This window comes from Pantoea sp. X-Soil-ISGK-421 (assembly GCF_059730785.1).
In genome coordinates this window covers 3,387,661-3,444,971 of the sequence record NZ_AP035979.1, presented here as the reverse complement: position 1 = coordinate 3,444,971, position 57,311 = coordinate 3,387,661, and the positions used below count along the sequence as shown (strand labels likewise).

The following is a 57,311-nucleotide window of genomic DNA, read 5'->3' as shown; positions in this document are numbered from 1 at the left end:
GGGAGAACGTCGTGAAACCCATCGCTGAGCGCCTGCGATAACCTGTCAGTGCCTTTGAATCGTTTTTTGATTCGACCGGTGGCGAAATCCACCGGTTTTTTTTGCCTGAAATTCATGCGCTTTGCGGCCAGGTGCGCATAAATGCGCCCCCTACAAACCCGTAGGGTCGCCATTCATGGCGACCTGGTTAACCCCCGCACAAGATGTTAATTATGTTGCCAACTAATTTGGCTTTAGTTAGCTAAATCATTCTTTTATGTGAATTTTGTCGGCGGGCGCACATTGCAAATTGCCTCTGGTAAGCCACAATTAAGCATCGTGATTAACCGGAGAAAGAGTATGACTGCCAACCACTCCAGCCTGCTGTTACTGATGTCTTTCGCCGCTGGCACCTTTTCTGCTGGATCCTCCAGCAATCCTCAACATTTGATGCTGTCGCTGCCCTCCGGCGGCGTACCCAACAGCCCGCTGCCGCTGATCATCTGGCCAGGCATTGTGCCGGATGAAGATGAGGCGGAAGACAGCGCTGCCTGGTTTGAAAAAACCTTTACCCGCAACGGTTGGCCCGCCGCGTGGCGTGCGCCGATCTTCCCCTATACGCACTATCACCCGAATACCCATGAAGTGTTGGGCGTCGCTGCCGGCTGGGCAGAAGTGCTGTTTGGCGGCGACAGCGGTCGCATGGTGACGCTGCGCGAAGGCGATGCGGTGCTGATCCCCGCAGGTGTCGGTCACAAACAGGTGTTTGCCTCAGAGGATTTTTTCACCGTTGGCGCCTATCCTGAAGGGATGTCCCCCGACACCGTGCGTGATGAGCCTTCGCGTTTACGTGCGTCGAAAGAGCAGATCCAGCATGTTCCACTGCCGCACCGCGATCCCTTTACCGGTGGCGAAGGCGCGATGACGGAGATCTGGCTGCCAATCGCGCAGCAGCTAATGCACCAGTAAAGTGCAAAACCGCCATTTCTATTCGTGCGGCGCGGGTGCCATGCCGGGGGCAAGCCTCTGGCACAGTTTGTGCAGGAGAGAATGAGGTCCTCTGACAAGCGCCGGGTAAATCATGAAAGAAAGCTACCAGATAGCATCGCACTTCTATGATGAGATGTTGCTGAGCGATGGCAAACACCGCGCTCACTACCAGCAATACTGGGAATGGTTACAACAGGCGGACGTCGATGCAGTGGCGCGTAAGCGCGAAGAGGCGGAACTGCTGTTTCATCGCGTCGGCATCACCTTCAACGTCTATGGTGATGACGGTGGAGCGGAACGTTTAATTCCCTTCGACAGTGTGCCGCGCATCATACCGGCGCGTGAGTGGGCGATGCTCGATCGCGGCATTCGCCAACGCGTACAAGCCCTCAACGCCTTCCTGCACGACATCTACCATCAGCAACTGATCCTTAAAGCCGGTATTGTGCCGGCCGAACAGGTGCTGGTGAACGATCAATATCAGCCCTGTATGCAAGGCGTCGATCTGCATCGCAACCTCTACGCGCACATTGTCGGCGTGGATATGGTGCGCAATAACGACGGTGAATATTACGTGCTGGAGGACAATCTGCGCACGCCGTCTGGCGTCTCCTACATGCTGGAGAACCGTAAGATGATGATGCGCCTCTATCCCGAGCTGTTTGCCGATCAGCACATCGCGCCGGTCGAGCGCTATCCTTCGCATCTGCTGCAAACCCTGCGTGAAAGCTCGCCGGTCAACGATCCGGTGGTGGTGGTGCTGACGCCGGGACGCTTTAACAGCGCCTACTTCGAACACAGCTTCCTCGCGCAGCAGATGGGCGTCGAGTTGGTGGAGAGCGCCGATCTGTTCGTTAAAAATGGTGCGGTGATGATGCGCACCACCGCCGGGCCATGCAAAGTGGATGTGATTTATCGCCGCGTCGATGATGCCTTCCTTGATCCGCTGGCGTTCCGCCCGGATTCAATGCTCGGGGTGCCGGGTCTGTTGTCAGTCTATCGATCCGGCAACGTGGTGCTGGCCAATGCCATTGGTACCGGCGTCGCCGATGACAAATCGATCTACCCCTATGTGCCGGATATGATCCGCTTCTACCTCGACGAAGATCCGATCCTCAATAACGTGCCGACATGGCAATGCCGCAAACCGCAGGATCTCACCTATGTGCTAGCCAACCTGGCAAAAATGGTGGTGAAAGAGGTTCACGGCGCCGGTGGTTACGGCATGTTGATCGGACCGGTGGCGAGCCAGCAGGAGCTGAGTGATTTCCGCGATCTCCTCAAAGCACGGCCGGAAAACTACATCGCGCAGGACACATTGTCGCTTTCAACGTGTCCCACCTTTATCGACAACGGCCTCGCGCCGCGCCATATCGATCTGCGTCCGTTTGCGCTGTGCGGCGCGGATATTCGCCTGGTGCCCGGCGGCTTAACCCGCGTGGCGCTGAACGAAGGATCGCTGGTGGTGAACTCGTCGCAGGGCGGCGGTACCAAGGACACGTGGGTTTTGGAGGATGACGCATCATGCTAAGCCGCACGGCCAGTGGCCTTTATTGGATGGCGCGCTATCTCGAACGCGCAGAACATCTCGCACGCGTGTTAGATGTCACCAACCGTTTGTCGTTAATGCCGGTGCGCGGTGACCAGGGTGACGATCTGCTGCTGCCGCTCAATCTCACTGGCACGCGTGAACTGTTTGAAACCCTCAACGGCCGGTTCACCATGTCGCAGCTGTTCAACTTCTTTGCCCTCGACGATCGCAATCCGTGCAGCATTTTCAGCTGCTGGCAGCAGGCGTGGAATAACGCGCATGCGGTGCGCGGCAGTTTGTCATCGGAAGTGTGGGAGAGCATCAATTCAACGTGGATTGAGATGCGTAATACGCGGCGGCGCGGCATCACCAGCGCCAGCGCCGATACCTTTTTCGATTGGGTGAAAGAGCGCTCACATCTGTTTCGCGGCGCGATGTTTGGTACCTTGTTGCGCGGCGATGCCATGAGTTTTATCCGCATCGGCACCCTGATGGAGCGCAGCGACGGCACCGCGCGTTTGCTGAGCGTCAATCAACAACTGATGGAGCAGCAGTCGGATTCGGTGCGCGAGTATTACCGCCTCGATACTTTGCTGCGCGCGGTTTCCGCGCGTGAAGCTTACAACGCGATCTTCAAACAGCAACTGATGCCGGATCTGGTCAACGAAATGCTGATCCTGCGCAGCGAAAGTCCGCGATCGCTGCACTCCTGTATCGATGAGATCGCCACCCAGCTCGAACAGATCGGCAGCAGCGGCGAAGATCGTCCGCGTTATCTGATCACCGTACTGTTGGCTGAAATGCGTTTTAGCACCTGGGAAAGCCTGACGCATGAAGGGTTAACTCACTGGCTCAATGAATTCCTTACGCGCCTCAATGCGCTAGCAGACAGCATCAATCACACCTATCTGGAGGCGAAATGAGACTGAACATCGAGCATAAAACCCGTTACGCCTACGAGCAGCAGGTGAAACTCAGCACCCAGTATTTGCGCCTGACACCGCAAAACTCGGTGCACCAGCACATTATCTCGTGGGATCTGGAGCTGCCGTGTGAAGCCACCTGCACGCAGGATGCTTATGGCAATGTGATGCATGTGCTGACGCTGGATACGCCGCATCAGCAGCTCGATATCGCCGCGCGCGGCGTGGTAGAGATTCTCGATGCCGGCGAGTGGGCGCCCGATCCGGAATGCGCTTTGTCACCACTGGTCTTTCTGCGCGCCACGCCGTTGACGCAGCCCAATCCGGAGATCCGCGAATTTGCCCAGCGTTACTGGCGGCCGGAAAAGCCGCTCGCCAGCCTGGAGAAATTGATGGACGAACTGCTGCTGAAAATGCCGTATCGCCCCGGCAGTACACAGGTGACGGATACCGCCGCGAAAGTATTTGCCGCCGGCAGCGGCGTTTGCCAGGATCACAGTCACGTGTTTCTCGCCTGCTGTCGCAGTCTGGGGATTCCGGCGCGCTATGTTAGCGGCTATCTCTATACTGAAAACGTTGAGCACGTCGCCACTCACGCCTGGGTTGAAGCCTGGCTGGATGGCAGTTGGCACAGCTTTGATATCACCAATAATACCCGCAGCACGCGCCAGCATTTACGGCTGGCGGTGGGCGTGGATTATCTTGATGCTTGTCCCGTGCGCGGTATGCGGCTGGGCGGCGGCGGTGAAGATATGCTGGCGGTGGCTGCGGTGCTTCAGGTGCAGGCGCAGTAGTAATCTGAACAGGCGTAACTATGACTTATTGTGTGGCAATGCGTTTATCGTCAGGGATGATTTTTGTATCCGATTCGCGGACCAATGCGGGCGTCGATCATATTTCCTCATTCCGTAAATTGCATGTGTTTCAGGTAGATGATGAACGTACGCTGGTACTGCAAAGTGCTGGCAATCTGGCCACTACGCAGAGCGTGCTGAGCCTGCTGCGACGTAATAACGGTGATGATGACCAGCCCAATTTGCTGAATCAACGATCGCTGTATGACATTGCACTGATGGTGGGTGAAACGCTGCGCGAAGTGATTAAGCGCGATGGTGAGGAGTTTGGCGGCACGCTGCTGCTGGGCGGACAGATTCGTGGCGAGGAGCCGCGGCTGTTCCAAATCTATCCGCAGGGCAACTTCATCGAAGCCAGCGTCGATACGCCGTATTTCCAGATTGGTGAAAGTAAATACGGCAAACCGATCATTGACCGCGTGCTGCGCTACGAAACGCCGCTTAGCCAGGCGATGCAGTGCGCCTTGATTTCGATGGATTCCACGCTGGCGAGCAATATTTCAGTCGGTTTACCGCTCGATGTAATGGTGTATCGCACGGACAGTTTCAGCGACAGCGAGCAATATCACATCACTGAGCAGCATCCGTATTATTCACAAATTCGTCAGCTGTGGAGCAAAGGGTTGCTGAGCGTATTTTCCCAACTGCCGCCGTTGCAGTTGTAAGTGATAGGCAGCGTGTAAGTGTCAAGAGATAATGATGTGCAACATAAGTTCAAGCTAGCTATTCGCTTCTATTAGGATGTAAGGAAGTAAAAAATCGTTTTTTATGTTTTTTATAGCATTCTCACTTAACGATTTGAAATTAGCTGGCGTCCATGAATTGTGAAGCGAAATAATCCCACATTTGCACTTTGCCAATTCGCTTGAAAAATCCCTGGTGGCATCTGGCATGAAATAGTATGACCAATAGCGCTCCCAGGGCTCTTTTTCAGGCTGCGAAAACTCTAAAATATTCCCTGCTTCAGTTGCGTCAACTATATGAAACTGCTCATCAAAATCGCCACTTTGTATCAGTGGATCAAGGATGCCATTGCCAACATAGTCCCAGGAAATTCCACCACTGGGATTTTTTAAACGGTTCAAAATTTCGGCAAACCATGCAGCGGTGAGCTTATTACGTTTATTCGCGGATAAAACAGCCAGATGAACAGACTTTAACGATGGATAGCCAAATGCAGTCAGCTTATCCGTTTTACCGAAAGGCATATCATTAATGTTTCGAGTGATGATGGTATCGGAGTCAATAAATAGACCACCGAACATTGTCAGTACCCAAGCCGAGACGATGTCTGATTGCATTGCCAGAGAGAATTTAAAAAATATGGGGGGTAAGATCTTTTTAGGGATGAATTCATAAATGTTTTTATGATTGATGGTGATGATTTCAAGGTTGGGGGTGTTGTTCAACCAACTCTTTCTGCACAACTCAAGGTAAGCCGGCTTGTCGTGGCCAGGAAGGTCAACCCAATAGGTATAAACAATCATGTTTTTTCTCCAGTCTGATAGATACAACACTGGCGACACAGAGTGAAAAAACTTAAGGGGAAAATGTTATCCTGGCACAACCCGAAAAATAATCATGATTTCCATGATGCAAAACAACTTTTTATGGAGTAAGCCATCAGTATTATTGGCTTTAACGACATAAGGCTTGAATAGGATGCGCAATGCCGCGCACCCGAGTCATTACACCAATTCGTTCAGTTTCGCTGTCATATTAATTCCGCTAATCCCTTTCAATCCTAACTTGCGTAGGATTTTTATTTTATAGGTACTCACGGTTTTACTGCTGAGCTGCAATTGTGAAGCAATTTCTTTATTAGTCATTCCAGAAGCCAGCTTGACCAATACAATCAATTCACGGCGAGTCAAACTCATCAATTTCTCACTCTCAATCAATTCTCCACTGTCAGCGGCAGCATGCGTAATCGGATAAAAACGGTTACCGCGTTCCACTTCTTTTATTGCGGTAATCAGGGTATCCAGATCCCCACGCTTGTAGACATAGCCTTCAACGCCTAATTGCAGGCAACAGCGTTGATAAAAAAGGCTTTCTGATGCGGTAAATACGATGATTTTCTGTTCTGGAAGCGCACGTTTAATATCCGCTATCAGTGGAATGCCTGCCCGGCCGGGCATAGTAAGATCGAGGAGTACAACGTCTGGACGCATTTGGTGTAGCTCGGTAATCAGCATTTCTCCTTTCTGTGCAATACCAACAATTGAATAGTGATAAGAATCTAATAGTGCCTGAATACCCGCACAGATTAACGGATGGTCATCAACAATAAATACCGTATGAATCATATGTGTAGTCCAGAAAAAAAGAAAAAACTCAAGGGCATAAAGACCCATAAAAGAAACACAACACAGAGGTGTGACCAGATTAATTCATGGGGCTTAACAATATGATTTAAGCTATGTCTTGAATTTGCGGATTTAAGGTCAATTGTTTTTCTTCATGCGTAAGAACAAAGCGGCGTCCTGCTTTATCTGATATTGCAGCGCCACAGTCATAAATCTGAAAACAAGCCGTTTTAACGTCGAGGCGATAAATCGCTGCGTATAAAAAGGTGAATAATGTTTTCAGTTGATCAGCTTCTCGATACTTACTGGCCAGGTCACCAACCGGCGGACTGGCAAAAAAGCGTCCTGAAATGGGTGGTGCGCGAGCATGAATTCCAGGCCTTTGCTGCCCGCTATCGCCACCTCAAAGGTGTGGATATGGTGGAGCAGGTGCTGGAGCATCTCGATGTGCGCTGTGAACTGAGCGAGCGCGATTTGGAGCAGATCCCCACGCGCGGGCCGGTGGTGATTGCGGCTAACCATCCGCTCGGTGCGCTGGATGGTTTGGCGCTGCTGGCCGCAGTTTCACAGGTGCGGCGCGATGTGAAAATCGTTGCCAACCGTATGTTGATGATGCTGGAGCCGATTAACAGCATGATGTTGCCGGTGGATAACATGAGCAACCGCACCAGCCGCGAACAGCTCACGCGGATGCAGCAGCACCTGGATAATCAAGGCGTGCTGATCATCTTCCCGGCAGGTGAAGTGTCGCGCCTGTCCAGCCGTGGCGTGCGCGATCGTCACTGGCATCACAGTTTCCTGCGTCTCGCCGCCCGCGCCCGCGCGCCTATCGTGCCAGTACATGTGGTGGGGCGTAACAGCCTGGCGTTCTACGCGGCGGCAAAAATTGCCTCACCGCTGGCGCTGCTGATGCTGGTCCGCGAGATGTTTCGCCAGCGCGGTGCGCGCATCAAGCTGCACATCGGTGAGCAAATCCCCTTTGCCAATTGGCATGATGGCCACACACCCGGCAAGGAGCTGGCGAAGCGGCTGCGCAAACATCTTTATCGTATTGGTCAGGGACGGCGTGGCTTGTTTCAGACCGCAGCGGCGATTGCACGCCCGGAAGATCGCGCCGAGCTAAAAAAAGCCCTGATGGAGAGCGAGCGACTCGGCACATTGCCGGATGGCAAGCAGATCTACCTGTGGCGACGCAACGGCGCCAGTTGGGTGCCGCTGCTACGTGAGCTTGGTCGTTTACGTGAAGTGGCATTTCGCGCGGTGGGCGAGGGCAGCGGTCGTCGTCGCGATCTGGATAAATACGATGACGATTATTATCACCTGATTCTGTGGGATGACGATGCATTGGAGATCGTTGGTGCTTATCGCTTCATTCCAGGGGCTGAACAGCTGGCGCGCCGTGGGCTGGAAGGTATTTACAGCGACAGCCTGTTCCACTACGACGAGCGCATGTTGCCGATCATCAATCAGGGGCTGGAGCTGGGACGTAGCTTTATTCAGCCTGCCTATTGGGGCAAACGTGGCCTCGATTACCTGTGGATGGGCATTGGCGCTTACCTCGCTAAATATCCCGAAACACGCTACCTGTTTGGTCCGGTATCGATTTCTGGCGGCATGCCGCTGGCCGCGCGCGATCTGCTGGTGGCGTTTTATCGCCTCTATTTCCCAACCGAACTGCCGCTGGCGACCTCGCGTCGCCCTTATCCGGCCTCGCTGCCAGAAGTGCTGGCACAGTTTACCGGCGATAACTACAGCGAAGATTTGCGGCGTCTGAAACATCTGCTGGCGAATCTCGGCACCGCTATTCCCACGCTCTACAAACAATATTCCGAGGTGTGCGAGCCGGGCGGCGTGCAGTTTATCGATTTCGGCAGCGATCCCGATTTCAATCACTGTATCGATGGTTTGGTGCTGGTGGATCTCACGCGGGTGAAGCCTGCGCGTTATGAGCGCTATATCGGGATGCATTTGTGATCCGGTCGCCATAAATGGCGACCCTACGACGAGGGGGCAGGGATCGTATTTTGTAGGGGCGCCATTTATGGCGACCGGGCTCAATGTCATGGAATCGTCATCACAGTGTCGTAGGGTCTTAGCCGGACTGTTAGCGAAAGGCCAGAAACATGGCATCAATCACACTGCGCGGGCTGTGCAAATCCTTTGTGGCGCAGCCGGTATTGCAAGACATCTCGCTGCAGATTGCGCAGGGAGAATTTATCGCCGTGTTGGGCCCGTCGGGTTGCGGTAAAACCACGTTGCTGCGCCTGCTGGCCGGTTTTGAAACCGCCGATGCCGGGGAAATTCACGTGGGCGACCGCTGCTTTGCCGCGCCAGGCGTGCATCTGCCGCCGGAAGATCGTCAGCTTGGCGTGGTGTTTCAGAGCTACGCGCTGTGGCCGCATATGACGGTGGCGGAAAATGTCTCCTACAGCCTGAAGGTCAACGGCGTGGTGCGTGCTGAACGTGAGCGTCGTACGCAGCAGGCGCTGGAGCTGGTAGGGTTGGAAGCCTTCGCCACACGCCGTCCGGCCGATCTCTCCGGTGGCCAGCGTCAACGTGTGGCACTGGCGCGCTGTTTAGTGGCGCAGCCGACGTTAGTGTTGCTTGATGAGCCGCTAGCCAACCTCGATGTCCACCTGCGTGCCACCATGGAAGAAGAGTTCCGCCGCTTCCATCACCATAGCTACGCGACCTTACTCTACATCACCCACGATCAGCATGAAGCGATGGCACTGGCCGATCGCATCGTGGTGATGGATGCCGGACGCGTGATGCAGTTTGCCACGCCGCAAACGCTGTGGCGCGAACCGGCAAATGCCATGGTCGCGCGATTTATTGACGACGGCAAAGTGCTGCCGATCAGCGATATCGAACCGCTGGGCGCAGGCCGTGCTAATGCCACGCTTTGCGGCCTGCGGGTGCCATTACGCTGCGCACCGCATCAGCGCCCGCAGCCGCAGGCGCAAGCCAGTTTTCATGCGGTAGATTTTCGCCTGGCCGCACCGGGTGAACCGCAGTTTGCTGTGCGCGTGCAGCGGGTGATTTATCGCGGCGGCCATCATCAACTCAATGTCACGCCGTTGCTGGCGCCTGAATACAGCATCACGCTGCTGCTGGCCGATCAACCGTTACCCGTTGTCGACGCCACGCTGGGCGTGGCGCTGCGCGACGGCTGGATTCTTCCTTCTTAACGTTCAAATACTTCAGGGAAATGCTATGCGTACGTCATTCAACGTTGTGATGTTAGCCAGTGGTTTACTTCTTTCAGCCGCAAGCCAGGCTGACGAGGCGCCAGCGGGAAAATTAGTGGTCTATACCTCGCAGGCGCCAGAAATTGCCCAGCAAACCATGGATGCGTTTAAAGCCGCCAATCCCAATGTGCAGGTCGAGTGGACGCGCAACGGCACCACGCAGTTAATGAACGTGCTGCGCACCGAAATGATGAGCGGCGAGGCTAAGCCGGATGTACTGCTGATTGCCGACGCCATTAACCTCGGTGCGCTGAAAAATGAAAACCACCTCTACAGTTACAGCGATGCGCCACTCAGCCACATCAATCCGTCGTTCTACGACAAAGACAAAACCTTCTTTGGTACCAAAATCATCGCCACGGTGATCGCTTACAATACCCAGCACGCACAGCCGATTGATAGCTGGAACGCGCTGGCGGTAGAGGCCAACAAAGGGCAGATTGCGGTGCCAAGCCCGCTTTACTCCGGCGCGGCGCTCTACAAGCTACACACCGATATCAACACGCCGTCGATTGGCTGGCACTTTTACCAGAATCTGGCGGCCATCGGCATAGCGCCGCAAGGCGGCAACGGCCCGGCGCTGAAAGCGGTGGCGAGCGGGCTGGATAAATACGGCATCATCACCGATGCCGACGTGATTCTGGCGAAGAAGAAGGGATCACCGGTGGATCTGGTCTATCCGCAAGAGGGCGTGTCGTACGTCACCGAACCGGTTGCCATCATGAAAACCGCGCACAACCTGCCGGCCGCCAAAGCCTTCGTCAACTTTATGCTCTCTGAGGCAGGCCAGAAGCTGGTGGTCGAGCAGGGCAATCGTCCGGTGGATGACCGCGTCGCAGCACCGGCAGGCTTCACGCCGATTAATCAAATCAAGCTGCTGTCGCCGGACGTGGCGAAAGCGATCAAAGAAGATGCGGCGGTGCGCGATCGGTTCACCGCGCTGTTTGGCGGCTAAGCATGAGTGTAGTGAGCAATGAATGGCGTAGCGCGGCGCGCGGCGGTAAACGTTTCCGTTTCAACAGCGAACGGCTGGTTTTGACGCTGATGGTGCTGCTGATTGGTTTGTTGTCGGTGGCACCGCTGACGCGGCTGGCGTGGACCGCCATCGCGCCGCAAGGCGTGCCGGACATGGCGCGCTTAACGCGCCTGTTGGTGAGCGATCGCGTGTTGATCGCCAGCGGTAATACCTTGCTTATCGCGCTTAGCTCGACCTTGATTTCGGTGGTGCTGGGCACCGCCGCCGCGTGGCTGGTGGCGCTTAGCGATCTACGCGCCAAAACCGCTTGGGTGTTTGCGTTCATCCTGCCGCTGATGATTCCGCCACAGGTGACGGCACTGGCCTGGCTGCAGGCGCTGGCACCAGGCAGTCCGCTGGCGCTGCTGTTCGCCACACTCGGATTGCCGTGGTTTGCGCCGGGCGAACAGCCGCTCTACTCGTTAACCGGCATTGTGCTACTGCTCGGCACGCACAATGCGCCTTTGGTCTTTCTCACCGTGCGCGCGGGCTTGCGCCGTTTACCTGCCGATTTGGTGGAAGCGGCGCAGGCCAGCGGTGCGTCACGCGCGCGCATACTGTTCACCATTGTGCTGCCGTTGGCGCGCCCGGCGATTTTTGCCGGTGCCGCGCTGACCTTTGTCGCGGCGGCAGGCAACTTCGGCATTCAGGCGATGCTGGGGATTCCGGCGCGCGTGCCAACGCTGATCACGCTGGTGTATCAACAGCTGAATGGCATTGGCCCGAGCGCGCTGCCGAATACCGCGGTGTATGCGTTATTGATTGCAGTGATTACGCTGGTGGGTATGGCGGCCAGCGCCTGGTTGGGCGGATGCCATGATGTGCGCGTCAATGGCGCACCGCGCTTGTGGCAGCAATCGCTGGGTCGCGGTCGCGTGGCGATTGAAGGCGTCGCCTGGCTGTGGATGGCGCTGACCTTGCTGTTACCGCTGAGCGCGCTGCTGATCACTGCGCTCACCAGCGGTTTTGGCCAGGCGCTCAGCTGGCAAACGCTGACGCTGGAGAACTTTCGCGCAGCGTTGTGGGGCTATCCGGCGGTGCGACAGGCGTTTGTTACCAGCCTTGGATTAACCACGCTGGCGGCAATGATTCTGACGATCTGCGCGCTGTTTCTCGCCTACTTCCTCAGCTGGCGTCGCACGAAGCTGGTGCGTGGACTGTGGTTAGCGAGTGAACTGACCTACGCGCTGCCAGGCATTGTCACCGGTGTGGCGGCGATGCTGTTTTTCCTGCGCCCGCTGCCGATCGTCAATGTCTCGCTCTACGGCACGGTGTGGATCATCCTTGCCGCCTATCTGGCGAACTTCCTCGCGCTGGTACTGCGCCCAACGCTGGCCGGGTTTGCCCAGCTCGAGCCGGCATTAGATGAAGCCGCACGCTTGTGTGGCGCCGGTTTTCTGCGCCGCATGCGCGATATTTTGCTGCCGCTGGCGGCGCCGTCCGCGCTGGCGGGCAGCGTTCTGGTGTTTCTCACCGCACTGAATGAAATCCAGGTTTCGGTACTGCTGGTCACCTCGCAAACGCAAACCATCGGACCGACCATTGTGTTTCTCGATGAAGGCGGATCCGCTTCGCTGGCTGCTGCAGTAGGCTGCCTGATGATCGTGGTGGTTTGCTTATTAATGGCCATTGCAACACGTCTGACCCGACGCCTGCCGCACGGCATTCTGCCGTGGCAAGCGTAACGCGCATCACCGTCAACGTATGATGATGGGTTAAGTATCCCGCTGAACATTTTCTCGCCATTGCCGATAACTGACCTACCAACATTTGTCTGTGGACGAATAGCGCTTGTCAGCGCTGCGTATTTGCGCTTAAGTCTGCAGGATAATTAAGAATTTTCTTAATTTTGTCGACGATACCAGGCCAGCAATAGGCGAATAATGATGAATAATAACTCTGACGTCATGTACCGATTATTGGTGCAGAGCGTAGTGGATTACGCCATTTACATGCTCAAACCCGATGGCACCGTGGCCAACTGGAACGCGGGAGCACAGCGCGCCAAAGGTTACACGCCCGATGAGATCGTGGGGAAAAATTTTGCACTGTTCTACAGCGAAGACGATCGTAAAAACGGTGCGCCACAGCGCGGACTGTCGATAGCGACAGCCACCGGGCGCTTTGAAACAGAAGGGTGGCGATACCGCAAAGATGGCAGCGCATTTTGGGCGCATGTTGTCATTGATGCGATACGCGATGAGTTTGGCGAGCTGTTAGGCTTTGCCAAAATCACCCGCGACTGCACCGAGCAGCAGGAACAGCAACGCAAACAGCGCGAGCAGGAACAGCGTTTCCGTATGCTGGTGGAAGGCGTCAGCGATTACGCCATCTACATGCTCGATCTGGACGGCAACGTCGAAAATTGGAACGTAGGCGCACAGCGCGCGAAAGGCTACGTGGCCGAAGAAATCGTTGGGCAGCACTTCTCGCGTTTCTACAGCGCGCAGGATCGGAAAAACCATATCCCGGAAAAAAACCTCTCTACCGCCTTTAAAACCGGCCGTTTCGAAGATGAAGGTTACCGTTATCGGAAAGATGGCAGCGCGTTTTGGGCACATGTCATCATTGATGCGATTCGTGATGATTCTGGCAAGCTGATCGGCTATGCCAAAATCACCCGTGATTGCACCGAGCAGCAGGCGCTGCTGCGCAAACAACACGAGCAGGAGAAAAACTTCCGTCTGTTGGTGGAAGGCGTGCGCGATTACGCCATTTATATGCTGGATGTGCAGGGCCGCGTGGTGAACTGGAATTTTGGTGCCCAGCGCGCCAAAGGCTATATTGCTGACGAGATTATCGGTCAGCATTTCTCGGTGTTTTACAGTTCAGCCGAGCGAAATGCCAACATGCCTGAAGCGAATCTGGGCATTGCATTAAAAACCGGTCGTTTCGAAGATGAAGGCTGGCGCTACCGCAAAGATGGTTCGGCATTTTGGGCGCACGTGGTCATTGAGGCGATTTATGATGAAACCGGCATATTGATTGGTTTCGCCAAAATCACCCGCGATGTCACCGAACGTCGTGAAAACGAACAGCAGTTGTTGCGCGCGCGGGATTTGGCGCAGTCGCAAAGTGCCAAAATGTCCGAGCTTTCGGGCTTCCTCGATACCATTATCAGCAATATTCCCTCATGTGTGATTGTCGAAGACGCCATCAGCCGGGAAATTTTGATGGTGAATGACAAAGCTGAGCAACTGTTCGGCATCAATAAAGCGCTGATCATGCATAAACGCCCGCACGAATGTATGTCGGCGGAACTGGGTGATTACTTCAACAGCCTGGCGGATGTGGCGCTGCGCAGCGAAGGCATTCATTCGCGCGAACAGCTGCTGCTAACGGCGGGCGGCGAGCGCATTCTGCATACGCGCGCCACCACCATCAGCGGCAAAGATATGCGGCAAAACTACGTGATGCTGATCGTCGAGGACGTGACCGATCAGCGAGAAGCCGATGCACGCATCCGGCATATGGCGCATCACGATAATCTCACCAGCCTGCCAAACCGCGTGCTGTTCCGCCAGAAGCTGAGTGAAGCGCTGCGCGTTGACAGCCACGCCAGTCAAGTTAGCGCCACGCTGTGTCTTGATCTCGACAACTTTAAAAACGTCAACGATGCGCTCGGCCATCAGATTGGTGATGAGCTGCTGCGCGTGGTGGCAAAACGCCTGCGCAGTGTGCTGCGCGATCACGATACGCTGGCGCGTATTGGCGGCGATGAGTTTGCTATTGTATTGCCCAACGTGCGCAGCGCGGATGAAGCGGCAGTCGTCGCACAGCGGCTGATTGAGGCGATTCGCCCGCCGATTAATGTTGAAGGGCATAATTTGTCGGTGGGCTTAAGCGTCGGGATTGCATTGACGTCGCAAGCCACCAATACGCCGGAACATATGCTGCGCTGTGCGGATATGGCGCTGTACGAAGCCAAACGCAACGGGCGCAATCGCTTTGAACACTTCACGCTGGAGATGGACGATCAGGCGCGCAGTCGTCGTGTGATTGAGAACGATCTGCGTGAGGCGATCACTGGCCGACAGCTCAAGCTTTACTATCAGCCGATCACCGATGAGAAGGGCATTATTGGCTACGAAGCGTTGATGCGCTGGCATCACCCGATTAAAGGGCTGATTATGCCAAACGATTTCATCCCGATCGCTGAAGAGACGGGGTTAATCCATATGCTCGGTGCTTATGCGTTATATGAGGCCTGCCGCGAAGCGCAAAGCTGGAATACGCAACAATCGGTCTCGGTCAACCTGTCGCCGCTGCAGTTCAAAAATAGCTCGCTGGTGTCGGTGGTTGAAGGGGCGCTGCGTGAATCGGGACTCGCGCCACATCGACTGGAAGTGGAGATCACCGAATCAGTGCTGCTGGACGATACGCTCGGCAATATCCGCACGCTGCAAAGCCTGAAAACCCTCGGCGTGCAGATTGCGCTGGATGACTTTGGCACCGGTTACTCATCGCTCAGCTATCTGCGTTCGTTCCCGTTCGACAAAATCAAAATCGACAAGTCGTTCATCAACGATATGGGCGACAGCCGCGAGGCGCTGGCGATTATCCGCGCCATCACCGGCATGAGCCGCAGCCTCGATATTCAGATCACCGCCGAAGGCGTGGAGAGCAGCGAGCAGTATGCCAAGCTGCGCGAAGAGGGCTGTACGCTGTTCCAGGGCTATTTCTTTGGTCGTCCGCAGCCATCGGAATTGCGGTTGAAAGCGTTGGAGTAAGATCGCGTCGCTACAGATTCGTGCAGGTATTGTAGCGGCACAATTTATTGCGCAGTGCCGAAAACAGCCATAAAAAAACGCCCGATAGCGGGCGTTATTTAATTTGCTGTGTGTAATCTTATTTTTATGATGCGCCGTGGCCGTCGACGGTCATGTGACCCAAATCTTTATCGACCAGGAACAGGCCTTCGCCTTTGTTGCCTACCAGCGCCAGTTTATCCAGCACGGTTTTGAACAATTTCTCTTCTTCATGCTGCTCTGCCACATACCACTGCAGGAAGTTGAAGGTTGGGTAATCTTGCGAAGTCAGCGCCGAGTGAACCAGTTCATTGATTTTGCTGGTGATCAGCTGCTCGTGCTTCAGCGCATCTTCCAATACGTCGTTCAGCGAATTCCAGCTAATCGGCGGCGCGGCAATCGAACCCAGTACCGGCATCGCGCCAGTATCGCTCAGGTATTCGAACAGACGCTGCATGTGCTCCATCTCTTCGCGTGAATGCATTTTCAGGAACGAGCACGCGCCTTCGAAGCCTTTATCGCTGCACCAGGCGCTCATCTGCAGATACAGGTTGGCAGAGAAGAACTCCAGGTTCAGTTGATCGTTTAATCGAGAGGTCATTTCAGCAGTTAACATGGCTGATTCCTTTTTAATTTATAAGGTGAAGTACGGCGAATTATGCATCAATCTATACTTTTTTGTGAAGGGTTTTTCGCAAAAAGGTTGAATTTATCTTATTGATTGTAAATGGAATTATTCCACTTGTTGAATGCGAAGAGTTCTCATGTTTGACTAATTTTCATTCACGCTGGATTGATTATAGCTGCACATCGGGCGATGCTGAGGCTTGCCTTTACTTGTCAGGAGCTTAGCGGTGTCGAACGTCTTAGAGCATTACCATTATCTGCATGAAATCCCTGAACTGGGTTTTCAGGAATTCAAAACCTCCGCTTATATTGCCGATCAGTTGGAAAGCGCCGGCATTAAGGTCACGCGCGGCATCAATAACACCACCGGCATTGTGGCGGAAATCGACAGCGGCGTGCCCGGTCCGGTGCTGGCGCTGCGTGCGGATATGGATGCGCTCGGCCACATCATTAACGGCGAGCCCTGTGCGCGCCACACCTGCGGTCACGATGGCCATTCGTCAGTGGTGCTGACGGCGGCGCAAGAGCTGCTGAAAGAGGGCGCGATCAAGAAAGGGCGACTTAAGCTGCTGTTCCAGCCGGCAGAAGAATTGGGTGCCGGTGCGCTGGCGATGATTGAGGGCGGCGCGCTGGAGGATGTGGAGATGATTCTCGGCTTCCATGTGCGGCCGCTGGAAGAGTGCCATGTAGGTCAGGCGACGCCTGCGGTGATCTATTCTGCCTGTAGCACGCTGGAAGCCACCATCAAAGGTGCTCCCGCGCATGCGGCGCGGCCGCATTTGGGTGTCAACGCGCTGGATGCGGCGGTGCAAGCGGTGCAGGCCGTCAACGCCATCCATCTGCCGCCGGGTTTAACCTGGAGCGTCAAAGCCACGCGCTTCCTGTGCGATGCGGGCGTGACTAATTCGGTGCCGGATGAAGCGCGCGTGGTGTGGGATCTGCGGTCGCAGGAAAACGCGCCAATGGATGTGCTGAAAGAGAAGGTGACGCTGGCGATTCAGCACAGCGTGGCGGCGCTAGGTGCCACGGCTGATGTGGTGGTGCTGAAAGAGATGCCAGCGGCCGAGATTCATGAGGAAGCTACCGCCGTGATTCGCGCGGCGATTGTCGATGTGCTGGGCGAAGAGGGTTTGCTGGATACCAAAACCACGCCGGGCAGCGAAGATTTCTTCTATTATCCGGTGAAAAATCCGCAGGTGAAAGCCGGGTTTTGGGGATTGGGAACCAATCTGGTACCGGGGCTGCATCATCCTGAGATGCGCTTTGAGCTGAGCGCACTGGAGATTGGCGTGAAGATCTTCAAAGCGGCAGTGGTGAGGGTTTTAGGCTGAAATGTGAGTCGGTCGCCATCAATGGCGACCCTACAACGGCAATCCCTCAGCCCTGTTACCTGACGATTTCCCCCCTCGGCGAAATATTGTATGCTATGCCGCCTCAATACTGACGGGATTCAGGACTGCCGCCAATGTAGATCGCGCACCTCTTGCTGTGAACCGACGCCATTGCGTCACCATTGGTCGCGTTTTCCCGCGGAATGACCCCGAAACGATTTATTCGCAGCGCGCCGCCCGCGTGTTGCCCTTGAAGAAGAATTCACTCATGTCTATTGCTCCCTTTTTAGAAGAAGTGGCGCGCCGTCGTACCTTTGCGATCATCTCGCACCCGGACGCCGGTAAAACCACAATTACCGAAAAAGTGCTGCTGTTCGGGCAGGCGATTCAAACCGCCGGTACCGTCAAAGGCCGTGGCTCCAACCAGCACGCGAAATCTGACTGGATGGAAATGGAGAAACAACGCGGTATCTCCATCACCACCTCGGTAATGCAATTCCCGTATCGCGATAGCCTCGTGAACCTGTTGGATACCCCAGGACACGAAGACTTCTCCGAAGATACTTACCGTACGCTGACGGCGGTCGACTGCTGCCTGATGGTGATCGACGCCGCGAAAGGTGTCGAAGATCGTACTCGTAAGCTGATGGAAGTTACGCGCCTGCGTGATACGCCGATCATCACCTTTATGAACAAACTCGACCGTGACATCCGCGATCCTATGGAACTGCTGGATGAAGTAGAGAGTGAGCTGAAGATCGCCTGCGCACCTATTACCTGGCCGATTGGCTGCGGCAAGCTGTTCAAAGGCGTTTATCACCTCTACAACGACGAAACTTATCTGTATCAAACCGGTAAGGGCCACACCATTCAGGAAGTGCGCATCGTTAAAGGTCTGGCAAATCCAGAGCTGGATGCGGCGGTAGGCGAAGATCTGGCGCAGCAGCTGCGCGATGAGCTGGAGCTGGTGCAGGGCGCTTCGCACGAATTCGATCAAGAGCTGTTCCTGAGCGGTGAAATCACCCCGGTATTCTTCGGCACCGCACTAGGTAACTTTGGCGTCGATCATATGCTGGATGGCCTGGTTTCCTGGGCACCGCGTCCAATGCCGCGCAATACCGACACGCGTCTGGTGGAAGCAAAAGAAGAAAAATTCAGCGGCTTCGTGTTTAAGATCCAGGCAAACATGGACCCGAAACACCGCGACCGCGTCGCCTTTATGCGCGTGGTGTCCGGCAAGTACGAAAAAGGCATGAAGCTGCGTCAGGTGCGCACCGGTAAAGACGTGGTGATTTCTGACGCGCTGACCTTTATGGCCGGTGACCGTTCTCACGTTGAAGAAGCATATCCGGGCGACATTATTGGTCTGCACAACCACGGCACCATTCAGATTGGCGACACCTTTACCCAAGGTGAAAACATGAAGTTCACCGGCATTCCGAACTTCGCGCCAGAGCTGTTCCGTCGCATTCGTTTACGCGATCCACTGAAGCAGAAACAGCTGCTGAAAGGGCTGGTTCAGCTGTCTGAAGAGGGCGCGGTGCAGGTGTTCCGCCCGGTGCATAACAACGATCTGATCGTTGGCGCAGTCGGTGTGCTGCAGTTCGAAGTGGTGGTGGCGCGCCTGAAAAGCGAATACAACGTTGAAGCGATTTACGAAGCCATCAACGTCTCAACCGCGCGTTGGGTTGAGTGTGATGATGCGAAAAAATTCGATGATTTCCAGCGTAAAAATGAAGTGAACCTGGCGCTCGATGGCGGTGACAATCTCACTTATATCGCGCCAACCATGGTGAACCTCAACATCACCCAGGAACGCTATCCTGACGTGAGATTCCGCAAAACGCGCGAGCACTAATCGGCGTTATCGGTAGGGCCTGTGATTTTCACTGGCCCTTTTTTTATGTGTTACAGACTCCTCCTAATTCCGCTATATTTTTCTCTTTTTGGCGATATATCAACCACAAGAGCCAGCAAAAGCTGTAATCCCTACTACTATTATCCTGTCGGACGAGAAAAGAGACCTTTCGGGTTTCATTACGTCCAGTAACTCAGCAACGCCGTTCGTTGCTGGCGCATCCGCAAAAACGGATGAGTTAACTGATAGAAGGATGATATCGATGAATAAGACTAAGATTGCCAAAACCCTGATTGCTGCCCTGGCGGGTTCTGCTCTGCTGAGCGGTGCTGCGTTTGCAGATGAATCAATGTCGCAGAAAGCACAGCAAACCTCCGACAGCGCGGGTGCGAAAATCGATAGCTCTATGAAAAAAGTCGATGGTTATATGGATGACAGCGGCATCACTGCTAAAGCCAAAGCGGCGCTGGTGGATGATGAAGCGATTAAAAGCACGGATATCTCCGTCAAAACGCATGATGGCGTAGTGACCTTGAGCGGCTTCGTCGCTTCTCAGGATCAGGCTGAAAAAGCCGTCGCGCTAGTGCAGAAAGTCGAAGGTGTGAAATCCGTCAGTGACAAACTACACGTTAAAGACAGCAAAAATGCTTCGTTGAAGGGTTATGCGGGCGATACCGCCACCACCAGCGAAATTAAAGCTAAGCTTCTAGCAGATGACATCGTGCCATCGCGCAACGTTAAGGTGGAAACCACCGATGGCGTGGTGCAGTTATCTGGGGACGTGGCGAACCAGGCACAGTCTGATCGTGCTGAGAAAATCGCCAAAGCCATTGAAGGCGTGAAAAGCGTGAAGAATGACCTGAAGGTGAAGTCTTAACGCGAGCGATTCGGCATCATCTGATGCCGATTCGTAATAAAAACAAAGGTGTAAATAAGCAGTTCGATTTTCACAATGGTAAAGGAGAGGCTTATGTTTCGTTGGGGTATTATCTTTCTGGTCATCGCTCTGATTGCTGCAGCATTAGGTTTCGGCGGTCTGGCGGGTACGGCAGCATGGGCAGCTAAAATTGTCTTCATTGTCGGTATTATTCTGTTCCTCGTGAGCCTGTTTACCGGGCGCAAACGACCCTGACTAATGGCGTCATAGACGTCAACCCGCGAGTCATCTAAAGCGGAGACCAGTCATTTGCGGCATACTGTGGAGCCGCAACGATTGCTGAGGCAATTGGTCAGGGAACGACAATGATTGGTTCTCCGGGATGTTGCCTAAGGCGACTCCCTCAGAGCAAACACTGAGGGACATCCATTGGGAACGCGTATTCCACTGACATTAGGTTCATTTGAACCACTAGCATTAACCCCTTTCAAATCCAATAAAATCGCCTTAGTGTGCGAAGGCGGCGGCCAACGCGGCATCTTTACCGCAGGTGTGCTGGATGAGTTCCAACGTGCAGGCTTTAATCCCTTTCAACTGTTGCTCGGCACGTCTGCCGGGGCGCAAAATTTGTCAGCTTTTGTTTGTGGCCAACCTGGCTACGCAAGACGCGTAATTTCCCGTTACACCACCAGCAAACTGTTTTTTGATCCGCTACGATTCGTGCGCGGCGGGCACCTTATCGATCTCGATTGGCTGATTGATATCACCAAAAATGAGTTTCCGCTGGCGCTCAATACCGCTGAAGGGTTGTTTGCCAAAGGCAGCGAGTTCTATATGTGCGCCTGCCGCAGCGACGATTACCGCGCTGAATACTTCAATCCGACCAGCACCAACTGGCATGACATCATTAAAGCCTCAAGTGCGATTCCCGGCTTCTACCGCAGCGGCGTGAAGATGGACGGCGTGAGTTATCTTGATGGTGGCATCAGCGATGCGATTCCGGTGCGCGAAGCCGCGCGCCGTGGCGCGGATACCATTGTGGTGATCCGTACCGTGCCATCGCAGATGTCCTACACGCCGAAATGGTTTAAACGCATGGAGCGCTTTTTGTCCGATAGCGCATTGCAGCCGATGATCAACATCCTGCATCAGCATGAAGAGAGCTATCGCGAGATTCAGCAGTATATCGAGCAGCCGCCGGATAACCTGCGCATCATCGAAATTTGTCCGCCGAAGCCGCTGGCGAGCATGGCGCTCGGCAGCCGCTTGTCATCGCTGAATCAGGATTACCATTTAGGCCGCCGCAGCGGGCGCTATTTCCTCGCCACGCTCGGTCAATGGTTGAGTGATGCCGAGCCGCTGGTTATCCCAACGACGGTAATGCCGCCGGCAGCGGTGGCCAACGAACCGGATAATCGTGCGCTGATTACGCCCGCTCTGGCGGAGAACGATGCAGATTTTGATAAAGGTTCGCTGGCATGAAGTTTATCGATACACATTGCCACTTTGATTTCCCCCCCTTTGTTGACGACGCGCCTGCTAGCATTGCGCGCGCTGCGCAGGCGGGCGTGGAATGCATCATTGTACCGAGCGTGGATGCCAGCCGTTTTGAGCGGGTGACAGAACTGGCGCAGCAGTATCCGGCGCTGTATGCCGCGCTCGGCCTGCATCCGATCAATATTTCAGCGCATCAGGAAGATGCGCACCTTGATCAATTAGAGCGCTGGCTGAAAAAGCCAGATAGCAAACGCGTGGCGATTGGCGAGATCGGACTCGATCTCTACATGGAGGATGCGCAATTCGCTAAACAGACGCGGCTGCTGGATAAGCAGCTCAGGCTGGCGAAGCAATACGATCTGCCGGTGATCCTGCATTCGCGGCGCACCCACGACCAGTTAGCTATGCATCTGCGTCGTCACGATCTGCCGCGCCGTGGCGTGGTACACGGCTTTGCCGGCAGCCAGCAGCAGGCGGAGCGTTTTATCCAGCTCGGTTATGCGATTGGCGTTGGTGGCACCATCACCTATGAACGCGCCAGTAAAACCCGTCATACCATTGCCAATCTGCCGCTAAATGCCCTTTTACTGGAAACCGACGCGCCCGATATGCCGCTGCAAGGTTTTCAGGGCCAGCCCAATCGCCCGGAACGTGCGCGCAACGTGTTTGACGTGCTGTGTCAGCTGCGCAGCGAATCCCCCGACGTGATTGCCGACGCGCTGTGGCAAAACAGCCTGCGCCTGTTTGCGATCCCGGTCTGATTCTCCCCCGACAGATTCTGCATTTACGCTGCCTTACGCCTGATTAACTACATTGATAGAGCGTAAAGTACACTTTTGCGCCCATTTTTGTGATAATAATAACAATGACATTTCAGGCGACTCCCGGCTTGAATTGGGGTTATTTGTGATTGATGTCACTAAATAACTGTATTTTAATGACCAGTTTTCTTTTCTGTGTGACGTAAGACGCAATTTATTGTCACGATTATTGTTAGGATTATCACATTCCCGGTGGGTTGTGCCCGCCGATCTGAATTTTGGAGAGCATCATGACCGACCTGAAAGCAGCAGCACAGCGCGCATTGCAACTGATGGATTTAACCACCCTGAACGAAGACGACACCGATGAGAAGGTGATCGCGCTGTGCCGTCAGGCGAAATCCCCTGCCGGTAACACCGCGGCCATCTGCATCTATCCGCGGTTCATTCCTGCGGCACGTAAAGCGCTGCGCGAACAAGGCACGCCGGAAATCCGCATTGCTACCGTCACCAACTTCCCGCACGGCAACGATGACATCGAGATCGCGCTGGCCGAAACCCGCGCGGCCATCGCCTACGGTGCCGACGAAGTCGACGTGGTGTTCCCGTATCGTGCGCTGATTGCCGGCAATCGTGAGATCGGCTTTGAGCTGGTGAAAGCCTGTAAAGAAGCCTGCGCCGCGGCGAACGTGCTGCTGAAAGTGATCATCGAAAGCGGTGAGCTGAAAGACGAAGCGCTGATTCGTGCGGCTTCGGAAATCGCTATCGATGCGGGCGCAGATTTCATTAAAACCTCAACCGGTAAAGTGCCGGTCAACGCCACGCCAGAAGTGGCGGCGATCATGATGCAAGTTATCCGTGATAAAGGCGTTAAGCAGCAGGTCGGCTTCAAACCGGCTGGCGGTGTGCGTACCGCTGAAGACGCGGCGCTGTATCTGCAACTGGCGGATGACCTTCTGGGCGAAGGCTGGGCGGATGCGCGTCATTTCCGCTTTGGCGCATCTAGCTTGCTGGCAAGCCTGCTCAATACGCTGGGTCACGAAACCGCGACCAGCAAAGCGGGCTACTAATCCTCGCCGTTATCTTTCCGGTGCGCATGAATGCGCACCCTACGTTGTAAGGTCGTCATTTATGGCGACCTTCTCATTCCAGGGAGGCAACCGTGTTCCTGCCACAAGAAATTATTCGTAAAAAACGCGATGGACAGGCGCTGAGTGAAGCGGAGATTCGCTTCTTTATCAATGGCGTGCGCGACAATAGCGTGTCGGAAGGTCAAATCGCCGCGCTGGCGATGACCATCTATTTCCATGATATGACGCTCGACGAGCGCGTGGCGTTGACCATGGCAATGCGCGATTCGGGCACGGTGCTGAACTGGAAATCGCTGAATCTCAACGGCCCGATTGTCGATAAACACTCCACTGGCGGCGTTGGCGATGTGACCTCGCTGATGCTCGGCCCGATGGTGGCAGCGTGCGGCGGTTATGTGCCGATGATCTCCGGGCGCGGTCTCGGCCACACCGGCGGCACGCTGGATAAACTGGAAGCGATTCCTGGCTTCGATATCTTCCCGAGTGACGATCGTTTCCGCCAGATTATTAAAGACGTCGGCGTCGCGATTATCGGCCAGACCAACTCGCTGGCGCCGGCCGACAAACGTTTCTACGCCACGCGCGATATCACTGCCACCGTGGATTCGATTCCACTGATCACCGCCTCGATCCTCGCTAAAAAACTGGCGGAAGGATTGGATGCGCTGGTGATGGACGTCAAGGTGGGGTCCGGCGCCTTTATGCCGACCTTCGAAGCCTCAGAAAATCTGGCGCAGGCGATTGTTGGCGTAGCGAACGGCGCCGGTTGCAAAACCACCGCACTGCTCACCGACATGAATCAGGTGCTGGCGTCCACCGCCGGAAATGCGCTGGAAGTGCGTGAAGCGGTGCAGTTCCTGACAGGGGCTGCCCGTAATCCGCGCCTGCTGGAAGTAACGATGGCGCTGTGTTCGGAAATGCTGATCTCCGGCAAACTGGCCGAGAACGACGCCGATGCGCGCAAAAAGCTGCAGCAAGTGCTGGATAACGGCAAAGCCGCCGAGGTATTTGCTCGCATGGTCGCAGCGCAAAATGGTCCGGTCGATTTCATTGAGCGCATGGACAGCTATTTGCCTGCGCCAACCCTGAGCAAGGCGGTTTACGCCGATCGTGCCGGTATTGTTAGCGCAATGGATACGCGTGCGCTCGGCATGGCGGTGGTTTCGCTCGGCGGAGGCCGTCAGCGCGCCAGCGACAGCATCGATTACAGCGTGGGCCTGAGCGAGATGACCACGCTGGGCACGCAGGTTGACGCGCAGCGTCCGCTGGCGATTATTCACGCCGCGTCGGAAGCGCAGTGGCAACAGGCCGCCGCTGCCGTTAAAGCCGCCATCACGCTGAGCGACAGCGCACCAGCAATCACGCCGGTGGTTTATCGTCGCGTCAGTGAATAACTGGCGCTTCTTCGTGCCAGGCAGCGGCCGTTCGGGTATACTGATCTGATCGCTTTTTTTTGACTTGTCATCGCGCATTGCGCAGGAGACTTGCATGAAACGTGCTTTTATTATGGTTCTCGACTCCTTCGGGATCGGCTCCAGCAAAGACGCCGATAAATTCGGTGATGAAGGATCGGACACGCTCGGCCATATCGCCGAAGCCTGTTTCGAAGGCCGCGCCAATGTTGGTCGCGAAGGCCCGCTGCACTTACCTAACCTGACCAAACTGGGACTCGGCAAAGCGGCTGAACTCTCCACCGGTCGTTTCCCGCCAGGCCTCGATCCCAACGCGGAAATCATCGGTGCGTACGCTTACGCCAGCGAATTATCGTCGGGTAAAGATACGCCGTCAGGCCATTGGGAAATCGCCGGCGTGCCGGTGCTGTTTGATTGGGGCTACTTCAGCGACAAAGAGAACAGCTTCCCGCAAGAGCTGCTGGATATTCTGGTGAAACGTGCCGATCTGCCGGGTTATCTTGGCAACTGTCACTCTTCAGGAACGGTTATTCTCGACCAGCTCGGCGAAGAGCACATGAAATCCGGTAAGCCGATTTTCTATACCTCGGCGGATTCGGTGTTCCAGATTGCCTGTCACGAAGAGACCTTTGGCCTCGATCGTCTGTACGAACTGTGCGAAATCGCCCGTGAAGAGCTGACGAAAGGTGGCTATAACATTGGTCGCGTGATCGCGCGTCCGTTCGTTGGCGACAAAGCGGGCAACTTCGAGCGTACCGGCAACCGCCACGATCTGGCGGTGGAACCGCCTTCAGCGACCATGCTGAAGAAACTGGTTGATGAGAAGGGCGGTGAAGTGATTTCGGTGGGTAAAATTGCCGATATCTACGCCGAACAGGGCATCACGCAGAAGGTGAAAGCCACCGGTTTAGACGCGCTGTTCAACGCCACCATCGAGCAGATGAAGAAAGCACCCGATACCTCGATTGTGTTCACTAACTTCGTTGATTTTGACTCAACGTGGGGACATCGTCGTGATATCGCCGGTTACGCGGGCGGACTGGAGCTGTTCGATCGTCGCTTACCAGAGCTGATGGAACTGGTGAAAGAGGGGGATATTTTGATCCTCACCGCCGATCACGGCTGCGATCCCAGCTGGGAAGGTACTGAACACACGCGTGAGCACATTCCGATTCTGATCTACGGCCCAAATGTGAAGCCAGGATCGCTGGGATACCGCGATACCTTTGCCGATATCGGCCAGACCATCGCAAACTATTTTGGCCTGTCCAGCATGGACTACGGCAAGAGCATGCTGTAAAACAGCGCCCCAAATTTAATAAGGAAAATAACCATGGCAACGCCTCATATTAATGCAGAAATGGGTGATTTCGCGGACGTCGTGCTGATGCCGGGCGATCCGCTGCGCGCTAAGCACATCGCTGAAACCTTCCTCGAGGATGTGGTGGAAGTGAACAACGTGCGCGGCATGCTCGGTTTCACCGGGACCTATAAAGGCCGTAAGATTTCGGTAATGGGTCACGGCATGGGCATTCCATCCTGCTCGATCTACACCAAAGAGCTGATCACCGATTTCGGCGTGAAGAAAATCATCCGTGTGGGTTCATGTGGCGCAGTGCGCGCAGACGTGAAACTGCGTGATGTGGTGATTGGTATGGGTGCCTGCACCGATTCCAAAGTGAACCGCATGCGTTTCAAGGATCATGACTTTGCCGCGATTGCTGACTTCGACATGGTGCGTAATGCGGTTGATGCGGCGAAAGCGCTGGGCGTTGATGCGCGCGTCGGTAACATCTTCTCCGCCGATCTGTTCTATACGCCAGATCCGCAGATGTTCGACGTGATGGAGAAGTACGGCATTCTGGGCGTGGAAATGGAAGCGGCCGGAATTTACGGTGTGGCCGCCGAGTTTGGTGCGAAAGCGCTGACTATCTGTACCGTGTCAGATCACATCCGCACCCACGAGCAAACCACCGCGGCGGAACGCCAGACCACCTTCAACGATATGATTAAGATCGCGCTGGAGTCAGTGCTGCTCGGCGATTAATTTCGACCCTTGCTGCGCATATTAACCAGGGCGGCATAAATGCCGCCCCTACAATCAACGTAGGGTCGCCATTCATGGCGACCTGGCTTCCCACCGTAAACATCTGACACACTTTTACCCAGGCTTGTGCATCTTCGTGCTGGCTCTGAAACAATCTCTGCTTATCATTAGCGTGATAACAAAGAGACTAAGCCCACCTAATGAATTTCCGTAATTTCGAAGCAGAAGAAAAGCTGTTTGCCCGCCGTGCGATTGTCGCTTTTGCCCTGGTTGTCATCTGCTTTACCATTTTAGGCATCAACCTGTATCGTCTGCAGGTCGATCAGCACAGCTATTATCAAACGCGATCGAACGAAAACGACATCAAAATGATCCCCATCGCGCCCACGCGCGGGTTGATCTTCGATCGCAACGGCATTCCGCTGGTGCGCAATGTTAGTTGGTACGACATTCACATCACGCCGTACAAAATCGACAACATGCAGGAGACGCTGAAAGCGCTGACGCCAATTGTCGATCTCACGCCAGAAGAAATTGAAACCTTCGAACATGAACTCAAGCAGAACAGCCGCTACAAGCCGGTCGAACTGAAAGCGGAACTGACTGACGAAGAAGTGGCGCGCTTCGCCGTCAATCAATTCCGCTTTAGCGGCGTCACCGTCGATACCTATCAGGATCGGGAATATCCTTACGGCGCCGATCTGGCGCACGTGCTTGGCTACGTCTCAAAAATCAACGATAACGATTACAAACGCCTGAACGCACAAGGCGTTGGTGAGAATTATGCCGCTGACCACAATATCGGTAAGCAGGGCATTGAAGGCTATTACGAATCGCTGCTGCACGGTAAAACCGGCTATCAGGAAGTGGAAGTCGATAACCACGGCCGCATCGTGCGCGTGCTAAAAGAGGTGCCGCCGGTTGCCGGTCAGAACATCACGCTGACGCTCGATCTGCATCTGCAGCAGTATGTTGAGAGCCAGCTGGCGGGACAACGCGCCGCCGCGCTGATTGAAGATCCGCATGACGGTAGCGTGCTGGCGATGGTCTCTGCACCGAGCTACGATCCCAATCCGTTCGTCAAAGGGATCAGCTACAAAGCCTACAAAACCCTGCTGCAGGATAAAGACCTGCCGCTGATCAACCGCGTCACCCAGGGCTTGTATCCGCCAGCTTCCACGGTGAAGCCTTACATGGCGATGTCGGCACTGCTTAACAAAGTGATCACCCCAAGTACCACTTTCTTCGGCGCGCCCACCTGGACGCTGCCGGGCACCGATCGCAAATATCGCGACTGGAAAAAATCGGGCCACGGCATGCTGGATGTGACGCGCGCCATTGAGGAATCTGCCGACACCTTCTTTTATCAGGTGGCGTTCATGATGGGCATCGATCGCATCCACACCATGCTAAGCCAGTTTGGCTATGGCAAATCGACCGGCATCGATCTCAACGAAGAGTACGCCGGATTATTGCCGAGCCGCGAATGGAAGCAGAAGGTACATAAACATGTTTGGTATCAGGGCGATACCGTTTCGGTCGGCATTGGACAAGGTTACTGGGTGGCGACGCCGATTCAGATGGTAAAAGCGATGGTGGCGCTGATCAACAACGGACGGGTGATTAATCCGCACCTGCTGGAGAAATCGCAGCGTGGCACGGTGGTGCAGCCGTATCAGGCTAAATTACCGCAGCCGCAGATTGGCGATGCCAAATCGCCGTACTGGTCGCTGGTGCGTCACGCCATGTTCGGTATGGCAAATGCGCCGAACGGTACCGGCTACAAATACTTCCACACCGCGCCTTACGGCATTGCGGCGAAATCGGGCACATCGCAGGTATTCAGCCTCAAGCAGAACCAGGTGTATAACGCCAAAATGACGCCGATGCGCCTGCGTGACCACATCTTCTACACCGCATTTGCGCCGTTTAACGATCCCAAAGTGGCGGTGGCGTTGATTCTGGAAAACGGCGGCAACGAAGGCGTCACCGCGGCGCCGTTGATGCGTAATATTCTCGACCATATCTTTGTACCGGAAGCCACTGCGCCGCCGGTGATCACCGCGGCGGCGCAGTAAAAAAGTAAATTATCCCTCTTTCAACGCATCGGTAACATGGCTGATGGCGCGCACCACTTCGCTGGAACTGCCGCGAATATCGGCCATCATACCGCCAGCTTCTTGCGCTAACACCACGCCGTGATCGGCGCGTTTAAGGTTCGATGCAATGCCTTTCAGCGCCTTCTCGGCCAGCGTGTGGTTCTGCTGCACCCTATTTTCAATCTCGGTGGTGGCGCGGTTAATGTTGGCCGCCAGCGTACGCACTTCATTGGCAACCACGGCAAAGCTGCGACCATGCTGACCGGCGCGCGCCGCTTCCACCGCCGCGTTAAGCGCCAGCAGATTGGTTTGATCGGCGATACGGCGAATGCTTTCAACAATGGCGCCAATACGATCGGATGATTCGCTCAGATCGTTGATATCGTCCGAAATACCGTGCAGTTCGCCCGCCAAATCATTCATGGTCTGCACGCTGTTCTCAATGACCGTGGCGCCCAATCGCGTGCTCTCGCTGGTTTGCAGCGCGGTTTGATACGCCTGCTGCGCCGCTTCGCGCTCTTGCTGATTTTTCTCCACCTGCGCGGTGACATCGGTGGCGAATTTCACCACTTTGTACAGTTCGCCAGCTTCGTTAAACACCGGATTATAGGTAGCGCGTAGCCACACGGTTTGGCCGCGTTTATTCACGCGCTGGAACTGGCCGGAGATAAATTCGCCCTGATTGAGCTTGTGCCAGAAGCGGCGATATTCGTCGCTGTTACGCATTTCGGGTGGGCAAAACTGGCTGTGATGAACACCGACCACTTCTGCCGCGCTGTATCCCAGGGTTTTCAGGAAGTTGTCATTGGTCATCAACACTTCGCCCTTCAAATTGAAGGCAATCACCGCCATCGAACGCTCTATTGCGGTGGTCATGGCGCGCTGCTCCTGCGCATCCATAATGCGTGCGGTGATATCGCTCGCCAGCTTGACGATTTTTACCACCCGACCGCTGCGATCCTGCACCGGCACATAGTTGGCTTCCAGCCAGATAGAGCGGCTGTGTTTCGCCACGCGCAGGAATTTGTCGCTGAAGCCTTCACCGCGATTGAGACGACGCCAGAAGTCGCGATATTGTGGCGAATTAATCAAATCTGCGGTGCAGAACAGGCTGTGATGCTGGCCAACGATCTCTTTAAGCGTATAGCCCATGCGCTCCAGAAACAGTTCGTTAGCGGTAAGGATTTTGCCGTCTGGGGTGAATTCGACCATGGCGATAGCGTCCTGCAACGAACTGAGCGTTGCCATGCTATGACTGCGTTTCTGCCACGCGAGGCGCGACATGATGCCTGATGTAATTGTGCTGAACATGGTGGACCTTATTATTGGTATGAGATGTCAGCACGGTTATCGGCATAAATGCTTAAAAATTCACCGATAACAGTGATAGGCGGCATGATTTTTTACCGCTTGGTCTGGCGGTTGCTTTAAAAGGCATCAGTCAGCGATTTTTTGCCGAAAAGCGTTTGACGGTGCGTTCTGAGTAAGGTTTAATGCGCCCCGTTGCCCGGATAGCTCAGTCGGTAGAGCAGGGGATTGAAAATCCCCGTGTCCGTGGTTCGATTCCGCGTCCGGGCACCAACATTTAGAAAACCCAGCTTATGGCTGGGTTTTTGCTTTTCTGGGTTTCATCAAGCTTCATACAATCTTGCGACGATTACGACTCAATGCGGTACTTGAGTTTTTGTATCTCAAAAGCAGGAAAGGTTGTTCTAAGCGGTTGGACGCTCGTTCCATGCATCGGTGTACTGGATATTACCATCCACAATACGCCACGTGATTTTCTCATACTGCAAGCTGACGCTTTCCGTATGGTTTAGTTTGTCATTGCCTGCAAGCTTCACATTTGCCACGCCGCAGTTAACGCCGGTGACCTTCACGTTTTCCATCAGCACCGTGTAATAGCAAACTTCCTGACCAGCATCGCTAATGTTATAGAAGCGAAGTTCAGCGCTTTTTAGCGTCTGCCCGGTGGCTGCTGCCTTGTACAGATAAGGCGTGGAGCTATCCACTTCTTTCTCAATCATCATTGATGAATGCTGGCGCGTACCGGTGATCCTACCGTTAGATCCGTCCACTGGCAGGTTAATGCCGTGGCTCATGCCGATAATTTCAATGCTGCCTTCACGGTCGTGAACATCGACAGATCCTCGAATATCTGCTCCACCATCATCTTTAAGCCACATATACGGAGGGATTGGCATTTTACTTGATCCTTATTTTTTTGATTAACTTCATGGTTGTTAAGTAAACAGCCGTGGTGATGGACACCACGATGACAACATCAAGGTAGAAATAGGCGTCGTAGAGGGTTTCGATATTGGATTCGCCGCTGATAAATACGGCAACCTTTCGGGCGTAATCCTGAGAGATATACGTTTCAGCGCCACCGAGCGATCTGCCCACAGCCAGCATTATTAATATGAAGAAAACGCATTTTGCGGCCCTACGGGCAAGTGTTTGAGCCATTGGCGACAACCTCAATTAATCCTCTTGCCATCAGCGAAGGCTTACTTGGCACGGACACCATTGAAGTGTTCATAAACGCCTGGCGGATACGTGCATAGTCAGAGTTGTGGGGAATGGTGATGCAGCCTTCTGATATGGTCCCCGGATGAAGCCTGAATAGTTCACGGCGCACGCCTTCATACCATGTTTCATCGTCAATGGCTGAGTCCTCTCGATAGAGTGCAAACCATTCACTTCGACCAAAGGCCACACCGTTCACATACTTGTTCCAGGTATCCTGTAATTCAGCCTTTCGCTTACCAAAGAAGCCACCCGCGCCGCGATCGACAACCCAGTATCTTCCCGGTGGCAATGGACCGTCTCCCGCAACTGCGCCGCAGCCCCCACGATTACGGTAAGCGCCATTACCTGAGAACGCCATGAAAATGCCGACGCCGTAGATGTTTAACGGTGCGTAATCTGCGCCGTTCAGAATCAGTTTTCCATTCAAAGCCATAACTCACCTAATATCCATATAATAGCTGTGCGTTATGATAGGTAAGGTTGCCTTTTAGGACCAGTGATTATTAATGTTTCTTATGCAATTACACTCTTTGACAGGCCATAGGTGATGAGCTGACAGCCATGTAACACCTGGCCTGATGAGGCGCTAATGCCGAGAAATAATATTAATTAAGCCGAAATGACAACTATGTGCCAGGAGCAAGCTTTCAGGTCAGTCGCCAAATCCCGTGCGTTCTCGAGCTTCAGCAGCGCTATTTTGTCACCCAACTTTAATTAATAACCAAAAATAATTAATTTGGCGCATTAAGAGCCTTAATTGTCGAGTTAATTCACCGTTCTAAAATTTAAGCTATTCTTTTGCAGTGGCTTTAATTTAATCGTTATAGGGGAAAAGATGAATAACGCGACTGATGAACATAAAAACGAGTCAGAGATCTTGCTTAAAAGTGGGCTTGCCTGGAATGGACAACAATTAGAGCACTATCCTTCTGGTGAACTTGAAATCACCGTTATGAAAATGACCATCCCCGCTCATTCAGAGCTGCCATGGCATACTCATCCCATTCCAAATACCGCCTACATTCTGTCCGGTTCGCTAACCATTGAAGACAAAGAGAGCGGAGAAACTAAAACTTTTCACGCTGGTGAGGCTTTCAATGAGTCCATCGATATTGCCCACCGTGGGTTCACCAAAGATGAAAGTACTGACGTCATTATTTTCTATGCAGGCGCTAAGGGTGAGGAGCTCTCCATCCCGTTACCGGGAGAAGAATCTGAGTATTAAGATATTTATTGTCTGTAAGTAATTGGTTTTAAACTGAAGTGAGGTGGATGAATCCACCTCACTTCATGTACATTGCCTGTGTTAGACCGACATAGTTAACGAGTTACTGATTCAACCCTAATCCTTTCTTATCTAAAAATTCAGTCATTGTCTGCGCGATTTTTCGTATCTGCGCATCGTCTCGTAGGTCTGGGTGTTTTGCTAACCAGATATCCAGCGTTAGCATCGGTTTTTCAGTGGACAATTTAATCAGTCGGGGTTCTTTATCAGCTAAAAAACACGGTAAGCCCGCAACGCCAATTCCCGTACATGCAGCCTCATATTGATTGCTTAAATCGCTGACTTCACAACAAACCCGCTGGTTTCCTATAACTTCATTCAGCCATCTTTTGTGCTCAAAACTGGGTTCCTTATGGGAATAGGCAATAAAATCCCAGGTTGAGGCATTTTTAATATTGCTGTAATGAGGCGCGGCATATAAACCAAACTTCATTAGCCCCGTTTTTTTTATAATATCGGTCTCTTCTATTGGCGGAGACAGGCGCAGGGATAAATCAGCTTCCATTTTTGAAAGAGACACAAATTGCGCTTCACTTTGGATAGAGAGTTGGATGTCAGGATTTTGCTGCGTCATCTCAAAAATAGCGGGGGCAAAAAAATGGCGGGCGAGTATTGGCGGCGCCGAGATCGCCACCCGGGAACGGGCAGATGTTTTAACTGAGGAGGAGAGCCGCGCGACGGAATACACTTTCGCCTCAATCTCCTTTGCCTCGTTTAAAATTTTTTCACCTATCGGTGTCAGGCGCGATTCACGTGGCAGGCGGATGAAAAGCTGAATGCCCAATTCTGCTTCAAGCGATGCCAGTCGGCGACTTACTGTGGCTTGATCAACCTTCAAATCTTTTGCAGCACCTGAAATCGTACCGGCTTTGGCAATGGCCAGAAAAAAGCGTAAATCTTCCCAATTCATGATGTATGCGTTTTTGCATGGATGGTGTGCAAATTCTAGTATTTACGCATGCCGTGTCAATTCATATCCTTTCGACATGGTTAACTCATTTTGGCTTCATTTGTTATGTCGAAAATAACGCCCACCTTAGCGGCAATACTCATCTCATCTTGTCTGGGATTTTTAGTGGTTCAGCTTGATGTCAGCGTAGTGAATGTTGGGTTGAGCGCCTTGAAAGATGCGTTTAAAACGGACCTTACTGGCCTTCAATGGGTGATCAATAGCTATGCTTTAGTGTTTTCAGCATTGCTGATTCTGGGTGGCGCACTCGGGGACAAGTTAGGTGCAAAGACCGTCTTTGCCTGGGGGTTTGGCGTCTTTACGTTCGGATCAATCGGCTGCGGATTAGCTAACAGCATGGCAATGCTGATTACGCTGCGGGGTATTCAGGGAATTGGCGCTGCCCTGTTGGTGCCGACCTCCTTAACGTTGATCAGGCTGACTTTCCAGGATGCAAACACCCGCCGTACCGCAGTGGCTATGTGGGGTGCCTGTGGAGGTATCGCGCTTGCTGCCGGTCCGGTGCTGGGTGGCATTCTCATCCAGTATTTGGGCTGGCGCAGCGTGTTTTTAATCAATGTTCCCATTGGCCTTATCGCGATCATCCTCATCCTGCGTTTTGCTCCAGCTTCTCCACGTGTCGATAAGAAAGTCGATGTGCCGGGCCAAATAGCCAGCGCTATTGCCATCGCCTCCCTGACATATGCCCTGACAGAATCGAGCGATCGGGGATGGACAATGTTGCCGCTTGTGGCGTTGTGTCTGGCAATCCTCTCAGCTTTCCTATTTACCGTCACGGAAAGGCATGTCGCGGCTCCAATGTTGCCTCCTCGCTTAGTCAAAAATAAGATGCTGATTGCAATGTGCCTCAGTGGCGCCGTCATCAATCTGGTTTTTTACGGCACCGTTTTTGTGCTCAGCCTCTTTTTCCAGACCGTTAAAGGCTATGGTGCGTTTCAGACTGGTATCGCTTTCATTCCTTTGACCGCCGTGCTGACCCTATCAACGATGATATCTTCACGTGTTGCACGTCGCGTAAGTGCCATACGTATCATCACCACCGGATTTAGCGTGCAAATTATCGGGTTTTTATTGTTATCCCAGTTATCGGTTAATGCCTCTTTTTGGCTGTTGAATGGCGCACTCATGCTGGTCGGGATGGGAAGCGCGATGTCAGTACCCTCAGTCACCAATACGATGCTTGCTTCAGTCTCACAGCACGATGCCGGCATATCCTCAGGATTGATGGCGTCAGCAAGACAGTTGGGCGGGGTCGTGGGCGTAGCCATCTTTGGGGCGCTAATAACGCATACCGATACGCAAACATTTTCGCACGGCATGGCTAAAGCGATGCTGTTATCTGCCCTGGTGTTGTTGGTTTGCATCGTGATAAATCTCGTTATGACGCGGCGCGCCCGCGAAGCGGTGGAAATGTAGTTTCAGCTAAGGATGGAAGCCAGCATTGCAAACGCCGTGTTGGTTAACTTGAAATGAAGTTGCCCTTTATGTTGGAGCATGATCAATTTTACACTGTGAATCAGTGCTAACAGGGGTATTGGAGTCACCGTTCCCATCTGGCAAACTGTCCGGCAACGCTCATGGCTGCAGGCTAACAAGTCTATTTTTAAGTGAACGACTGTTATGGCAGTCATCGCTAATGAAGATAGCGCCTTCATGTTATGATATACCCCGGTACAGTATGTGAGGATGTATGCCACACTCTCCTGAAGATAAAAAGCGTGCGCTTAACAGAATTAAAAGAATACAGGGACAATGCGAAGGCATTCAGCGATCGCTGGAAGCGGGCGTAGATTGTGCTCCTGTATTGATGCAGATGGCTGCAGTTAGAGGCGCGATGAATGGTTTGATGACCGAGATCCTGGAAAGCTATATAAAAGAAGAGTTCGCGGGAAAGTTAAACGCCGATAGCAGCAGTGAACAGGAAATTGGTGAGCTGGTTAAATTAGTTCGCTCTTATTTTAAGTGATATTGAAGCGGGTGCTTACTGAGTACCTTTGAAAAGCAGCATCTTTAGGTGCTGCTTTTTTATGTCTGCAATTAACACGCTCAGTCTATTAAATTATCATCGTTAAATTATTTGAACGAGTCGCCGTTAATCTATGTGCTAAAGTTTGTTCAGAATTTTACGGGTGATCAATATGACTATTTCAAGTAACCACAAAATTAGCTCAGGCATGAGCAATTATTCATTTAAAACAGATGATTGCAGTGGTAGAGAGCTCGTTTTGCACGCTGTTGTCAGAGACATTATAAAGTGGATTGATGGCAATCTTGATGTCAATCTTAGAGTTGACGTTATTACCAGACGAAGCGGTTATACACACTGGTATTTTCAGCGCAGATTTAAGGACATTACCGGAATATCAATAGCGGATTACATCCGGATTTGTCGTGTAATAAACGCAACCAGTGCGCTAATCACTACCGACAAAAATATTATGGCGATCGCAATGGACAATGGATTTAGTAGCCAGCAAACCTTCACGCGTGTTTATCGTCATTACGTTAACGAACCGCCCGGAAGCATCCGCAAGGCCTATTGTGGCGAACCTGCCTATGTTGAAAATATGAGGTCAGCAATGTTTCAGAGCTATCCTTTCTTCCAGAATAGGGATACGGCTCATTAATCTTTTCTCATCTTCTGTGGTGCGATAGCCTGGCAGCGATTGCAGCTCTCTTTGCGTCATCATTAAGAGAGCGTTTGCAGAGGTCTCAGTAATTACTCACAATTACTCTGATTTTTAATTTCGTTTAAAAACAATAAGATGATTTGTTTTTAACAGGAAAGACAAAAATCCTATATACCCCTATAGGGTATGCGATCTATACTCCCTCTACTCGATAAACTTTTACCACCTCTTTAGGGCGGCGTGATGAGCAATTTGCAAACAATCACCCCGCTCAATCCGAACCCTCAATTAAGTGGAGTGCCGTAATGAAATCACGCGCTGCTGTTGCATTTGGCCCTGGCCAGCCTTTAAAAATTGTTGAAATTGACGTTGAGCCGCCACGCGCTGGCGAAGTGTTAGTCAAAATCAGTCACACGGGCGTCTGCCACACTGACGCCTTTACCTTGTCAGGTGATGATCCTGAAGGTGTTTTCCCTGCAGTTCTTGGTCATGAAGGTGCTGGCGTAGTCGTTGAGGTTGGCGAAGGCGTTACCAGCGTAAAAGCTGGCGATCACGTTATTCCTCTTTATACCGCCGAATGTGGCGAATGCCTGTTCTGCAAATCCGGCAAAACTAATCTGTGCACCGCCGTTCGTGCCACCCAGGGCAAAGGCCTGATGCCGGATGGCACAACGCGCTTCTCTTACAACGGTCAGCCGATCTATCACTACATGGGTTGCTCAACATTTAGTGAGTACACCGTGGTCGCTGAAGTCTCTTTGGCGAAAATAAATCCGGAAGCCAATCACGAACACGTTTGCCTGCTCGGCTGCGGTGTAACCACCGGTATTGGCGCTGTTCACAATACGGCAAAAGTGCAGCCTGGTGATTCCGTAGCCATTTTTGGCTTGGGCGGCATCGGCCTCGCAGCCATTCAGGGTGCGCGTCAGGCGAAAGCCGGCCGCATCATTGCTATTGATACCAACCCATCCAAGTTTGAGCTGGCTAAGCAGTTCGGCGCAACAGACTGCATCAATCCCAACGATTTCGACAAACCGATTCAGGACGTCATTATTGAAATGACAGGCTGGGGTGTCGATCACTCTTTCGAATGTATCGGCAATGTGAACGTGATGCGTGCAGCGCTTGAGTCTGCTCACCGTGGCTGGGGTCAGTCGGTCATTATTGGCGTAGCGGGTGCGGGTAAAGAAATTTCCACACGTCCGTTCCAGCTGGTTACGGGCCGTCAATGGAAAGGCTCTGCATTTGGTGGGGTTAAAGGACGTAGTCAGCTGCCGGGAATGGTTGAAGATGCCATGAAGGGTGAGATTGAGCTGAAGCCATTTGTGACTCACACCATGTCACTTGATGACATTAATGATGCATTTGACCTGATGCATGAAGGCAAATCTATCCGCACCGTTATCCACTACTGATCTCTCAACGCATCGGGTGCGGCGCTTGTCGCACCTGTTTAATCAAGGATTCATTCATGAACGTTCAGAAAATCCATCCAGCGGTAGACGCCGGCATTAAAGCGGCAAATGAGCATTTTTCTGGCGGCGTGTTACGTTGCCACTGCACGGAGAATCAGGTTGAAGTACAGCTTGATAGCCAGACGATGTTTAACCACGCCTGTGGTTGCACGAAATGCTGGAAACCCTCAGGTTCGCTCTTCTCACTGGTTGCTGTTGTTCCCAAAGACAACGTCTCTGTCATTGCACACGCAGAGAAATTGAAAGTCGTTGATGAAAAGGCCCTGATCAGACGTCATGCCTGTACTGACTGTGGTGTCCACATGTATGGCCGCATTGAGAACGAGCAACATGCGTTTTACGGTCTGGATTTTGTGCACACTGAACTGTCTGATAGCGAAGGCTGGTCTGCGCCAGGATTTGCCGCTTTCGTTTCGTCCATTATTGAAAGCGGCGCGCCGGTTTCTAAAATGGCCGATGTCCGTGAGCGCTTAACTGACCTGGCGTTAACGCCATACGATTGTTTGTCGCCAGAACTGATGGACATGCTGGCCGCTCACAGCGCCAAACAAGCTGGAACCTGGCAGGCATAGTTGTCTTGAAGTGAGTGTCTGTCAGTCACATTCTTTACTATAACAATGATATGCAACGACGCTTTGCCGGTTACTCGCCTTGCAGTAACCGGCTTTTTTATGCCTGAAATCATGCGGCATGAATCGCCGTGATGCCGAGGTGATGGGTTACCTCACGGACAAATACAAATCCTGCGAGTACCTGCAGCGCCGCTTCTGATAAGGAGAGCGGATGGTAGGAAATATCATCTGCCAGTTTATTGAAAGCGTCCTCAATGTGCTCGGGTGTGGCTAAAGATGCACCGTCTAAATAGCTCGCACATACCGCCTTTAACAACGGATCTTGACTGGTTGCCTCACCGTGGATCGGGGTGATTGTCGAATCGGATTCAATAATCTCCTCGGTGCGATAAATCATCATTTCAAGGTGCCAGGCGGTCAGCGATGTCTGCGCCGTTATTCCTGACAGGATGTAATCCAGTCCCTTCGCGACATCAATTTTTTTGGCCGATTCTGGCCAGAAAAAATGTGTGCTTTCACGTAATAGGGAAAATTCAGCGTTAATCATTTCACACCCTCAAGCGGCTAAAGGAGAACGTTAAGCGTCTGCCTGACGTTGAACGCGTTAAAAATAGATGACATCATAAATACCACTAACGGGCTCATCTACAACAAGGTGTTTCTAATGGATCGTCTTACCAGTATGACGGTTTTTACGCGTTCCGTAGAACTGGGCTCATTTACCGCCGCCGCTGAAGCGCTGGATATGTCGCCACAGCTGGTTGGGAAAAACGTTTCCTTCCTCGAACAACATCTGGGCGTTCGTCTGATAAACCGCACCACTCGACAGCACAGCGTGACTGAAGCAGGCCGCGACTTCTATGAGCGGGCAAAAATTATTCTTGCTGAACTCGAAGCGGCAGAATCTTTTGCTGCAGAGACGCGAGCGACACCGCGAGGCCGCATCCGCATCAATGCGCCGGTCACCTTTGGTGTTCATGCGCTTGCACCGTTACTCCCGACATACCTCAAGCAAAATCCTGACGTTACGGTTGAACTGATGCTGGCGAACAGAATGGTAGACCTGATTGATGAGGGGTTTGACATCGTTTTTCGGGTTGGGCATCTGCCGGACAGTGGTTTGGTGGCGCGCGCGTTACACCCTTACCAACTGATTGCCTGTGCTTCACCCACTTACCTGAATGATGCGCCACCATTGGCTCATCCCAGCGATCTCAGCCAACATGAGTGCCTGATTTTCAGCCATACCTCGTTGAGAACACATTGGGAGTTTGAAAGCGCTGAAGGGATGCTACGTGTTGCCGTCGAAGGAAGGTTGATGCTGGACAGCGGTGAAGCGCTCATCAATGCGGCTCGCGCCGGGCAGGGCGTAGCACTACAACCCGCTGAACTGGTTAACCCATTGATTCAAGAGGGCAGCCTGGTTGAGGTATTGGATGCCTATAACATTCCCACGCGTCCTTTGCATATTCTCCATGCCCCCGATCGGCGCCTGACGCCTAAGGTTCGCAGCTTCCTGGATTTTGCTTCAGACCACTTTGGTTCCGGGCGGCTTTGAATATTTGCCGCCCGTAAACATCGGCTCAGATTGCGATGTCATCATTGAGATTGACCTGGGATTTGACGGCCATCTCTCTGCGCCATGCATCCACCCTTGCTGGCCACTTCATCCCTTTAACGATGGATAACGAGCGCAGCAGTGGGAAAAGACGAATATCCGTCAGCGAGAAATGCTCGGTATCTTGCTCTTGCTGCGAGAGCAACAGCTCAAGAACCTCCAGCTTTGCATTTATCTCCGTCACCATGGTTGCGGTTTGGTCCAGCAAACGTGGGAAGGGACCAAAAACGGCTTCTTTCTTGCTGACAAAATAGTGTCTTGCAGCATCCTGACGAAACTCTTCAAAATCAGCGCTTGCCCAGCGTGGGATCGCCAGCGGATAAATCAGTTTTGTCGCCTCTTCCATCCAGGCTTCGATGGCTGCATTGTCAGGCACCGTCACCACAGCCGAACCGTAGGTCTCATCAATGTATTTGACGATGTCCAGACTTTCACCAATCGCTTCATTGCTTTCAGTGACCAAAATCGGAAGCATTTTTTTGCCGATAAGACGAGTGGGTGTTTCTTCATCATCGTTCGGCAACGTAATGATCTCGCACGCAACATCTTTCAAGCCAAAAATCATGCGTGAGCGCACGCAGAATGGGCAGTGATCGTACACATAAAGTTTCATAGCAGCGTCTTTCATGGTTTTTAATCTTAAAATTAACGGGTAAATCCATCAAAAGGTGTCATATACACGGCACCAAACGGATCTAAGCGTTTGCGGATTTCTTCATCGGGTTCGCCGTAAACCGTCAGGCCGGTGATGGTCACTAAAGAGAGAAAGGTTTCGGCGAAAGGTGCGAAGGTGTGATCAACATGGCTCACCAGATCCTGCTGACGATAACGCTCAACGATGTGCGCGGTTTTCTCATCGTCGCTGACGCTGTAGACGTAACTCAGTGTGCCGGGCTCTTTACTGGTGGCTTCTACTACGCGTGAAACCAATGCTTTAAACGCAGGAAATTGTCCGTCATTGACGGCCAGGTTAAACACGCAGGTAATTTCATTTTTCATCGTAATCTCCAGAACGGTGGGAGCAGGCGAACGTGCAAAGAAGAGAGGAAGAGATTCCCCGTAAGAGGAATATGCCGCTACGCGCGGGGGCATAGCGGCGGATTTGACTAAGCTGCGCTGCTTGCTAGCTCGATTTCTTCAGCGTCTCAGCAAAAATCTCACCTGAGATGGCCCAATTGCTGGTGGTTACGTCGTTGAAAATGACATAGACATACTGTGGATCAACGTTGGCGTGGGTGGCGATAGCTTCAGTCACCGCTTTAGCGATAGCAGGTTTAGCATCATCACGACCATCGAACATCTGGATATTAACGACTGGCATAGTAGAACCCCTTCATCAGTGGATAAATTGTCAGATAACCTGACGATGAAGAAATCCTACGCTGATAGCTGAGGTGGATAAACAGGCTCAAAGGGGACAGAGTGTAGAACTGAAGTCTACAATCATTCGAATGCTTTTTGTGCCGCTAATTCGATTAACTCATCAATGATAAAGCGAACGCCGGGTAGTAAATGACGGGCGCGGGGCCATATAACATTCAACTCGGTGGGCGCTGGATTGCAGACGGCAAGCAGTGGCAACAGTTTTCCAGCTTGGATGTGGGGTCGTAACAGCGCTTCAGGAAATTGAATCAAACCGGCTCCGGCAATACAGGCATCGATCATGGCATCGCCATCACTGATTTGATGAAAAGGTGTGGGTTTAAGTCTGATGTCCTTACCGCTCTCGTCACGGATTAGCCAGCTAAGCGGTGCGCCGCCGCGCCAGGCCAGAATACAGCGGTGATCGGCCAGTTCGGTCAGCGTCTCAGGTTTCCCGTACGTCGAAATATAGGCGGGAGATGCGCAGATAATCAGATGTTGATCGTTCAGCTTACGGGCGATGAGATCGGTGGTGTCTTTAACCGGACCAAAGCGGATAGCGAGGTCAAAACCAATGTCCAGCGGATCAATGATGCGATCGTTAAACGTGATGGTCAGTTTCAGATGCGGATAGCGTTTGGTCATGTCCATCAACACCGGCATCATCACCGAGCGGCCAAACGCGGCGGGTAAATCTATCCTCACTGTGCCAGTGGGCTCCGTTAGCTTTGAACGCAGCGCCATCTCGGCCATTTGCAGCGTTTCCAGCGCACTCTGGCAACTTGCCAGATACGCTTCACCTTCGGTGGTCAGGCTGATTTTACGTGTGGTGCGATGGAAGAGTGGAATACCGAGATTATGCTCAAGCCGCTGGATACTTTTGCCAATGGCCGATTTCGACACACCCAACTGTTCAGCAGCTTCAGTAAAGCTACTGGCGTTAGCCGCCGTCACAAAGTGGACGATGCTGCTGAAAGACTCTGTGGAAATCACTGTGGGCATCGTGAGCGCCTGGATGAAAATCAGAGGGTTACTTTAGCGTAAACGCGAAAAGCAAAACAGCGAACTGGCAGGATCAATCAGATGAAAGGCACGCGGGTACAACGTGGGGAAAAGCAGGGTTGAATGGCGAACAATCTGTTCGCCATCGGCAGACATTTTTATTTTTTTACTGCGGTAGGTTTGAGGGCAAACTTGCCGTCGCCGGTCAGTGCCAGAACAATCAAACCGATAATCCAGAATGCAGGGAATTCCCAGCCACCATTCGGGTTAGTAAAGAAGAAGCCTGCAGGTCCATGCACAGTGACAATCGCGCCCAGTAAAACCGGAATCAGCACGACAGCAACGATGCGGGTGTAGATACCCAGAATCAGTGCAATCGCGCCAATTAACTCAATTGCCATGGTGAGGTAAGCCAAACCACCCGGCAAACCCAGCGAGGCAAAGAATTTCGCGGTACCTGCCGGTGTGAAGACAAAAAACTTCAGCCCGAAGTGCGCAAGAAAAAGGATGCCTAAAGACAGGCGCATTAACAGAGCTGCATAAGGTGTTGTGCGGGTATCGAACATGGTGTTTTCCTCTCATTAAGTTGATGAGAGGACTTTACACTTATTCCGTTAAGGAGATTATCGGGTTAAAAAAGGGAATATTATTTCCATATTGGAAATCATTCCCAGCGCGGTGCTCCGGCAAAGCCTTCAACCAGAAAATCGATAAGTGCCCGTGATTTATGCGCAATATATTTTGCCGGTGGATAGAGGGCATAAAGCCCCATTGGCGGTGCTTCCGAGGAGGGAAGAACGGTCTCAAGCCTACCCGCTTTAAGCGCCTCGCTGACCACAAACGAAGGCAGGCGGGAGATGCCTAACCCTGCAGTGGCCGCATTTAAACACACTTCGGCATTGGAAAATTTCATCCTTCCTTTAACCGCCTGCGTGATGAGCTGCTTGTCCTCATCAAGAAATGGCCACAAGTAAGGTTCACGAAAATTCGTGTCCACCACGCAGTCATGTTCGGCGAGTTGCTCCCAATGGCTGGGCGTTCCCCGCGCAGCGAGATAATCCGGAGAAGCGACAAGAACAATTCTGATATCACAGAGTTTTCTGGCAATTAAGCTGCTGTCTTCTAACTTGCCAATACGTAAGGCCAGATCAAATCCTTCATCAATGACGTTTACCAGGCGGTCAGCAAAACGCACGTCGAGTTCGATATCAGGATAGCGATGCGCGAACTCAATCAACAAATCCGGCATTTGCAGTGTGCCGAAAGTAACCGGCGCTGAAATACGCAAGAGGCCTGAAGGTGTGTTCGAGGAGTTTCGGACTGAATCATTAAGGGCATCATAGTTGGCGATGAGTTGACGAATCTGCTCGTAATAAGCACGGCCCACTTCCGTGGGTGTCAACGAACGGGTGCTACGCCGAAGCAACGTTACGCCCAGATCACGTTCAAGACGTGAGATCAGCTTTGAGGCTTGTCCATGGCTGACACCCAAGCGCTGCGCTGCCGCGGTAAAGCTACCGGTTTCCATCACCGCGATGAACATGCGGTCACACTCAATTCTTTCCATAAGCCCTCAGGTGGGTCGTTATCCTTAATTAAAAACAAATCATATATAAAGCATGTATGAATTTGTCATTTATTTCGTTTTGTTCCAAATCTAAGGTGTGACGTATTAATGCTCTGTTCCGGGAGGATTGAGCTGTCTAAATGAATATTGAGGTTAATACGATGGACGATAATAAGCTAACGGGCCTGAATCGCTGGCTGTCGGATTTTCTGACGCCGATCAGTGCTCCACAATGGCCAGATGAAACCCCGCATGAAATCGACTCACCCGTCGGCAAGCTGCGCGGTAGCTTGCACGACGGCGTGTGTATTTATCGTGGCATTCCCTACGCCCAACCACCGGTGGCAACGCGTCGATTTGCTCCTCCCGTGCCCGTTCCGCCCTGGGAAGGCGTCAGAGAGGCGACTCAGTTTGCGCCGATGAGCCATCAAGGTGGCGAAGGTAACGTCTCCGAAGACTGCCTGTATCTGAATATCTGGAGCCCGGAGGGCAGTCGCGCAGCGGCACTTCCGGTTTACGTTTTCATTCATGGTGGCGGCTACGTTATGGGAAGCGGTTCTCAACCGCTTTACGAAGGAAAACATCTGGCTCAGCAGGGTATCGTGGTTGTCACTCTGAACTACCGTTTGGGTACGTTGGGCTTTCTGCCCTCGGCTGCTGCGTACGAAGAGCATGGCACCACAGGTAACTGGGGGCTTCTCGATATTATTGCGGCTCTCAAATGGGTACAGGAAAACATCCGGGCATTTGGGGGGGATCCTTCGCGCGTTACGGTGGGTGGAGAATCCGCTGGCTCTTACGCGGTCAGTACGCTGATTGTGTCACCGCTTGCCAGGGGCTTGTTTGATCAGGCGATTATGCAAAGCGGAAGCCTGCCCAACGCCACGGCAGTTGCGCCTGAACACATTCTCTCTCTTGAACAGGCCAAAGATCAGGCGTCACGGGTTTTTGATCAGTTTGGGTTAAAAGATGATGCAGCCGGTCTCGAAGCGTTAAGGGAATTACCCGTAGATAAATTGTTGGCCTTATCGACGCATTCAACGTTACAGCCGCCGCAAGTCGCCGGTTTCTGGCCCGTGCCTGACGGGCATGTTTATCATGCAAACCCCGTAGATACACTGGCAACAGGTGAGGTAAATCCGGTAAGGCTGCTGACAGGGTTTAATACCGATGAAGGGAGTCTTTTCGTACCACCAGATGTGACTGAGCAGCACTATGCATCATTAATTGAGAGTGCCTTTGGTGACAACGCCGCGCAGATTTTGCAACGTTTCCCGGTCAACATGGAATACAACGCGTCAGCGCGCATGAACCAGCTCATTACGCTGGGATTATTGCGCAGCGGTCTTTATCTCTATGCTGATGCGCTGGCACGTCATCGCGAAGTGTATGTCTATCATTTCGACTATATCGATCCGGATATTACGGCGACAGGGTTAGGCGTCATTCATGGATCTGAATTGAAGTTTATTTTCGGTAATCTTATCCATTCCGATAGCTGGGATGATGAAGCGAAAAGTATGGCCAGCAAGATGCAGGCGGCGTGGAGTAATTTCATAAAATATGGCAATCCCAATCCGCACAATACGCCGCCTGAAAACCCGCTATGGCATAAATATCATCCTGCTTCGCCCCAAGAGATGCATATTGCTGAAAAATGGAAAATGCAGCCGGTAGTAGACTGGGATAATGTGGTGTTTATTAATCAACGACTACAACGTCAGCGTTAAAATCGTTAATGAGCCAAAGGCGTCCCACATTGGGGCGCCTTTTTGATTATTCGCTTTCCGAGGTGACTTTCAAATCTTTAAACCATCCAATCGTCCCTGACTCAATCCAGATACCGACACCGCCCTGAGCTTTGCTACCCAGTTTAAGATCATTGACGATGAAAGCAGGCGTTGAGTTATGATTCAAATACAGCGTAGCATGCTGATCTTTAACTACAATTTTCACGTGATTCCATTCATTTAGCTTAATGTCAGCGTAGGTTTCATAACGCTCAGGCGCCTCTTTACGCAGCCGGTCAAAACGAAAGTCCGGATAAGCAAAATACTGAACGCTATGATTACGCCGTACTTGATCCTGCGACTGGCTATTGGTTGGACGTAGATAGATGTTTTCAAAACTCCCCTCTGGCTGAATGCGAAATGAGATGCCCATAAAACCCCGTGCGTAGTCAGGCGCGCCTGTCGCCAGCGTACTGGCAATCTCGACCTCAATAACACCGTTATGGAAGTTAATGGGGAGCCAGGCCATATAATTGCGATCGGTAAGTGTCTCTTTATTAGGGTCTTGCCATTGACGAGCTGGCATCGACAACCGCAATGCGTTGCTTCCTTTAACGTTCCCGTCCTCCAACGTGACGCCTATCAGGTTGAAGTCCTTAGCGGTTTTAGTTGGCGTGGTACTGGCTTCTGAGCTGAACGCAAGAATGCAGCCAACCGTTAACAATCCACTTTTTTTTAACATGCTTGACCGCCTTAAATATTGAGTCGTGTTTATGCGAGGTTACGATAGAGGCGATCCTGAGAAGGATAAATAACAGTGTGGTATCAACAGAATATGTAGCGTGTTTGGAATGAAAAGAGGGGGGATCAACCAATGCCAATATATGCAGTAAAGAGCGGAGTGATCCTCTGCTGTTGGCACGAGCAGAGCGGTAATTTTACTCACCCGTCAATTCTTTAAACATGACTTATCTGTACAGCCTCCACTGCTCCGCTATCACGAGGCAGGTAAGACTGTGCATTCCTACTGAGCAGAGATTGGACTGGGTTATCAATCGATGCAGTCGTGCCCATAGGCATACTTATAAGAAAGGCCTATCAGTGTGATAGTTAGCGAGATAACAATACCAGCATTTATTGTTAATATTGAAATGGTCACCTTGGTTATTATTATCTCATCGAAAGCAAACGTGCTTTCAACCATACATACTAAGGAATATGACCATGAAAACTATCAAAGCAATGTCTATCGCCGCTGTAGCCGCTCTTTCACTGATGTCAGCAGCCAGCTTCGCGCAAACTGTTACTGCAACTTCCCTGACACTGGATGGCGCGGAAGCGAAAATCGCCGCACAGGCACAGCAGCAGGGCCAGCAGTACAAAATCCTTGAAGCCAGCAACGGCAACGTTGTTCACATGACCGCTGAGCTTTATAAATAACAGATGGTCGCAAAAGGAAGTGCCGGAAGAGGTCGCCTTACAGGCGGCCTTTTTCGCTTTTGAACCTGCACGGACTTCTGTTTGAAATCACTCACAAATATCTTCTCGACGTTTTTACGCGCCGGATGGGATCTGCTGATTGATTTAATGGGTCGCTGAAACAAAGTTAAGACGATTATAAACCTGGCCGCTAATCCAATGCAGATTATTGGTTCGTCAGCCGCTTAATATAGCCGTTATAACTCCGGGCACGTCACGTTATAATGGAGATAACCAGATGATAAATAGTGAGGAACTACAGCGACAGGCAGAGTATTTTGCCTATGCTTATCTGGATGGGAAACCTGCGCGTATGCCGAGGATACTTTTCAGTCAATGGCCTGTATTTATTGCTACCGTTAAAAAACGACAGGGAGAATACTTGGGTTCGTTAAATAAAACAGGGGTGCTGGTTTAGCTTGATAAGCTATGTGGTGGTCAAGCAAACCCATCATCATGCCCAAATCCCACACCGTTCAGTATTAGTGTTTCAATGAATTTTTTCGCCCTCTATATTAATGCAATCATAGTGTTAGATAATCACAGTGAACGAAATTTAGTTCCATTGATTATTAACGAATGAGCATCAGTCTATTTTTGCCTTGGTAATCAGTGTCAAAATACTCCTGCTGAAATCTGTACCTTGCCCCTGATAAGTATAATTCTCTGTCATCGTGCATACCGGGCAATGTGAGAATGAACGACAGCGCAGAAATGCATATCCGGTTTTCGCCAGACTGCGCAGAATGACCCTTTTCACCACCATCGCGCCTTGGCTGTGTAAAAAGTTTGGCTATGAAGCCGTGAATAAGCCGAACTATGCGCCGAACTATGCGCCGAACTATGCATGGGTAATAACGCGTGGGTAATAACCCGGCCCGATATCTTTAAAACCCAAACACTATAAACCTCGCCGCCTATAGCGCCAGGTGAATCGCCTGCTTATCGCCATCTTGCTGCGCTGGCAGTGCGCAGCAAATCAGCACTTCATCCTCGGCCACGCGGGCGCTCGGTGGCGTTTTATAGGTCACTGAGCCCTGTAGCAGTTGGGTTTTACAGCTGCCACAATGTCCGGCGCGACAGCTGAATGCCGGGCTCAGGCCACGCGCTTCGGCCAGCTCCAGCAGCGAACCGGCATCCGGCGTCCAGCGCGCCTCTTTCAGTGAATCCATAAACTTCACCGGCACCGAATGCGTCGCCACTGGCGCCAGCGGTTTTTCTTCAGTCACAACAGAGCGCGTGCGCTGCAGCGACGATGGCCCAAAGGCTTCGGCGTGAATGCGGTCATCCGCGATATTGTAAGTGCGCAAGCCATCGTACAGCGCTTGCGTGAACGCCGGCGGGCCGCAGAGATAGAAGTCGTAATCGTTAAACGGTAGCACCCGCGAGAGCAGCGCCATATCAATGCGTCCCGCGAAGTCGTAATCCGTGCCGGGTTCCGCATCCGTTGTCTGGCTCAGCACGCGTATCATTGTTACCGCGCCGTGCGCCGCCGCCCGCAGCTGGTCGAGTTCGCGCACGAAAGGGCGCTCGGCTTTGCTGCGTGCCGACTGGAAAAAGAACGTCGGGCGCAGGCGCTGTTTGCGTTGCCCTTCAAATATCAGATGGCGCAGCATCGCCAGCAGCGGCGTGATGCCAACGCCAGCGGCAAGCAGCACCGCCGGGCGTGATGCATGAGCATCAAGCGTGAAATCACCCGCTGGCGCTCGCACGTCCAGCGTATCGCCAGCCGTCAGGTGATCGTGCAGGTAGCGCGACACCACACCTTCACGCTTGACGCTGATGCGGTAAAAGCCATCCGACGGCGCCACCGACAGCGTATAAGCGCGCATCAACGGCTTATCTGTATCGGGCAATTGCACGCGAATCGGCAGATGTTGACCGGCCAAATGCGGCAACAAACCCGCGCCGTCATCCGGCATTAAATGAAACGAGCGAATCGTGGCGCTCTCATCCACCACCTGCGTAACCTTAAACGGACGCCAGCGCGATGCCCGTGCTGTGGCTCGCAGGCGCTCGTCGGCCTTTTGCCAGTCCCCGGTCATCAGTGAACTGGGCGCTGCACCGTCGGCCTGCGTTAACCATCGCAAGGCGAGAGCGGCACGTCGACGCACCATTCGGCGCGGGCGAAATGTCCACAGTCGCTCTGCACCCTGAAACGCGGCGATCTCCGGCGAGTCGAGAATGACCTCGGCATCGCCGCTCATTTGCAACGTGTCGCCGCTGGCGTAATCAACAAACAACAAGCCTGCTTTGCCATTTTGATGGATATTGCCGAGCGTGTTGAAAAACAGATTGCCGTTGAAGTCGGGAATGGTCAGCAGGCCATCCTCACTGACGCGCACGAAACCCGGTTTGCCGCCACGATGCGAGGCATCAACCTGACGTTCGGCATAGGTGGCGACGTAGAACGTATCCGCAGCGGCGAGGGTGGCGCGGGCGGCATCATCCAGCGCGATCAGGGTTTCCACTTCACCGTGATAAGGCTCGGCGGGATCGTACGCAAAATGAAAATCGCGCAGCTGGATATAGCGTGGGCAGTTGCCAAAACTCTGCTCCACCTCTACGCGAAAACCCCCGCCAATCGCGTGCAGCACGCCGTTCATGCGGTTACGACGCCGCGTATGCAGTTCGATGCCGAGCAGCCCAACCGGCGCACCATCGTGCATACCCGCCGCCGCCGGATCGCCCTGATGCGGACGCGCTTCGATATTCAGCGTGGTGGCGTTGGGCGAGAACATAAAGCCGGGTTGGCCTTCCAGCAGCGTGACCCACGCGTCGCCCTGCGCATCGACGCTGCCGGCAACAATAAAGGGCAGCTGCGCGTAGAAGTCTCGATGTTGATCGGGCATGTGATCGCGAATCACGCGCTGGCCGACTTCAGCCATGCGCTCCGCCACGCCAGCCTGCTGCTGGAGCGCAACTTCACCCTGATGCCACACTGACAGTTTTTCGCCCATCATCCTCTCCTCAACGCTGACTGCGCAGGCCAGCCGCAGTTTGTGGGAAGGGCACAAAGCCCGGCAGCGCTTCAATGCGACGCAGTAGCGCGTTCACTGCCGGATAGCCGGAAAGGTCAACGTTGCCTTCTGGCGCGCCAACGATATAGCTGTACTGTGCAATGTCCGCGATGGTGGGACGATCGCCAACCAGCCATGCGCGGCCTTCGAGGTGCTTCTCAATACGCGACAGCACCAGATGCGCGCGGGCTATCACCTCCTCCGGGTGGAAAGGGCGACCAAATACGGTAATCAAACGTGCCGCCGCCGGACCAAAAGCGATATCACCGGCTGCAACGGTCAGCCAGCGTTGCACCGCCGCCGCGCCCAGCGCATCTTCCGGTAGCCATTCGCTGCGACCGGTTTTCTTCGCCAGATAGACCAGAATAGCGTTGGAGTCAGCAATAAATTCGCCGTCGTCTTCCAGCACCGGCACCTGGCCGAACGGATTCATGGCGAGGAATGCCGGGGTTTTGTTTTCGCCATTTTTGAGATCGACATCAATGACCTCATGCGGTACATCCAGCAATGACAGGAACAGGCGAGCGCGGTGAGCATGGCCAGAAAGGGGAAAGTGATAGAGTTTCATGTTGGCGGTTCCTTAGGTGATGCTCGGGAGGGGCCCGAGCCTGACCAAAGGTTCGCACAGACAATTTAGCGGCAGAATAGCCGAATTAGCGAAGTCATTGTTGCGAAAAATGGAAGAATCTCGCGGGAGGATCTATTTTTTGGCCTCGACGCCCGGCGTTGAGGAACGTATCAAATATTGCTCCGTCACCGCGGGTAAATGCGCTAAGGTCCAATCGGCCATCGCAATTTCCTGATCGCGGATGCGGCTAAACACGTCTGCACTGACGTGGTCGTTAAGATGCTGTGCCGCTGCAATCAGCGAGGTGTAACTGGCGATCTCCAGGTGTTCAAACACGTTGCCACTGATGGCGCCTTTTACCACTTCATCTTCCACCATCACGCCGCCGATTGATTGGCCGAAGGCGGAGATTTTGCCGGCGATATCTTTCAATACCGAGTGTGACTCGGAATAGCGATCAATCACGCTTTGCACCAGCACCTGATGTTCACGTGTTTCCACAATATGTTGCTCGATTCGCAATTTAAGATCGGGATAGTGTTCAAGGCGCGCTGCCATCTTTTCCAGCATCTTTTCGGCCTGTTTTTCCATCGCATGCGCATCCCTTACCCAATCGAGAAAGTGCTCTTTGTTGTCATTGCTCATAATATATTTTTCCTGACATTGAAGAATGTTATTGCGACGAGCGACCTGATGTTGTAGCCGCCGCAATAACGTCACTCTGGTGATTTATCCACTACGCGCCGGCTTTTTTTTCCGCCTTTTCGTCCGGCTTCAATTGCCCGTTCGGGATTATTACGGAAATTACCGCCGCTCAGTTGGCCGCCTTTTTTTCCCGCTTCACGGGCTCTTTCTGGGTCCATGGCAAAATTGCCTGAACCTCCACGTGGTGTTGTCATAATAAATACCTCAGATAAGTGGGATAACTCATATTTGACTTGCTACTTAAGGCTAGTCGTAAAAGCCTAACGCACAAGGCACTGTAATTAAGAGTTATCTTATCTGTGTTGATATTGCTCAGTTATTTTTTGTGGTTTAATTCCGTTGTTTTTTTATTTTTAATAAATAAAGCTCGATGAATAAAATATTGAGAGGTTGTTGTCCGCTTCGCTTATATTTCCAGCTTGGTACAAAGTGATGAAATCAATCAGCATTAAAGTGGTTTTTTGTTTTTTCGTCGATTTTAATGTGCAAAATTATTATTAGCCCTTAAGCCCTGAGGGCTAATAATGAGATATTTGCTTATAGTGCAGTATTTATTTCACCAGCACCTGCGCACCGGCATTTTTCTCCAGTCGCACCACATCAAACAGCGACAGCAGCACCAACACGGCGACGCCAGCGAAGGCGATATGGATGTCGCTTTGTGCAATCGTCGTATGCTCGTGCCACAGCATGGCGCCACGCAGGAACAACGCGGCCAATGCAATACCTGCACTCATGCTGAACTGGAAGAAAATACTGAACACCACCGAGGCATCGCTCATTTTGGCCTGCGGTACATCGGCGAAGCCCAGGCTGTTGTAGCAACTGAACTGCAGCGAACGTGACAGCCCGCCAATAAACAAAATCGCCGCAATCGCGAAATAGCCGAGTGACGGATTGAGCAGCAGGCAGCCCAACATCGCCGCCAGACTGATGACGCCGTTAACCAGCAGCACCCGACGAAAACCCCAGCGCTTCATCAGCCAGGTGGTGGCCGGTTTCATCGCCAGATTACCGGCAAACACCCACAGCACCATCGCGCCGGCCTGCGCCGCACTCCAGCCAAAACCCAGCTGGAACAGCAATGGCAGTAAAAACGGCACCGCATTGATTGAGGCGCGGAAGAACGATCCACCCATCACCGCATTGCGGAACGTGGCAATTTTCATCGCGCTAAACGGCAGCAGCGGCTGCGGATGGCGGAAGCTATGACGATACGCCAGCCAGCTACACAGCACGCCAAGCAGTAACAGTGGAATGCCGAGCGTGAGATGCATCTGTCCCAGCGCTTCCAGCGCAATAATCAGTGAGGTGCAGGCGGTGGCGGTGAGCACAAAGCCCTGCACATCAAACCGGCGCGGTTGCTCTGTTTTGAACTGCGGCACCAGATAAGCGGTGGCGATGATTGCGAGGATGCCGAGCGGAATATTGAGCCAGAAAATCCACGGCCAGTGGCCATAAGTAACAATCAGGCCACCCAGCGGCGGACCGAGCACCGGCGCAATCAGCCCCGGCCAGGTAATGAAGGCGATGGTTTTCACCATGTCCTTTTTCTCGGTGACGCGCAGCACCACCATGCGACCCACTGGCACCATCATCGCACCGCCAATGCCTTGCAGAATACGGCTGAGCGTGAACATCGCCAGCGTGTCGCTCAGGCCACACAGGATGGAAGCGAGGGTAAAAATCAGAATGGCGCTGGCAAACACCGTGCGTGCGCCGAAGCGCTCCGCCAGCCAGCCGCTAATCGGGATAAAAACTGCCACCGCAAGTAAGTAAGCGCTAACACCGATATTCAGCGCCACCGGGCTTGAGGCGAAATCCCGCGCCATTTGTGGAATTGCGGTGGTGATCACCGTGGCATCGAGGTTTTCCATAAAAAAGGTCACGGCGACCAATAACGCTAACAGCAGGGTGTGATGGGAGTTCGGTCTGGCTTCTCTGCCTGAGTCAATCATGCGAGGTCCTGCGAAAACAAGGGTATGCAGAGACTGTTAATGAAAAGCGCTTAGGGTGCAAATCAAAATCACAGCATGCACGAGTCGTAGCGGCGCATTCATTGCGCGATAAATCGCGCCGCTACGAAAGGTGCGATGATTGGCCCCGCACAGGGCAAATCAGATGGCTTCTGCCACGCTGGCTTTGGACGTAATAAACTGCACTACCGCACGCGTCACCTCGGCGGTGTTGGCCGTGCCGCCGACATCCGGGGTCAAAATGCCTTTGGCGCAGACAAACTCGATGCCTTGCATAATCAGCGCCGCCGCGTCGCGCTCGCCGAGATGCTCCAGCATCTGCACCGCGGTCCAGAAGGTGGCGATCGGGTTAGCAATGCCTTTGCCGGTGATATCAAACGCTGAGCCGTGAATCGGTTCGAACATCGACGGGTAGCGACGCTCGGGATCGATATTGGCGGTCGGCGCCACGCCGAGACTGCCCGCCAACGCGCCAGCCAGATCCGACAGAATATCGGCGTGCAGGTTAGTGGCCACGATGGTGTCGAGGCTTTGTGGATGCAGCGTCATGCGGTGCGTCATGGCATCAACCAGCATTTTGTCCCACTGCACGTCCGGGAACTCTAGCGCTACTTCGGCGGCAATCTCATCCCACATCACCATGCCGTGACGCTGGGCGTTGGATTTGGTCACCACGGTGAGCAGTTTACGCGGGCGCGACTGCGCCAGTTTAAAGGCATAACGCATGATGCGCGTCACGCCGACGCGGGTGAAAATCGCTACTTCAGTGCCCACCTCTTCCGGCAAACCGCGGTGTGCTCGCCCACCGTTCCCGGAGTATTCGCCCTCAGAGTTTTCCCGCACGATGACCCAATCAAGATCGCCAGGACCACGATTGCGTAGCGGTGACGTCACACCCGGCAGGATTTTTGTGGGGCGCACGTTGGCGTACTGGTCAAAGCCCTGACAGATCGGCAGACGCAAACCCCACAGCGTGATGTGATCCGGCACGTCTGGCGCACCCACCGCACCGAAATAAATCGCATCGAACTTCTTCAGCGTTTGCAGGCCATCTTCCGGCATCATCACGCCGTGTTGTTTGTAGTAATCCGAACCCCAGTCAAAGGTCTCTACATCGAACTTCAGCTGCGGATCCTGCCGCGTCAGCGCGTGCAAGACTTCCACACCGGCAGAGATCACTTCCGGGCCAATACCATCTGCGGGAATAGCGGCAATCGAATAGTTACGCATGTTGTTTCTCCAGATTAATGAGTATGAGGATGAGGAAGCTCCGCCGTTTGCGGCTTATTGCCGCTGGCAGAGAGCAGCAGAACCACGATGGCGGAGATCGCCAGCAGTCCCGCCACGAAATAGAGGCCCCAGCTGTAGCTGCCGGTTTGCTGGCGAATCACGCCAATCATCATCGGGCCGACAAAACCGCCGAGGTTGCCAATCGAGTTGATGGTGGCGATACCCGCCGCCGCCGCTGGACCGCTGAGGAACAGCGTCGGCATGCTCCACAGCGGCGGTTTGGAGGCGCTGATACCAACGGTCACCAGCGTCAGGGCGATAATCACCGTAAACAGCGTGCTGACGTTGCCGGCATAAATCAGTCCGGCTGCCGCCAGTAAACAGGCACTAATCACGTGCCAGCTGCGCTCTTTGGTGCGATCCGAATGGCGCGCCCACAGGATCATGCCGATCACGCCGATTACCGCCGGGAAGGCGTTGAGGAAACCGATCTCCATTGAGGATGCGCCAAAGCTGCGGATGATCTGCGGCGACCAGATGCCCAGCGTGTACAAGCCCGCTGAGGTGCCGAAATAGACCAGTGCCAGCGCTAACACGCGTTTATCAGCCAGTCCGCGCCATGCGCTGCTGTGGCTCTGATTGGCGGCGCGCGCCTGTTCCTCCGCCCGCATGGTGTTTTCCAGCCAGGCGCGCTCCTCATCGTTCAGCCACTTCGCTTTTGCCGGACGGTCGGTGAGGTAGAACAGCACCACGATACCGAACAGCAGCGCCGGGATGGCTTCCAGCACAAACATCCATTGCCAACCGGCGTAGCCCAGTAGGCCATGCATCTCCAGCAGCGCAGCAGAGATCGGCGAACCCAGTGCTGTTGAAAGCGGTGCGGCAGCCATAAAGATGGCGGTGACCTGTGCGCGTTTCGCCGCCGGGAACCAGTAGCTGAGATAGAGAATGATGCCGGGGAAGAAACCGGCTTCCGCTACGCCGAGCAGGAAGCGCAGCACATAGAAGCTGGTGGTGCCCTGCACGAAGGCCATGCAGCCGGAGACTAATCCCCAGGTGATCATCACGCGGGCGATCCAGATACGTGCGCCGACTTTATGCAGAATTAAATTCGACGGCACTTCAAACAGGAAATAACCAAGGAAGAAAATTCCGGCACCAAAACCAAATACCGTGGGTGAGAAACCTAAATCCTGATTCATGGTTAATGCAGCAAAACCAATATTGACGCGATCGAGAAAGGCGATGAAGTAGAGCAGCATGATGAAGGGCACAATGCGTAACGTCACTTTACGCATCACCCTTTTTTCGAGGTGAGAGTTCATATTAAAGTGCTCCAGATTGTGTAGGGGTAGTATTATTTTTTTGTCTTCGCGTTCAGTATGCAGTTTTGCTTTAGCGGATCATCAGGCGTGGATTATATAAAGTATTTGCATAATCAACGGGCGAGGGAAATGTGGATATAAATCAATTGCGTTGTTTTGTCGCCGTAGGCAAAGAACTCCATTTCGGGCGCGCTGCCCAAAGAATGGAAATGATGCCTGCGTCACTTTCTCGCTTCATCCGTTTACTGGAAGAAGACCTTGGCGTGCGCTTGTTAAATCGCTCGACGCGCAATGTTTCATTAACCGCCGAAGGTGCAATATTTTTTGACGAGGCCAGCAAGTTAATCGATCAATTTGATGCGCTGGCGCAGCGATTTAAAGTGGGATTAAAAGATGAACGTCGTACATTACGCATTGGCGCCATCGATAGCGCCGCGTGCGGATTAGTTCCGGCTTTACTCAACTTATTTGTGCCGCTGCATCCGCACAGTGATATTCATATTATTGAAGACAAAACCATTAATTTAATCCCGAAATTAAAATCGGGCTGGCTGGATATGATTTTTATCCGCGAACCGCAAAGTATCGATGCGTCTTTAGCGGTGCGTTTTATTACCCGTGAAAGCTGCGTGCTGGCTGTGCCAATTCAGCATGCGCTGGCGCAGCGCGAACGGGTGGCGGTGGCTGATTTTCAGCATGAAGCGATGATTATTCCCGATCGCCGCACGCGCCCGCACAGCCACGATCTGACGATGAATTTGTTCAAACTGGCGGGATTTACGCCGCACATCGCGCAGTTCGCCGAAGAGAAACAAACCATTCTGAGTTTAGTGTCGGCCGGTTTGGGATTGGCCGTGGTGCCTGCGTCGTACCGCACGATGAATAGCGACAGCGTGCGCTATATTGCGCTGGATTTACCGGAACAGATTAAAGGTTTGCCGCTGAGCATTGCCTGGCAGAAGGGCAACGAAGATGCGTTTCTGCGCGAGATGCTGCGCTTACTGCATGAGCATGAGGGTCAGCTGACGGCGAAGCTGTAGCGCTGTTTCCATCCAGTGGCTAATT

55 protein-coding genes and 1 tRNA gene (1 of these 56 running past the window's edge) are annotated in these 57,311 nt (G+C 53.0%); 33 read left to right on the top strand and 23 right to left on the bottom strand.

The window, feature by feature from the left end; all coding sequences use genetic code 11:
* From AC6I8K_RS15915 to AC6I8K_RS15890, 6 genes are all read left to right on the top strand, one after another.
* Positions 1-41 carry the 3' end of a flagellar motor protein MotB gene (locus tag AC6I8K_RS15915; protein ID WP_497827054.1) on the top strand. It extends 862 nt beyond the left edge of the window, so only the last 41 of its 903 coding nucleotides appear in the window; its start codon lies off the left edge, out of view; its stop codon occupies positions 39-41.
* Between the two features lie 298 nt (positions 42-339).
* A complete protein-coding gene (locus AC6I8K_RS15910; protein WP_483816180.1) occupies positions 340-948 on the top strand; it encodes a cupin domain-containing protein in 609 nt (202 codons plus the stop codon).
* Between the two features lie 112 nt (positions 949-1,060).
* Complete coding sequence (locus AC6I8K_RS15905; RefSeq protein ID WP_483816179.1) at positions 1,061-2,500, top strand: circularly permuted type 2 ATP-grasp protein; 1,440 nt, start codon at positions 1,061-1,063, stop codon at positions 2,498-2,500.
* Positions 2,494-3,423, top strand: coding sequence for an alpha-E domain-containing protein (locus AC6I8K_RS15900; protein WP_483816178.1), 930 nt, complete (start codon positions 2,494-2,496; stop codon positions 3,421-3,423). Before AC6I8K_RS15905 ends, AC6I8K_RS15900 begins: the two co-directional genes overlap by 7 nt.
* Positions 3,420-4,217 (top strand): transglutaminase family protein, encoded by a 798-nt coding sequence (locus AC6I8K_RS15895; protein WP_064738518.1) that lies wholly within the window; start codon positions 3,420-3,422, stop codon positions 4,215-4,217. The genes AC6I8K_RS15900 and AC6I8K_RS15895 overlap by 4 nt, the downstream gene beginning before the upstream one ends.
* A 20-nt stretch (positions 4,218-4,237) precedes the next feature.
* On the top strand, positions 4,238-4,942 hold the full coding sequence (locus AC6I8K_RS15890; protein WP_483816177.1) for a proteasome-type protease: 705 nt from the start codon (positions 4,238-4,240) through the stop codon (positions 4,940-4,942).
* Positions 4,943-4,996: 54 nt separating this feature from the next.
* On the opposite strand, the gene AC6I8K_RS15885 is transcribed toward AC6I8K_RS15890, so the two are convergent.
* Positions 4,997-5,764, bottom strand: coding sequence for a capsular polysaccharide synthesis protein (locus AC6I8K_RS15885; protein ID WP_497827053.1), 768 nt, complete (start codon positions 5,762-5,764; stop codon positions 4,997-4,999).
* A gap of 201 nt (positions 5,765-5,965) precedes the next feature.
* Positions 5,966-6,586, bottom strand: a complete 621-nt coding sequence (locus AC6I8K_RS15880) for a response regulator (protein WP_483816175.1) — start codon at positions 6,584-6,586, stop codon at positions 5,966-5,968.
* Between the two features lie 273 nt (positions 6,587-6,859).
* Between AC6I8K_RS15880 and olsF the strand changes: the two genes are divergently transcribed.
* The 5 genes from olsF (at position 6,860) to AC6I8K_RS15855 (ending at position 15,582) form a co-directional block, all read left to right on the top strand.
* On the top strand, positions 6,860-8,560 hold the full coding sequence (gene olsF, locus AC6I8K_RS15875; protein ID WP_483816174.1) for a bifunctional ornithine lipid synthase OlsF: 1,701 nt from the start codon (positions 6,860-6,862) through the stop codon (positions 8,558-8,560).
* Between the two features lie 149 nt (positions 8,561-8,709).
* Positions 8,710-9,777, top strand: coding sequence for an ABC transporter ATP-binding protein (locus AC6I8K_RS15870; protein WP_497827052.1), 1,068 nt, complete (start codon positions 8,710-8,712; stop codon positions 9,775-9,777).
* A gap of 25 nt (positions 9,778-9,802) precedes the next feature.
* Positions 9,803-10,792, top strand: a complete 990-nt coding sequence (locus AC6I8K_RS15865) for an ABC transporter substrate-binding protein (RefSeq protein WP_497827051.1) — start codon at positions 9,803-9,805, stop codon at positions 10,790-10,792.
* 2 nt (positions 10,793-10,794) lie between these two features.
* Complete coding sequence (locus AC6I8K_RS15860; protein ID WP_483816171.1) at positions 10,795-12,537, top strand: ABC transporter permease; 1,743 nt, start codon at positions 10,795-10,797, stop codon at positions 12,535-12,537.
* Positions 12,538-12,738: 201 nt separating this feature from the next.
* A complete protein-coding gene (locus tag AC6I8K_RS15855) occupies positions 12,739-15,582 on the top strand; it encodes an EAL domain-containing protein (RefSeq protein WP_497827257.1) in 2,844 nt (947 codons plus the stop codon).
* Between the two features lie 124 nt (positions 15,583-15,706).
* Here AC6I8K_RS15855 and ftnA read toward each other — a convergent pair whose 3' ends face one another.
* Positions 15,707-16,216, bottom strand: coding sequence for a non-heme ferritin (ftnA, locus tag AC6I8K_RS15850; RefSeq protein WP_064738523.1), 510 nt, complete (start codon positions 16,214-16,216; stop codon positions 15,707-15,709).
* 238 nt (positions 16,217-16,454) lie between these two features.
* Here ftnA and AC6I8K_RS15845 point away from each other — a divergent pair, with 238 nt between their 5' ends.
* The 11 genes from AC6I8K_RS15845 (at position 16,455) to mrdA (ending at position 29,179) form a co-directional block, all read left to right on the top strand.
* On the top strand, positions 16,455-17,558 hold the full coding sequence (locus tag AC6I8K_RS15845; RefSeq protein WP_064738524.1) for a M20 peptidase aminoacylase family protein: 1,104 nt from the start codon (positions 16,455-16,457) through the stop codon (positions 17,556-17,558).
* A 268-nt stretch (positions 17,559-17,826) separates the two neighbouring features.
* Positions 17,827-19,416 carry a peptide chain release factor 3 gene (gene prfC / locus AC6I8K_RS15840; protein ID WP_483816170.1) on the top strand — a complete coding sequence of 530 codons (1,590 nt, stop codon included), beginning with the start codon at positions 17,827-17,829 and terminating at the stop codon, positions 19,414-19,416.
* A gap of 262 nt (positions 19,417-19,678) precedes the next feature.
* The gene (gene osmY / locus AC6I8K_RS15835; protein ID WP_064738526.1) at positions 19,679-20,293 is read left to right on the top strand and encodes a molecular chaperone OsmY; all 615 of its coding nucleotides are present in this window, start codon (positions 19,679-19,681) and stop codon (positions 20,291-20,293) included.
* A gap of 93 nt (positions 20,294-20,386) precedes the next feature.
* Positions 20,387-20,548, top strand: coding sequence for a DUF1328 domain-containing protein (locus AC6I8K_RS15830; protein WP_007893192.1), 162 nt, complete (start codon positions 20,387-20,389; stop codon positions 20,546-20,548).
* Positions 20,549-20,722: 174 nt separating this feature from the next.
* Positions 20,723-21,775 (top strand): patatin-like phospholipase family protein, encoded by a 1,053-nt coding sequence (locus tag AC6I8K_RS15825; RefSeq protein WP_483816169.1) that lies wholly within the window; start codon positions 20,723-20,725, stop codon positions 21,773-21,775.
* Positions 21,772-22,551, top strand: a complete 780-nt coding sequence (locus AC6I8K_RS15820; protein ID WP_483816168.1) for a TatD family hydrolase — start codon at positions 21,772-21,774, stop codon at positions 22,549-22,551. The genes AC6I8K_RS15825 and AC6I8K_RS15820 overlap by 4 nt, the downstream gene beginning before the upstream one ends.
* 290 nt (positions 22,552-22,841) lie before the next feature.
* Positions 22,842-23,621, top strand: coding sequence for a deoxyribose-phosphate aldolase (deoC, locus tag AC6I8K_RS15815; RefSeq protein ID WP_064738529.1), 780 nt, complete (start codon positions 22,842-22,844; stop codon positions 23,619-23,621).
* Between the two features lie 92 nt (positions 23,622-23,713).
* Complete coding sequence (gene deoA, locus AC6I8K_RS15810; protein ID WP_497827050.1) at positions 23,714-25,036, top strand: thymidine phosphorylase; 1,323 nt, start codon at positions 23,714-23,716, stop codon at positions 25,034-25,036.
* A 94-nt stretch (positions 25,037-25,130) separates the two neighbouring features.
* Entirely contained in the window at positions 25,131-26,354 is a 1,224-nt protein-coding gene (gene deoB / locus AC6I8K_RS15805) for a phosphopentomutase (RefSeq protein WP_064738531.1), read from the top strand.
* 33 nt (positions 26,355-26,387) lie between these two features.
* On the top strand, positions 26,388-27,101 hold the full coding sequence (deoD, locus tag AC6I8K_RS15800) for a purine-nucleoside phosphorylase (protein WP_483816166.1): 714 nt from the start codon (positions 26,388-26,390) through the stop codon (positions 27,099-27,101).
* Positions 27,102-27,301: 200 nt separating this feature from the next.
* Positions 27,302-29,179 (top strand): penicillin-binding protein 2, encoded by a 1,878-nt coding sequence (gene mrdA, locus AC6I8K_RS15795; protein ID WP_064738533.1) that lies wholly within the window; start codon positions 27,302-27,304, stop codon positions 29,177-29,179.
* A 9-nt stretch (positions 29,180-29,188) separates the two neighbouring features.
* Here mrdA and AC6I8K_RS15790 read toward each other — a convergent pair whose 3' ends face one another.
* Positions 29,189-30,511, bottom strand: coding sequence for a methyl-accepting chemotaxis protein (locus AC6I8K_RS15790; protein WP_497827049.1), 1,323 nt, complete (start codon positions 30,509-30,511; stop codon positions 29,189-29,191).
* Between the two features lie 194 nt (positions 30,512-30,705).
* Between AC6I8K_RS15790 and AC6I8K_RS15785 the strand changes: the two genes are divergently transcribed.
* A tRNA-Phe gene (locus AC6I8K_RS15785) sits at positions 30,706-30,781 on the top strand.
* 131 nt (positions 30,782-30,912) lie between these two features.
* On the opposite strand, the gene AC6I8K_RS15780 is transcribed toward AC6I8K_RS15785, so the two are convergent.
* From AC6I8K_RS15780 to AC6I8K_RS15770, 3 genes are read right to left on the bottom strand one after another with little or no spacing between them, the layout of a single operon-like run.
* Positions 30,913-31,404 (bottom strand): Hcp family type VI secretion system effector, encoded by a 492-nt coding sequence (locus AC6I8K_RS15780; protein WP_350261105.1) that lies wholly within the window; start codon positions 31,402-31,404, stop codon positions 30,913-30,915.
* 1 nt (position 31,405) lies between these two features.
* Entirely contained in the window at positions 31,406-31,669 is a 264-nt protein-coding gene (locus tag AC6I8K_RS15775; RefSeq protein WP_497827048.1) for a hypothetical protein, read from the bottom strand.
* Positions 31,647-32,165: a DUF2778 domain-containing protein gene (locus tag AC6I8K_RS15770; RefSeq protein WP_497827047.1), complete on the bottom strand. Its 519-nt coding sequence runs from the start codon at positions 32,163-32,165 to the stop codon at positions 31,647-31,649. Before AC6I8K_RS15770 ends, AC6I8K_RS15775 begins: the two co-directional genes overlap by 23 nt.
* 402 nt (positions 32,166-32,567) lie before the next feature.
* On the opposite strand from AC6I8K_RS15770, the gene AC6I8K_RS15765 reads away from it, so the two are divergent.
* Complete coding sequence (locus AC6I8K_RS15765; protein ID WP_483816161.1) at positions 32,568-32,957, top strand: cupin domain-containing protein; 390 nt, start codon at positions 32,568-32,570, stop codon at positions 32,955-32,957.
* Between the two features lie 103 nt (positions 32,958-33,060).
* Here AC6I8K_RS15765 and AC6I8K_RS15760 read toward each other — a convergent pair whose 3' ends face one another.
* Positions 33,061-33,927, bottom strand: coding sequence for a LysR family transcriptional regulator (locus tag AC6I8K_RS15760; protein ID WP_497827046.1), 867 nt, complete (start codon positions 33,925-33,927; stop codon positions 33,061-33,063).
* 90 nt (positions 33,928-34,017) lie between these two features.
* Between AC6I8K_RS15760 and AC6I8K_RS15755 the strand changes: the two genes are divergently transcribed.
* The 5 genes from AC6I8K_RS15755 to gfa all read left to right on the top strand — a co-directional run bounded on the left by AC6I8K_RS15755 (position 34,018) and on the right by gfa (position 38,664).
* Positions 34,018-35,403, top strand: a complete 1,386-nt coding sequence (locus AC6I8K_RS15755) for an MFS transporter (RefSeq protein WP_497827045.1) — start codon at positions 34,018-34,020, stop codon at positions 35,401-35,403.
* Between the two features lie 274 nt (positions 35,404-35,677).
* Positions 35,678-35,953 carry a metal/formaldehyde-sensitive transcriptional repressor gene (locus tag AC6I8K_RS15750; RefSeq protein WP_064738546.1) on the top strand — a complete coding sequence of 92 codons (276 nt, stop codon included), beginning with the start codon at positions 35,678-35,680 and terminating at the stop codon, positions 35,951-35,953.
* A gap of 172 nt (positions 35,954-36,125) precedes the next feature.
* Positions 36,126-36,614 carry a helix-turn-helix domain-containing protein gene (locus tag AC6I8K_RS15745; RefSeq protein ID WP_483816158.1) on the top strand — a complete coding sequence of 163 codons (489 nt, stop codon included), beginning with the start codon at positions 36,126-36,128 and terminating at the stop codon, positions 36,612-36,614.
* Between the two features lie 308 nt (positions 36,615-36,922).
* Positions 36,923-38,032, top strand: a complete 1,110-nt coding sequence (locus tag AC6I8K_RS15740; RefSeq protein WP_064738548.1) for an S-(hydroxymethyl)glutathione dehydrogenase/class III alcohol dehydrogenase — start codon at positions 36,923-36,925, stop codon at positions 38,030-38,032.
* 56 nt (positions 38,033-38,088) lie between these two features.
* Positions 38,089-38,664 carry an S-(hydroxymethyl)glutathione synthase gene (gfa, locus tag AC6I8K_RS15735; protein WP_483816157.1) on the top strand — a complete coding sequence of 192 codons (576 nt, stop codon included), beginning with the start codon at positions 38,089-38,091 and terminating at the stop codon, positions 38,662-38,664.
* A 109-nt stretch (positions 38,665-38,773) separates the two neighbouring features.
* Here gfa and AC6I8K_RS15730 read toward each other — a convergent pair whose 3' ends face one another.
* On the bottom strand, positions 38,774-39,211 hold the full coding sequence (locus tag AC6I8K_RS15730) for a hypothetical protein (protein WP_483816156.1): 438 nt from the start codon (positions 39,209-39,211) through the stop codon (positions 38,774-38,776).
* 117 nt (positions 39,212-39,328) lie between these two features.
* Here AC6I8K_RS15730 and AC6I8K_RS15725 point away from each other — a divergent pair, with 117 nt between their 5' ends.
* The gene (locus tag AC6I8K_RS15725) at positions 39,329-40,222 is read left to right on the top strand and encodes a LysR family transcriptional regulator (RefSeq protein ID WP_497827044.1); all 894 of its coding nucleotides are present in this window, start codon (positions 39,329-39,331) and stop codon (positions 40,220-40,222) included.
* A 25-nt stretch (positions 40,223-40,247) separates the two neighbouring features.
* Here the strand turns inward: AC6I8K_RS15725 and grxB are convergent, their stop codons facing one another.
* The 6 genes from grxB to AC6I8K_RS15695 form a co-directional block, all read right to left on the bottom strand.
* Positions 40,248-40,910, bottom strand: a complete 663-nt coding sequence (gene grxB, locus AC6I8K_RS15720; protein WP_497827043.1) for a glutaredoxin 2 — start codon at positions 40,908-40,910, stop codon at positions 40,248-40,250.
* A gap of 17 nt (positions 40,911-40,927) precedes the next feature.
* On the bottom strand, positions 40,928-41,281 hold the full coding sequence (locus AC6I8K_RS15715) for a putative quinol monooxygenase (protein WP_064738552.1): 354 nt from the start codon (positions 41,279-41,281) through the stop codon (positions 40,928-40,930).
* 124 nt (positions 41,282-41,405) lie between these two features.
* A complete protein-coding gene (locus AC6I8K_RS15710) occupies positions 41,406-41,603 on the bottom strand; it encodes a tautomerase family protein (protein WP_064738553.1) in 198 nt (65 codons plus the stop codon).
* A gap of 122 nt (positions 41,604-41,725) precedes the next feature.
* Entirely contained in the window at positions 41,726-42,646 is a 921-nt protein-coding gene (locus AC6I8K_RS15705; RefSeq protein ID WP_497827042.1) for a LysR family transcriptional regulator, read from the bottom strand.
* A gap of 158 nt (positions 42,647-42,804) precedes the next feature.
* Complete coding sequence (locus AC6I8K_RS15700; RefSeq protein WP_497827041.1) at positions 42,805-43,212, bottom strand: DoxX family protein; 408 nt, start codon at positions 43,210-43,212, stop codon at positions 42,805-42,807.
* Between the two features lie 98 nt (positions 43,213-43,310).
* Positions 43,311-44,213 carry a LysR family transcriptional regulator gene (locus AC6I8K_RS15695; protein ID WP_064738556.1) on the bottom strand — a complete coding sequence of 301 codons (903 nt, stop codon included), beginning with the start codon at positions 44,211-44,213 and terminating at the stop codon, positions 43,311-43,313.
* A gap of 140 nt (positions 44,214-44,353) precedes the next feature.
* Here AC6I8K_RS15695 and AC6I8K_RS15690 point away from each other — a divergent pair, with 140 nt between their 5' ends.
* Complete coding sequence (locus AC6I8K_RS15690) at positions 44,354-45,943, top strand: carboxylesterase/lipase family protein (RefSeq protein WP_497827040.1); 1,590 nt, start codon at positions 44,354-44,356, stop codon at positions 45,941-45,943.
* A gap of 46 nt (positions 45,944-45,989) precedes the next feature.
* On the opposite strand, the gene AC6I8K_RS15685 is transcribed toward AC6I8K_RS15690, so the two are convergent.
* Positions 45,990-46,685: a 3-keto-alpha-glucoside-1,2-lyase-like domain-containing protein gene (locus AC6I8K_RS15685; RefSeq protein ID WP_497827039.1), complete on the bottom strand. Its 696-nt coding sequence runs from the start codon at positions 46,683-46,685 to the stop codon at positions 45,990-45,992.
* Between the two features lie 482 nt (positions 46,686-47,167).
* On the opposite strand from AC6I8K_RS15685, the gene AC6I8K_RS15680 reads away from it, so the two are divergent.
* The gene (locus AC6I8K_RS15680) at positions 47,168-47,383 is read left to right on the top strand and encodes a YdgH/BhsA/McbA-like domain containing protein (protein ID WP_224933836.1); all 216 of its coding nucleotides are present in this window, start codon (positions 47,168-47,170) and stop codon (positions 47,381-47,383) included.
* 956 nt (positions 47,384-48,339) lie between these two features.
* Here AC6I8K_RS15680 and AC6I8K_RS15675 read toward each other — a convergent pair.
* The 7 genes from AC6I8K_RS15675 to AC6I8K_RS15645 all read right to left on the bottom strand — a co-directional run bounded on the left by AC6I8K_RS15675 (position 48,340) and on the right by AC6I8K_RS15645 (position 56,246).
* Positions 48,340-50,385: a 2Fe-2S iron-sulfur cluster-binding protein gene (locus tag AC6I8K_RS15675; RefSeq protein WP_497827038.1), complete on the bottom strand. Its 2,046-nt coding sequence runs from the start codon at positions 50,383-50,385 to the stop codon at positions 48,340-48,342.
* Between the two features lie 7 nt (positions 50,386-50,392).
* The gene (locus AC6I8K_RS15670) at positions 50,393-51,010 is read right to left on the bottom strand and encodes a glutathione S-transferase family protein (protein ID WP_497827037.1); all 618 of its coding nucleotides are present in this window, start codon (positions 51,008-51,010) and stop codon (positions 50,393-50,395) included.
* A gap of 132 nt (positions 51,011-51,142) precedes the next feature.
* On the bottom strand, positions 51,143-51,655 hold the full coding sequence (locus AC6I8K_RS15665) for a ferritin-like domain-containing protein (RefSeq protein WP_497827036.1): 513 nt from the start codon (positions 51,653-51,655) through the stop codon (positions 51,143-51,145).
* A gap of 71 nt (positions 51,656-51,726) precedes the next feature.
* On the bottom strand, positions 51,727-51,909 hold the full coding sequence (locus tag AC6I8K_RS15660; RefSeq protein ID WP_007893075.1) for a con-10 family general stress protein: 183 nt from the start codon (positions 51,907-51,909) through the stop codon (positions 51,727-51,729).
* Between the two features lie 357 nt (positions 51,910-52,266).
* Complete coding sequence (locus AC6I8K_RS15655) at positions 52,267-53,673, bottom strand: MFS transporter (protein ID WP_497827035.1); 1,407 nt, start codon at positions 53,671-53,673, stop codon at positions 52,267-52,269.
* 159 nt (positions 53,674-53,832) lie between these two features.
* A complete protein-coding gene (locus tag AC6I8K_RS15650) occupies positions 53,833-54,921 on the bottom strand; it encodes a tartrate dehydrogenase (protein WP_064738563.1) in 1,089 nt (362 codons plus the stop codon).
* A 14-nt stretch (positions 54,922-54,935) separates the two neighbouring features.
* Positions 54,936-56,246 (bottom strand): MFS transporter, encoded by a 1,311-nt coding sequence (locus AC6I8K_RS15645; protein ID WP_483816144.1) that lies wholly within the window; start codon positions 56,244-56,246, stop codon positions 54,936-54,938.
* Positions 56,247-56,377: 131 nt separating this feature from the next.
* On the opposite strand from AC6I8K_RS15645, the gene AC6I8K_RS15640 reads away from it, so the two are divergent.
* On the top strand, positions 56,378-57,286 hold the full coding sequence (locus AC6I8K_RS15640; protein ID WP_497827034.1) for a LysR family transcriptional regulator: 909 nt from the start codon (positions 56,378-56,380) through the stop codon (positions 57,284-57,286).
* Positions 57,287-57,311 lie beyond the last annotated feature (25 nt).

Excerpts from the sequence above, each read along its gene's own strand:
- AC6I8K_RS15910 (WP_483816180.1), top strand. The coding sequence starts at position 340 with ATGACTGCCAACCACTCCAGCCTGCTGTTACTGATGTCTTTCGCCGCT.
- AC6I8K_RS15905 (WP_483816179.1), top strand. The coding sequence starts at position 1,061 with ATGAAAGAAAGCTACCAGATAGCATCGCACTTCTATGATGAGATGTTG.
- AC6I8K_RS15900 (WP_483816178.1), top strand. The coding sequence starts at position 2,494 with ATGCTAAGCCGCACGGCCAGTGGCCTTTATTGGATGGCGCGCTATCTC.
- AC6I8K_RS15895 (WP_064738518.1), top strand. The coding sequence starts at position 3,420 with ATGAGACTGAACATCGAGCATAAAACCCGTTACGCCTACGAGCAGCAG.
- AC6I8K_RS15890 (WP_483816177.1), top strand. The coding sequence starts at position 4,238 with ATGACTTATTGTGTGGCAATGCGTTTATCGTCAGGGATGATTTTTGTA.
- AC6I8K_RS15885 (WP_497827053.1), bottom strand. The coding sequence starts at position 5,764 with ATGATTGTTTATACCTATTGGGTTGACCTTCCTGGCCACGACAAGCCG.
- AC6I8K_RS15880 (WP_483816175.1), bottom strand. The coding sequence starts at position 6,586 with ATGATTCATACGGTATTTATTGTTGATGACCATCCGTTAATCTGTGCG.
- olsF (WP_483816174.1), top strand. The coding sequence starts at position 6,860 with ATGTTTTCAGTTGATCAGCTTCTCGATACTTACTGGCCAGGTCACCAA.
- AC6I8K_RS15870 (WP_497827052.1), top strand. The coding sequence starts at position 8,710 with ATGGCATCAATCACACTGCGCGGGCTGTGCAAATCCTTTGTGGCGCAG.
- AC6I8K_RS15865 (WP_497827051.1), top strand. The coding sequence starts at position 9,803 with ATGCGTACGTCATTCAACGTTGTGATGTTAGCCAGTGGTTTACTTCTT.
- AC6I8K_RS15860 (WP_483816171.1), top strand. The coding sequence starts at position 10,795 with ATGAGTGTAGTGAGCAATGAATGGCGTAGCGCGGCGCGCGGCGGTAAA.
- AC6I8K_RS15855 (WP_497827257.1), top strand. The coding sequence starts at position 12,739 with ATGAATAATAACTCTGACGTCATGTACCGATTATTGGTGCAGAGCGTA.
- ftnA (WP_064738523.1), bottom strand. The coding sequence starts at position 16,216 with ATGTTAACTGCTGAAATGACCTCTCGATTAAACGATCAACTGAACCTG.
- prfC (WP_483816170.1), top strand. The coding sequence starts at position 17,827 with ATGTCTATTGCTCCCTTTTTAGAAGAAGTGGCGCGCCGTCGTACCTTT.
- osmY (WP_064738526.1), top strand. The coding sequence starts at position 19,679 with ATGAATAAGACTAAGATTGCCAAAACCCTGATTGCTGCCCTGGCGGGT.
- AC6I8K_RS15830 (WP_007893192.1), top strand. The coding sequence starts at position 20,387 with ATGTTTCGTTGGGGTATTATCTTTCTGGTCATCGCTCTGATTGCTGCA.
- AC6I8K_RS15820 (WP_483816168.1), top strand. The coding sequence starts at position 21,772 with ATGAAGTTTATCGATACACATTGCCACTTTGATTTCCCCCCCTTTGTT.
- deoC (WP_064738529.1), top strand. The coding sequence starts at position 22,842 with ATGACCGACCTGAAAGCAGCAGCACAGCGCGCATTGCAACTGATGGAT.
- deoB (WP_064738531.1), top strand. The coding sequence starts at position 25,131 with ATGAAACGTGCTTTTATTATGGTTCTCGACTCCTTCGGGATCGGCTCC.
- deoD (WP_483816166.1), top strand. The coding sequence starts at position 26,388 with ATGGCAACGCCTCATATTAATGCAGAAATGGGTGATTTCGCGGACGTC.
- mrdA (WP_064738533.1), top strand. The coding sequence starts at position 27,302 with ATGAATTTCCGTAATTTCGAAGCAGAAGAAAAGCTGTTTGCCCGCCGT.
- AC6I8K_RS15790 (WP_497827049.1), bottom strand. The coding sequence starts at position 30,511 with ATGTTCAGCACAATTACATCAGGCATCATGTCGCGCCTCGCGTGGCAG.
- AC6I8K_RS15780 (WP_350261105.1), bottom strand. The coding sequence starts at position 31,404 with ATGCCAATCCCTCCGTATATGTGGCTTAAAGATGATGGTGGAGCAGAT.
- AC6I8K_RS15775 (WP_497827048.1), bottom strand. The coding sequence starts at position 31,669 with ATGGCTCAAACACTTGCCCGTAGGGCCGCAAAATGCGTTTTCTTCATA.
- AC6I8K_RS15770 (WP_497827047.1), bottom strand. The coding sequence starts at position 32,165 with ATGGCTTTGAATGGAAAACTGATTCTGAACGGCGCAGATTACGCACCG.
- AC6I8K_RS15765 (WP_483816161.1), top strand. The coding sequence starts at position 32,568 with ATGAATAACGCGACTGATGAACATAAAAACGAGTCAGAGATCTTGCTT.
- AC6I8K_RS15760 (WP_497827046.1), bottom strand. The coding sequence starts at position 33,927 with ATGAATTGGGAAGATTTACGCTTTTTTCTGGCCATTGCCAAAGCCGGT.
- AC6I8K_RS15750 (WP_064738546.1), top strand. The coding sequence starts at position 35,678 with ATGCCACACTCTCCTGAAGATAAAAAGCGTGCGCTTAACAGAATTAAA.
- AC6I8K_RS15745 (WP_483816158.1), top strand. The coding sequence starts at position 36,126 with ATGACTATTTCAAGTAACCACAAAATTAGCTCAGGCATGAGCAATTAT.
- AC6I8K_RS15740 (WP_064738548.1), top strand. The coding sequence starts at position 36,923 with ATGAAATCACGCGCTGCTGTTGCATTTGGCCCTGGCCAGCCTTTAAAA.
- gfa (WP_483816157.1), top strand. The coding sequence starts at position 38,089 with ATGAACGTTCAGAAAATCCATCCAGCGGTAGACGCCGGCATTAAAGCG.
- AC6I8K_RS15730 (WP_483816156.1), bottom strand. The coding sequence starts at position 39,211 with ATGATTAACGCTGAATTTTCCCTATTACGTGAAAGCACACATTTTTTC.
- AC6I8K_RS15725 (WP_497827044.1), top strand. The coding sequence starts at position 39,329 with ATGGATCGTCTTACCAGTATGACGGTTTTTACGCGTTCCGTAGAACTG.
- grxB (WP_497827043.1), bottom strand. The coding sequence starts at position 40,910 with ATGAAAGACGCTGCTATGAAACTTTATGTGTACGATCACTGCCCATTC.
- AC6I8K_RS15715 (WP_064738552.1), bottom strand. The coding sequence starts at position 41,281 with ATGAAAAATGAAATTACCTGCGTGTTTAACCTGGCCGTCAATGACGGA.
- AC6I8K_RS15710 (WP_064738553.1), bottom strand. The coding sequence starts at position 41,603 with ATGCCAGTCGTTAATATCCAGATGTTCGATGGTCGTGATGATGCTAAA.
- AC6I8K_RS15705 (WP_497827042.1), bottom strand. The coding sequence starts at position 42,646 with ATGCCCACAGTGATTTCCACAGAGTCTTTCAGCAGCATCGTCCACTTT.
- AC6I8K_RS15700 (WP_497827041.1), bottom strand. The coding sequence starts at position 43,212 with ATGTTCGATACCCGCACAACACCTTATGCAGCTCTGTTAATGCGCCTG.
- AC6I8K_RS15695 (WP_064738556.1), bottom strand. The coding sequence starts at position 44,213 with ATGGAAAGAATTGAGTGTGACCGCATGTTCATCGCGGTGATGGAAACC.
- AC6I8K_RS15690 (WP_497827040.1), top strand. The coding sequence starts at position 44,354 with ATGAATATTGAGGTTAATACGATGGACGATAATAAGCTAACGGGCCTG.
- AC6I8K_RS15685 (WP_497827039.1), bottom strand. The coding sequence starts at position 46,685 with ATGTTAAAAAAAAGTGGATTGTTAACGGTTGGCTGCATTCTTGCGTTC.
- AC6I8K_RS15680 (WP_224933836.1), top strand. The coding sequence starts at position 47,168 with ATGAAAACTATCAAAGCAATGTCTATCGCCGCTGTAGCCGCTCTTTCA.
- AC6I8K_RS15675 (WP_497827038.1), bottom strand. The coding sequence starts at position 50,385 with ATGATGGGCGAAAAACTGTCAGTGTGGCATCAGGGTGAAGTTGCGCTC.
- AC6I8K_RS15670 (WP_497827037.1), bottom strand. The coding sequence starts at position 51,010 with ATGAAACTCTATCACTTTCCCCTTTCTGGCCATGCTCACCGCGCTCGC.
- AC6I8K_RS15665 (WP_497827036.1), bottom strand. The coding sequence starts at position 51,655 with ATGAGCAATGACAACAAAGAGCACTTTCTCGATTGGGTAAGGGATGCG.
- AC6I8K_RS15660 (WP_007893075.1), bottom strand. The coding sequence starts at position 51,909 with ATGACAACACCACGTGGAGGTTCAGGCAATTTTGCCATGGACCCAGAA.
- AC6I8K_RS15655 (WP_497827035.1), bottom strand. The coding sequence starts at position 53,673 with ATGATTGACTCAGGCAGAGAAGCCAGACCGAACTCCCATCACACCCTG.
- AC6I8K_RS15650 (WP_064738563.1), bottom strand. The coding sequence starts at position 54,921 with ATGCGTAACTATTCGATTGCCGCTATTCCCGCAGATGGTATTGGCCCG.
- AC6I8K_RS15645 (WP_483816144.1), bottom strand. The coding sequence starts at position 56,246 with ATGAACTCTCACCTCGAAAAAAGGGTGATGCGTAAAGTGACGTTACGC.